Raw genomic sequence first — 57,671 nt, 5'->3', positions numbered from 1 at the left:
GAGCTTCAGCTTCTTTACTATTTCAACAAACCGAATACCGCCACGCCGTTGGTCGTGCCCACGTACACGTGCCCGTGCGCGATCATTGGCGTAATGAACTTGTTTCCCGCGCCGAATGTGTCTCGCGTCCCGGACTGGTTACTGTTGTAGAGTTCCTGGCTCAGATCGCCGGCGTTAAAGGCATGCAGGGCGCCAACGGCGCCGTTCTCGGCGGCCCAGACAATCCCATTCGACGCTCCATTCGCCGAAACGCTGGGCGTGGCGCCTGGGTAAGGGAAAGTGCCGGGACTGCGCGATGCGGGGCTCGTTGCCAGGAGTGCAGCGGTCACCGGAAACGCCTTGAGATTGTCGCCCACGGAGCCGAAATACACGACATGGTTGTAATAGGCGGGCATGCCGAAAACGCCTCCTGGCAGTTGCCCGTCGATCTCCTGCCAGATCTGGTTGGCGCTCGTGTTGAACTTGCCCATCGAATCGCGATTGACCACGTAGATCTTCGAATCCTTGCCCGCTCCCAAGGCGAGATGCCGGGTCGTGCCGCTTGCGTCTGCCTGGTCCGGCAGTACCAATGCACCGCCCGATCCGAGATCCGCGTCCCTCGCTGATTGCACGACGGTGTCGAAAGTCGCGAAATAGTCGGCCACACCGAGCCTCGGCGAAGTCGACAGCTTAAGGAAGGCGTTCCCATAGTCGCCTGCAATGGGGAAGCCCTGCGCATTCAGCGTTGCGTCGAAAGTGCCGTTCGCGTCGAGGAGGTACAGGAATGCGCCGTCGGATGCCATACCCGCACCGCTCATCCAGACCGAGCCCTCACTTCCGTTTGGAGTGAGGTTCAGCGCGCTTGTCTGCGAAAGCGTATCCGCGCTGTAGGCCATCACCCAACCGCCGTAAGTGCCCTGGTCGCAGTGCGACGTCCATGCAAGATAGACATTGCCGTTGACGAGGGTTAGCGCCTGGCGCTCCGCGTATTGCTGAGGATCGAAAGCGGTGACACCGTTGCTGCTGTTCGCGCCGGTTCCAGGGTAGGTGGCCGTGATCTCGGTGGGACCACCGAGGGCCTCCGATCCTGTCACGAGATCTATTGCGTGCAGGCGTTGATGAATGCCTCCGCTCGCATCTTTACTCATTGCGACCGCGTACAGGACGCCCGCTGTGCCGCGCGTACGGTCGATCACCGGTGTCGACGTGATGCCGATTTCCGGTGTGATCTGACCGCAGTGACGATCGTCGCTCGTCGTCTCGCCGGAGCCAAGCAGGGAGCGCTGCCACAGTTGTGTGTTGGTGTCGGCGTCGAATGCGTAGACGCTGGCGTGCTCGGTCACGACGTAGACGACGTTGTGCGCCGTGCCGCCAATGGGGAGATTGCTGACGTAGAGCGGTTGAGCGTCGACCTTGCCGTCTGCCGCGAGGAACGCAACCTTGCCAAATCCGGTCGGGTTAACGTTGGCGGGCGTCAGCGTCGTCTCCGCAAGGTACTGTCCGGTACGGGCGAGGTCGTTGTGATACGTCAGAACGTCGCTCGCAGAAGACGTTGCACCAGAGCCCGAACCACCCGATCCACCCGAGCCGGTCCCGCCGGTGCCCGTTCCGCCGGACCCACTTCCGCCGCTCGTACTGCTCGTGCTGGAGTCGCCGCCCGAGCCGCCGCTACAGGCAATACAGAAGATGGCAAGCAGGCCGGTCGACACTACCCGGCGCCACGACAGCGCACATTTGTGCAGATACATGTTGCGGTTCATAGACGTCTCCCAGGCGATCGGGAAGACTGCCAGTCCCAATGACCGTCGACTTTCTAGTGCGGATCTACCCTTCGTTGCTTCGCAAAGAGCGAAGCGTTGCGTCGGGCCACTTGTCAGCGTGCCAACTCGTGTTGGCCAGAATCGTTCGGGGTCGTCGTCGGGAATTGAATCGTGTCCGTGCTTCTGTCATCGTTGACCCCCGTTCGAGATTTCCAGCACCCATCACGTCCGCACACCGCCGTCACGAACCACGCGTTGTACCGCGGCAGTTGCTACAGCTCGACGTCTAACCGTACGGCCGGGCGCTGTCGCCTATCCGGGAGTTGCCCTGCTGCGCGGCAACGCCGCCGACCGTGTTGCTATGCATATCGCCGTCAACGCTCTGCGTGTGCTTTGGCTTATGCCTTGTCCTGCCCGTTGTCCCGCCCCTCGGTTGCTTCGTGGGCGCGATTGCCTCGCGGATTGGTATCTGGCGCAGGGTGCACCTCGCCTTCGCCTCTCTGTCCGTTCTCCGGCGCGCCACCAGTGACTGGTGCGCCGCGCTGATTACCGAACGAGCCGCCTCCTGAAGCTCCGGTAGCCTTCGAAGCGTTGCCCTGGTCGTCCATTGCGTCTGAATCGTTGTTCGCCATTTTCGCGCTCCATGCATCTGGGTCTGCACTGTAAGAGCAAGCAGCGCGCCTGGCTACGGCTGGTCCTCTGCCGCTTCGGGCAGTTAGGAGCGCTTCGAGCAGATGGATTGTCGCGAGGAACCATGCAATTTACAGGACTGCATCACCACGGCGCCCTTTTCTCGCTTTTTCCAAAACGCACAACGCATGATTCCGCCTCGGCGACAGCGAACACAGGCGCACAAAGCAATTGCCGTTCATGTAGATCGAGAATCTGGATAATAGGCGGACAATCCGCGCTTTCGATAACCCAAACACCCTGACTTGCGCACGAAGCTGCGACATCGAGAATACGTTCAGCATCGAGATAAACCTCGCGCTCCACCGCACCAAAACCTGCCTCCTGAAGGTACCAGGCGAGATAAAGCGCCTTGACGATTTTGGCAAGCAAATCCCCATTACCGTTTCCGGCTTTGAAAGCGGCCAACGCCAGATGCCAGCAGAGCGACTGTTCACGCACGTACGCGGCCGTGTGCGGTAATAACTGCGCTTTTCCCAAGGGCCTCCTGCGTGCCTTATTCCCCGATTGGCGTTTCTTCCGATTCTGCGACATGAGGGTTTATCTTCTTGATGCTATTTTTAGTTTGAACATCGTAATACATTGCCGCAATAAATCAATCCACTCACGCGTTTTTCAACCTGAGTTAATGCACTTGACGACGGGCATATCAAATTGCGTTGAGTCGGTTTTATGTCATCGAAAGGTTTTAAACAGCCTTTTGGCAACAACATCGGCGGAAATGCCGCAGCGCGGAGCCTATTAAACGCTAAGTGCACGCATACTCCCTGTTTCCAATCAGAAAGTCCAACCATCATCTGCAATTGCGCCGACAGCCAAATCGGCAGCGGAGGCGCTAACTTCACGATCCGCGCTAAATGTTATTATCGGAAACAGCAAACTACCGCTCAGATAGCAACCAAAGCAGCAGACCTCATGGACACCCAGATCACCAAGCCCGCTGAACCCTCAACGACCGATCTCGGCCGTCGCGTCCGCGCTGCCCGCCAGTCCCAGGATTTGACGCTCGAAACGGCGAGCCGCCTTTGCGGCGTTTCTCGCTCGACTTTATCCAAAGTGGAAAACGGCCTCATGTCCCCCACTTTCGACGTCCTGCAAAAGATCGTCCTCGGGTTGAAGATCGAAATCGGCGAGTTGTTCGGCTCGATGCCCAAAGTGAGCGCAAGCGGACGTCGCGCGCTAACGCGCAAAGGCGAAGGGCAACGTCACGCGTATCGCGGCTATCAGATGGAGTTGCTTGCGACCGACCTCGCGCACAAAGCAATGCTGCCGTTCCGAATCCGCATCTCGGCGCACACGCTGGACGCGTTCGACGACTGGGGCCGTCATGAAGGCGAAGAGTTTTTGTACGTGATCAGCGGCAGCGTGTGCCTTCACTCGGAGTTGTACGCCCCGACACATCTGAACGCCGGCGACAGCCTGTACTTCGACAGCCGCACCGGCCACGCCGCGGTTTCGACAAGTGAAGAGGACGCCGAAGTATTATGGATGGCGACCAGCGCCGACATTCCGCAAGCACCGGCCGTCAACGAATCGCCGAAAAAGCAGCGCGAAATCTGACCTCAGGCGCCGGCTTGCTCGCGCGCCCGCGCGAGCGCGCTGAGGTTACCCTCGCCGAATCCATGATGTCCCTGGCGTTGCACGATCTCGAAGAAAATCTCGCCCGCACCGCGACGCACAAAGGTCTGAAAAAACAGCAGCGGCACACCGTCCGTGCCGATCTCGCCATCCACCAGAACGTGCGTGCGCTTTAGCCGCTCGACGTCGAGACCGTGTCCTGGCAAGCGCGCGTCCAGCTGCTCGTAATAGCGCGGAGGCGGCTCGACGAATTCCACGCCGTTTGCAAGCAACTGCTCGACGCACGCGAAAATATCGTCTGTGGCAAGCGCCAGGTGTTGCACGCCCTCGCCCGGATGATCCGGCAAGTACTCGTGCATCAGGTCGGTCCGGCGCGTGCCCTCTTCGTACAGCGGGATGCGGATCGCACCGCACGGCGACACCATCACGCGCGATTCGGCCGACACATGCCAGTTCGCGTGCAGCTCATGAATCTCGCGGAAGTTGAGCAGGTCGCGGTAAAAGTCGAGCCATTCCTGCATGCGACCCTCGCCGACCGTTTGCGTCAGGTGATCCACGGCGACGAGACCCGTGCCTGCATGGCTGAGGTCGGCGTGCGCAGTGTCGATCTGGATCGGACGGAAGTCGATGTCGAAGATCGAGATATCGCCCAGGCCTCCGCGTTGCCCGCCGCGTCCGCGCCAGCGGTCGACAAAGTAGATATGCGAATCGCCAATGCCTTGAATCGCCGGGATCAGCAACTCGCCGGCGCCAATTCTCTCGCCTTCGAAAGCCCACGCGCCGAGTTCGATCGCGCGGTCGAAAGCGCGTTGCGCGTCGGCCACGCGAATGCCGATCGCGCAAATGCCCGCGCCGTACTCTTCGGCATAGCGCGCAGCAAACGAATCGGGCTCCGCGTTGATCAGGAAATTCATTTCGCCCTGCCGGAACAGGGTGACGTCCTTGCTGATGTGGCGTGCGATTGCCTTGAAGCCGAGCTTGGTGAAAGTCTCGCCCAGCGCCTGCGGATCGCGGGAGGCAAACTCCACGAATTCCAGCCCGGCCGTGCCGAGCGGATTGTGCTCAGGCGCCGACACGGCGCGAAGCGCGGCGTCTGGAGTGGGCAAGTCGCTAGGCATGGCAATCTCCTTGTACTGTCTTACGACGCTGTTTCCAGTGTTTCCGATATCTGTGCAACCCGTCTCGACTCGCAGCGCGGCGCTGCATCACGCGGTCGGCGACGGCTTTTGCAACGTGTTTGTACACCGGCTAGCGTGACGTTCGCAACTTCATTTTGTACTGACTGGTTCACAGAGCCGCAGCCGGTGCGCGCGCGCAGCTCATTGCGCAGCACCGTTCGCTGCGCTTTGCGCATCAAGTTGTCGGCGTTGTGCGGCGCGCACGCTTGTGTGCAGCGTTGCCCGCGGGCCTGCTCGCGCCCGCGGCCATTCGCAACTGAGCAACTTCTCGCACAGCGTCGATAAAAGCCCTTCCGACTGCTGACGGCTGCGTGTCCGAGCGCCGGATCAAGCCAACCGGCTCGCCGGTGCCCGCGAACGGCAACGGAAGACGCACAAGCATGCCGTGCGCCAGTTCGTACTCCACCGCGCTGAGCGGCACAAACCACACGGCGTCGTTCTCGAGCGTCAGCGCACGGCCGGTCGAGACCGACAGCACTTCCACGAACGCCGACAGCGGCGGCACACCCCACGCGCTCAACAAACTTTCCGCCGACTGCCGGATCAGCGTTCCGAACGGCGGCAACACGACTGTGAAATCTTGCAATGCGGCCGAGGGCAAACCGGGCGCTGCATCGAGCGGATGCCCCGCGCGCACGACTGCAATCAGCGGTTCGGTGAACAACTGCTCGAAGCTCAGCCCCACCATTCGTTCGGGATCGGCTAGTCGCCCGATGGCAAATTCGATCGTGCCCGCTTTCAGGCGCTCGAGCAATTCGGGATTTGCGCCGGTTGCAAGGCGCACGATCACGCGCGGCCAGAGAGACGCGAAACGCTTGAGCACGGGCGGTATCAGTGCCGCCGCGACGGTCGGCAGAATCCCGACTTCGAGCGTGGCCGCGGCCGCGCCTTCCGCGCGCGCGAGCAGATCGACGCCCTGCCGCAACGCACTGACGCACGCGCTTGCATGGGGCATGAAGAGTTGCCCCTCCCGCGTGGGCACCGCCCCGTGACGGCCACGCTCAAAGAGTTTTACGCCCAGAATGGTTTCGAGTTCCGCGACCGTCTTGGAGACGGCCGGCTGCGTAATCGAAAGGCTGTCAGCGGCCCGCTGGACGCTCCCGAACTGGGCTACGGCCAGAAAGCACTGTAGATGACGGAATTTGACGCGGCTGTCCGCGAGACTGCGTTGCATAACGGAAGGTTATACGAAAAGCGCCAAAACGTCATTTTTCATAACCGTCCAGTTTGGATAAAGTCCGTTGATAAGCCCTATCCCACAATCCCGAAGGAGACACTGATGGACGATTCCTTTCTCAGCGCGCGCGATTTCGCGTCGCATCCCGAATACATCTATCCCGGCTATGGTTCCTCGGTTAAACGCGGCCCGACACGTCCGCTGATTCCGCTGAAGGAAAAGCTGCGCGATCAGCGCGTGCCCGTCTACGGCACCGAAGACCTCGGCGCGCTCGACAGCGATCTCACGCGCAACGCGGTCCGTAACGGCGAACCGCTTGGCGAACGCATCATCGTGACGGGACGTGTGCTGGACGAGGGCGGACGCCCGGTGCGCAACACGCTCGTGGAAATCTGGCAGGCGAATGCGGCTGGCCGCTACGTGCATAAAATGGATCAGCACGACGCGCCGCTCGATCCGAACTTCCTGGGCGCAGGCCGCTGCATCACGGACAACGAAGGCCGCTATCGCTTTCTGACGATCAAGCCGGGCGCATATCCATGGGGCAATCATCCGAACGCGTGGCGTCCGAATCACATTCACTTCTCGCTGTTTGGCGAGCATTTCGGCTCGCGCCTCGTCACGCAGATGTATTTTCCCGGTGACCCGTTGCTGGCGTTCGATCCGATTTTCCAGGGCACGCCTGAGCAGGCCCGTGATCGACTGATTGCGAAATTTTCGCTCGATACCACGCAAGAGGCCTACGCGCTCGGCTACGACTTCGACATCGTGCTGCGCGGCCGTAACGAAACTCCGATGGAGCGCTAAGCCATGACCACTCTCAAGCAAACGCCCTCGCAGACGGTCGGACCGTATTTCGCGTACGGCCTGTGTCCGCAGCAATACGATTTCGACTTCAAGAGCTTGTTCACGCCAGTGGTGGCCGACCGCGAAGCGGCAGGCGAGCACATTACGATCGTGGGACAGGTGTTCGACGGTGACGGCAAAGTGATCGGCGACGCCATGCTGGAAGTGTCCCAGGTCGACGCCGATGGCCACTACCCCGAATCGCGCGAGGAAATTCTCAAGAAGGGCTTTCGCGGCTTTGCACGCGTGGGCACGGGCACGGACCCGCAAAAGCGCTTTGTCGTCGAGACGGTGAAACCGGGCCGCGTGAGCCCCGACGAGGCGCCCCATTTAAACGTCATCGTGACGATGCGCGGCATGCTGCTTCACACGTTCACGCGCATTTATTTCGAGGACGAAGCGCAAGCCAACGAGCGCGACCCCGTGCTGACGGCAGTTCCAGCCGACCGGCGTGAAACCCTGATCGCGCGCCGCGAGCCGAACACCGCCAACGTGTATCGCTTCGACATCTATATGCAAGGCGACAAGGAAACGGTTTTTTTCGACCTATAACGCGATTCCCCTACACTTTCGTAAAGCTTTCACCTAGACTGAAAGTGATCCGTCTAGCGACTGGATCGCGAAACTCCGAGTAGTTGAGCCCGCCTTGCGCGGGCTTTTTTGCGCCTGCAGCAAAGCGCGGGCATGAGTCATTAGTCAGTGCAATGAGCAACGCAGCCAGCGGCGAATCGTGATCACGTCCGCGATATGATCGCGCGGGCCTGGCGCACCCAGCACGACAATGTCGATCGGCCTGCCATGCACGATCATTCGCACGACGACGCAGTGCCCCGCTTCGTTAATGAACCCTGTTTTCTGCAACACAATCGACCGGTCGCCGCCCCGCACGAGCGCATTCGAGTTGTGATAACTCAGCCGCGTGCGCGGTCCGCCGGGAAACACTAACTGGTCCCGGTCGGTCGAATAAGCGCGGATCAGCGGATAGCGGCTAGCGGCAGCCACGAGGCGAGCAAGATCTCGCGCCGTCGATACGTTTTGCGGTGACAGCCCCGTGCCATTCACAAACCGCGTGTGCCGCATGCCGAGTGCGCGCGCCTTTGCATTCATCGCGGCGACAAAGCTCGGCCGGCCACCGGCGTAATCGCGGCTCAACGCGGCGGCAGCGCGATTTTCCGACGACATCAGCGCGATATGCAGCATGTCATCGCGCGGCAGCACCGAACCAACGCTAAGCCGTGATCCTGTGAACTTGTCGAAGTCCTGATCCTGAACAGTAACGTTGAGCGGTGCCGACAACGAGCGCCTTGCATCGAGCGACACGACGGCCGTCATTAGTTTGGATATCGAAGCAATCGGCATGACGCGATCGGCCTGCTTTTCTGCGAGCACCGTGTGCGTTCTTTCATCGACAACGAAGACTGAACGCGACCGTAGCAACGCGCGCGACCTGGGCGTATATCCGCAGCGAAACAAAAGACGAAGGCCCGCATGCTTCGTACGAGCCGAAAGCGTTGCATTAGCGATTACGCGTGCGGCCGACGCAGGCCGCCGGTTGCGATGCGCAGCCAGTTTGGCAGGGTGTCTGGAAGCGCGCGGCGCGCGTGCGGTGCGCGATGCCTGACGGCGCGACTTGGGCGTGAGCTTGCTCGCGTGCTGTGAACGCTCGTCGTCGGTGACATGCTTGCGCTTGCGTGTGACGCGCCGCCGCGTCTCGCCAGTCGTGACTTTTTTCACGTTACGCGCATAGCCAAGTGAAGAGTGCCGTGGAGACTCGTGAGTCGCGCCGAATGTCCAGCCGATGCTCAGCCACAAGAGGCCAAATATCGCGATATAACGGAGCCAGGCAGAAGAATCAAAAGCAAATGTAGGAGTTTGTGGGCGGTATGGCATGCAACTTCAGGTTCTGTGCGCGTGCGCCGGTTATTCGGAGAACGGAATTGGCGCACAGTCAGCAACGACTCGTAGATATCATGGAAGATCGCTTGCACGATCAAAGGTGCCTGTATGAAGCGGAATTCGTCGCGATAGCAGGAATTGCGTCCGCCTGCCTCATCTAAGGCAGCTTCAACATATCGAAGCCGATTCTAGCATTCGCATCATGTTGCTTGCAGCGAATGCGCATGTCTTTACACTGCTCGTACTGCTTGTTAGATGAGAGCCGCGCTCTCATGCTATGTTTGGACAACACGCGCTATTCATATGCACTCGACGGAGAGACTGCCATGCCAGCATCGACCGCTATTCTCACCATTCTCGCCGCGCTGTTATTAGGCGCAATGAGTCCGGGACCGAGCTTTGTCATCGTCGCGCGCAATGCGATCGGTCTGTCTCGCGGCGACGGTCTTGCGACGGCGCTCGGCATGGGCATCGGCGGAGTCTTCTTTAGCGGCATTGCGCTGCTCGGCTTATATACGTTGCTCGCTACCGTCGAATGGCTTTACATCGGGCTCAAAGTAGCCGGCGGGCTTTATCTGATCTATCTGGCCTCGAAAATCTGGCGCGGCGCCGCCAAACCGCTCGCGTTCGACGCCACGCAAACCGTTACCACGAATCCGCGCAAATCTTTCTGGATCGGCCTTAGTACCCAACTGAGCAATCCGAAGACGGCAGTCTACTACGGCAGTATCTTCGCGGCGCTGTTGCCGCAACATCCGCCGCTGTGGTGCTACTTTGCATTGCCGCCCGCGATCTTCGCCATCGAAGCAGGCTGGTACACAGTCGTCGCGCTGTGCTTTTCGAGCAGGCGTCCGCGCGAGATCTATCTGCAATGGAAGGCGTGGATCGATCGTGTCGCCGCAAGCGCAGTGGCCGCGCTTGGCTTGCGTCTGATTGTGACCGCGCACAAGGTCGGCATCTAAATCATCCTCGCGTCAGCCGCGTACCGATGGTCGCGGCGACAGGATGAAGACAAGGGCAAGCCGCTAGCGGGGCCGCATCGCGGCGCCTTCGCCGCGCTCAATGGAGCCGCCCAACAGAACAGTTACAAGTTAACTGTTGACGCTGCTGCGCCGGAGCGGTTACTGTGGCACCCGAAGTTCAAGAAGTTCGATTGCTGTTCATCAATGTCTCGCTCTCTCAGCGGTATTCGTTGTCCTCTCCCTCCTTGACGCTTCTAACGCTCCTTCACAGAGCACATTTTCAATTTTATTTCCTCAAGGATTCTTCATGGATACCGGTACCGTTAAGTGGTTCAACGACAGCAAAGGCTTTGGCTTCATCACCCCGGACAAGGGCGGTGACGACCTGTTCGCGCACTTCTCCGAAATCAGCGGCAACGGCTTCAAGACGCTCGCTGAAAATCAGAAGGTGAGCTTCGAAACGAAGCAAGGCCCGAAGGGTCTGCAAGCGGCCAACATCACGCCGCTGTAAGCTAGTTTGAAGGGCTCGGTGTCCGGCAACGGACATCGGGCTGCAGCGACATCCTCGCGGAGCTTTGTCTCCCACAGTTGGCGCGAATCGCTTTTGAGTTGCATGTATCAGGGCAGCTCGCTCAAGCGCCAATCGCCTCGTTGCTCCTCATTCTCCCCTCGGCTTGAACGCCCTCTTTAGCTTTCCGACTGCGTTCTGATTCGGCTCGCAATGGCTTTGAATCGACTCGTCCGCGCGACTCAATAGAAGTTCGCACGGCAGGCGCACTCGCACATTATTAAAATATAAAATGCAAAACCAACAAATTCACCTTTACAACGGCTATGCCATCAAACCATCGGCGCATCGCTTGCCCGACGGTACATTCTCGTCCAACCTTTTGCTCGAGCGCGCCGACAGCGCACGCGCTGAAGGGCTTTACCAGTTCTATTCGCTCGACTACTTCACCGACGAAGAACAGGCATTGCAGCACTCCGCACGTTGGGCGCACGAATGGGTCGATACACGCGGTTGACGCACATTTAGCGCGGCGAAACCGGCCGCGAATGCCTGCGTCTCGCAAACGGAGTTCAGACGAACTCTTTAGCCGTTAGCATGACGGCTACATCTAATATTCGTTTCAGCGCAAGCAACTCTTCCTTCAAGCGATCGATCAGATCGCTACCCCGCCTGCACTGGCACTCCTACGTCAAGAAACTGGCGGCTCCGGGAACATCGCATTAGCGATACGCGTCCCGGCGCCCAATAGCTTTGCGAAGCTTGCGCCGACTATTGCGCCCCCCCGGAATGACGAATGAATGCCTGAAGTCGAGGCATTCATCTCCGTCGGAAAACAAACTCAATTGGCGCGCGGCACGAGTCGCTTCTCTTCCGAACAGCGAGACTATCTGTCGTTCGTTTTATGCTTAATGCATTCAAAGCGCGCACAGACAGACCCACCGCAAATAAAGCATTCGAAGTTGAAAGACGCTTCTTCAAAAAATACTAAAGATTTTTCTTTTGCTGCCGTTTAAATCGGTGCGCGATTCTGCGCGGGCATATCGAGAGTTCAACAATCATTTTGCGGAAGCAACGGTCCGCACGCTAAATATCATAATGAAAATGAAAGAAAAACTACCTTTAGTCATTGCCGCGTTCGGTTCATTTACGCTCGCTGCGTGCGGCGGTGGCGGAGGCGACAGTTCGCCGCCTGCTCAAACCGCTGCGCCGGCCACGAGTGCCAGCGCACCGGCGCCCTCGTCGGCGCCCGTCGTGGCGGGCGAGTCGCTGCCCAGCCTGACGTCCCCGCAGGCCGGCTCGACTGCCGCCACGGGCAATGGCTTCGAGGGCATCTGGACGACTTCCTCGTCCTCGCGGACGACCGCCATGGTGGACCCGGCGAACAACATCTCCTACCTGAGCGGCATCTTCACGGTCGTCACATCGACCTTCTTCGGCATCGCGGCACCCGCGGAGCCGAACTGGACATTGACGAGCGGTTTCGAGAGCACAGGTGGCTTCCGCTATACGGCCTCGTCGGGAAGCGGAACGTACAGCGCGAAGCAAACCTTGAACGGCAGCTATGTCGCCAACGGCCAAACGGTGAACCTGGCATTGAACTACGATCCGGCGAACGCGCTTGCCGTCACGCAATCGAGCGTAACGGGAACGTGGGCGCAAAGTGGGACGACGCTGACCATCGACGCCGCCGGCGGCTTCACCGGGAACCTTTCCGGCTGCGCCGTCACCGGGACGCTGACATTGACGACGCCGGGTTCGAACAAGAACCTCTACACGATGACGGTGAGCGGCACCACGAGTACCTGCTTGCTGGCTTCCGGAACGACTTACTCCGGTAACGCCGCTATCACGTTCCTGCCCGTTACCGGCAGCACGACGCTGTATCAACGTTCGATCGTCTATCTGATCAAGGCAGCCGATAACTCGGTGATCGCCTACGGTCAGGTGACGAAGCAGTAAGCCGTTTATGGGCCGCAGCAGTCCGGCAAGTTCTCCGGCTGCTGATTGGCTCGTTTCAGAAGAACTGAGGTTCGCTTCGCGCGGACTTCAGTTCTCCGCGTCTCTTTCTAGTGCGTTGCCGAAAGACCGGAGCTCTATCTGAACTACCGTTTCGTCAATCGCTCGTGTGAGCGCACCCCAGCGAATGCGAGATCTCCCAGGCCAAAGCCGAACATTTGACTACGCCGGCAGCGGCACACCGGCAATATGACGGCTAAGGCGTTGCGCCTGCTTATAAACCGCGTGCATTAGCAGCGTCGTGTTGCGTGACGGAGGGGAGAACTTCGAATAGACAAAGGTCGCAACGAGTTCCAGCTCCTCGATCAACGGACGTATGACGAGGCCGTGATCGTCTGCGGCAAACTCGTCGACAATGGCTAATCCCAGACCGCCCTTCACCAGCGCCAGCGCCTGGTCTGCGCGCGTCACATCTACGACGGATTGCAGTTCTACATTGGCTTGCTGGCATGCGCGCGCGATCATCGTGCCGAACGGAATATCGCGCCTGAAAAGAATCATCGGCTCACCAACGAGATCGGCGAGCGCAATGGGCTCCGCTTCGGCCAGACGGTGACGAGGCGGCACGACGCAGACCATCCTGCCACGCATGAACGGCACGACGTCGAGGTGTTCATGTTCGATCGGCATCGATGTCACCGCCACATCCACGGCCTTACTCAGCACCTCGAGCGGCATGTCCGCCATAAGCGTGGTGTGCCAGTCCACGCTCAAGCCTGGCAATTGCCGTTTCAATTCGACGATCGCGGGTGCAACGATTGACGTCGCCAACGACGGGCTGCAGGACACCCGCAACAAACTAGCGGGCCCGAGCGACAGCGCCCGCGCGAATTCGTCGACTGAGAGTGCCGCCTGATAGACCTGCTCGACTTCCCTGAATAGCGCCTGCGCCTCCGCAGTGGGCATCAGCCGGCCTTTCGCCCGCTCGAAAAGCCGCAGGCCGAGGTTCGTCTCCGTGTGAGAGATGAGCTTACTGACAGCCGGCTGCGACACGTAGAGCATTTTCGCTGCGGCGTTGATCGACCCCGTCAGCATGACCGCACGAAATACCTCCATCTGCCTGAGCTTGAACCGCATGCGTTCTCCGTGCCGCGTAGCCGGCCTATTAACAAAAAGTTATAGGGTAGCTGAAACTCGGCATACGACAGGCCTGCGGTAAATCCCTAGTATCTGTTCAACGGGAGCCTGACTCCCGGCATTGCGCGACACGCATAACGCCCGCAGTCTGCAAGCCGCACGCAGCGGAAACGGGCGCCGCGACGAGCGCACCAAAGAGAACAGGATGGAGACACGATGAATCACGCAACCCAGTCCGCAGACGCGACGATCAACGTTGCCACCGCGACGCGGAGAACCCGAGCCCGCTTCCAGATACTTGCGCTGCTCGCGATCGGCACAATGATCAACTATCTGGACCGTAGCGTCGCCGGAATTGCCGCGCCGAGCATGAGTCACGAACTCGGCCTTAATCCGGCGCTAATGGGCGTGATCTTTTCGGCGTTCTCCTGGACATACACGGCATCACAGATTCCCGGCGGCGTGATGCTGGACCGCGTCGGCACACGGTGGACCTATTTCTTCGCGCTCACGCTCTGGTCTCTCTTCACGGGATTGCAGGGTTTGGCGACCGGCTTCATATCGCTGCTGATCATGCGTCTACTGATCGGCGTTGCTGAAGCCCCGTGCTTTCCGACTAACAGCCGGGTAGTCGCTATCTGGTTCCCGCAAAGCGAGCGCGCCCGCGCAACCGGCATTTACACATTCGCGGAATACGTCGGGCTGGCCTTCCTGAGTCCCTTGCTGTTCTGGCTCGAACAGCAATATGGATGGCGTGCGCTATTCGGCATCGTCGGAACGGTCGGGGTGCTGTTCGGCGGCATCTGGCTGATGCGTTTTCACGAGCCGCATCAATCGAAAAGCGCAAATCGGGCCGAGCTGGACTACATCGCGAACGGAGGCGGCGTCGTAGACGGCAGCCAGAAAGCTACTCATTTCCGCTGGGCCGACATTGGTGCACTCCTCAAACGGCGAAGCATGCTCGGCATTTGTGTGGGTCAGTTCGCTTGCAATTCGACCAACGTGTTTTTTCTCACATGGTTCCCGACTTACCTCGTAACAGAGCGCCATATGCCGTGGTTGAAGGTCGGGCTGATTGCCGTGCTTCCGTTCATCGCCGCATCAGTGGGCACACTTGCAGGCGGCTGGATCTCCGACTCCATGTTGCGGCGGGGTATTTCCCTCAACTGGTCGCGCAAGCTGCCTGTTATCGCCGGTCTGCTCGCCGCGTCGAGCATAGTCCTCGCGAACTACGTGGAATCGACGGCAACGGTTATTGCGATTCTTTGCGTCGCCTACTTTGCACAGGGCATGTCCGCACTCGCCTGGATGATCGTTTCCGACATTGCGCCAAAGGGATTGCTTGGTTTGAGCGGCGGCATTTTCAATCTCTTCGCGAATGCGGCGGGGATCGTGACGCCGCTCGTAATCGGACTGATTGTCAACGCAACAGGTTCGTTCGTTTATGCGTTGGGCTTCATCTCAGCCGTCACGCTAGCCGGGGCACTTTCGTACATCTTCGTGGTTGGCGATATCAAACGTATCGAGTTGTGAACAACATTTTTCAGCAAAGGAAAGAACCCCATATGACTCGCTCTCTCGACGGGAAAGTCGCCATCGTCACAGGCGCCGCGCGCGGCATCGGGCTCGGCATCGCGCAAAAACTGAAAGCGGACGGCGCACGCGTGGCGGTGTGGGACCTCGATGTGAGCGACTGCGGCGCGCAACGGCTGCAGTTTGAGCCTGATCACATTCAACAAGTGGACGTCGCCTCCATCAGTTCGGTCGAACAGGCTTTCGCGGTCACGCTCGGTACGCTTGGGCAGGTGGATATCCTCGTCAATAACGCAGGGATCAATGGGCCGGTAGCGCCGTGTTGGGAGTATCCAGTGGACGCCTGGCAGCGCGTGATAGCAGTGGACCTGAACAGCGTGTTCTATTGCTGCCGGGTCGCGATTCCGCACATGCGCGCGCGCGGCGGCGGCCGCATTGTCAATGTGGCATCGATTGCCGGCAAAGAAGGCGTTCAGTTCATCTCAGGCTACTCGGCGGCGAAAGCAGGTGTCATAGCGTTCACCAAGGCGGCCGCTAAAGAACTGGCAAAGGACAATGTGCTCATCAACTGTGTCGCGCCAGCAATGGTCGAAACGGAGCTTTTGAGCGAAATGTCCGACGCGCATATCGAGGCGAGCAAAGCGAAGATTCCAATGGGCCGTTTCCTGCAGATCGACGAGGTCGGTGCGATGGTAAGCTGGATCGCCAGCCCCGAATGCAGTTTTACGAGCGGCTTTACCTTCGATCTGACAGGTGGGAGGGCCACGTATTGAACGCCATCATTGCAGCACCGAAGCTTGCAGTCGCGCATCTCACCGCGCTTGAACTGGCGCCTACGGAATGGGTGGTCGAAGCCGCTCGCGCCGGGTTCGACGCAGTTGGGCTTCGGCTCAATCCGACTTCACCAGGTGCGATTGCCTATGCCTCGGCTGTGGGCAGCCCGGCGCATCTCGATTTGCGGCGTGTACTTGTCGACGAAGGCATGGCGGTGCATGACGTCGAGTTCATTCCAATGCTGCCCGATATCGACGTGGCCTCGTATGCGCCCATGTTCGATGCGGCGGCCGACCTGGGTGCCCGGTGCGTGACAGTTTCGGGCGACGACCCCAACGCGTCGCGGCTCGCCGCCAACCTGGCGGCTCTGTGCGAAATCGCGGCACAGTATGGCTTGCGTGTCGATCTGGAATTCATGCGCTGGCGCCACGTCGCCACCTTGCAGCAGGCGCGGTCGATCGTGGAGAGCGTGGGGAGCGCAAACCTCGCCGTTCTCGTCGACGCATTGCATCTCACGCGCTCGGGCGGCAATCCGGACGACGTCCGCGCCTTGCCCGCCGGCATGGTGCGCGCGGTGCAACTGTGCGACGCCTCGCCGAACGATCCGGTAGGAGACGACGCGACGATTCTCGAAGCGCGCACAGGCCGCTTGCCGCCAGGCGAAGGGGCGCTGCCGCTAAGCGAATTGCTGGACGCGCTGCCTGCCGATACCGCTTTTAGTGTGGAAATGCCGTTGCCGTCGCTGCCTGCGAGAGATCGCCTCAAACTCGCGTATCAAAGCACACGCACCATGCTCGATGCCGCGCGCCTTCGGCGCGAATCTCGCGGAGCGTCTCGTCAATGACTATCTTCGACGAAAAAAAGATCGACTGTCACAATCATATTTTCGATCCCGCTCGCTTTCCCTATCGCGCCGACACCGCGTATAGGCCATCGATGCAGGAAATCGGCACCGCTGCGCAGTTTGCCCATGTGATGGACGCATGCGGTGTGCAACACGCGTTGCTCGTAGGACCGACCAGTGGCTACGGCACCGACAATCGCTGCATGCTGGATGCGCTGGCGCGTTATGGCACCCGCTTCAAAGGCATCGCCGTGGTGAACCACAATGCGAGCCGCGAAGACATGATCGAGATGAAACGCGCGGGCGTGGTTGGCGCGGCCTTTAATCCGGCGATGCTGGGCGTCGATGCCATGCGTGATGCCCACGCGCTCTTCGATATCCTGGCCGACCTCGATATGTTTGCGCAGATCCAGGTAACGGGCGATCTGTTGGTCGCACTCGAGCCGCTAATCGAACGTACGGAGACGCGAATACTGATCGACCACTGCGGTCGGCCGGACATTGCGGCCGGCATGAAGCAGCGGGGCTTCCAGACGCTTCTCCGACTGGCCGATACGGATCGCATCGTCGTCAAAATTTCCGGGTTGCAAAAATTTTCGCAGCTCGAATATCCATATGAAGACGCGCAGGCCTTCGCGACGCAGCTTCTCAGCACGTTTGGGCCGGATCGTTGTGTGTGGGGTTCCGACTGGCCGTTTCTGCGCTCGCCGGTGCGGATTGATTACGCTCCTCTGCTCACGCTCGTCGAGCGCCTGATTCCAGATGCCGACGAGCGCCGACGAGTGTTGTGGGACACGCCTCGCCGGCTCTTTGGCTTTGAAGCTTCCGCTACGCGTTAGTCATGCATGCGTGTTCAACCGTGCTTATGTGCCGGATCGTCGCAAGTGCACGGGTAATTCGAATCGTTCCACGCATTCCCAAGAATGATGCTGCAGAAGTTCTTCCGACGGAAACCCACGTCCTTCAGCGCAAGCACGTCGTCGTTGACAGTGCCAAAGGTCGAGTCCGGCCGGTGCTTCATTCCATCGTTAAAGGCGTTGATGATCTGCTCCTTGAAGTTCTCTCCGCGAGGGTGAGCAGCAACCACCACCTTGCGCTGTTCCTCGGTGAATTCGTCAAATGCAAAGCCGAGCACGTCCATCTCGACGCCTGCCGTCACCAGTTGAACCACCGGCTTCTTGAATGGCGGAATACCCGGCGTGGTATGCAACGCAATCGCGTCCCACACGAGCTCGACATCTCCTTCGGGAATACCGTGCTGCTCGAGGAAGCTACGCGCTGCATTCGCGCTGTCCACCTCGAAGCGGTTCTGTGACGTCCTGAATTGTTCGGTAAGCCCCATATCGTGGAACATGGCGCCGATGTACAGAAGCTCCGGGTCATACTTCAATTGCTTACGCTCACCGGTGAGAGCGCCGAAAAGAAACACGCGAGTCGAGTGGTGGAAAAGCAGGTCCGACTCCGTGTCGCGAACGAGTTCGGTGGCCGCACGCGCCAATTTGCTATCGGGGATCTTGATTCCTGCGATCGTCGTCATGTTCGTTGCTCCAATATCTGCCTGATCGAACCGCGCGTCTTATGAGCGGCTCAGCAAGCTATGTTGAGAATCGGGACATGCCTGCCCCGGAGTTCGGATTGCCAGTCTTTCACTGCGTTGGTCCAGCCGGTGTGTCTATCGCCGAGTACTTCTTCAAAGGAAAACCACAAGCCAAGTATCGGACTGCGACGACCGACTTTCAATTCGATTGATGCCCGGAACACGGCCAACAGAACAGTGTTTTCTGCCAAGGCCGGTGTGTGCGGGCCTGGCCGGCTTACAAGCAGGACGCAGCATGTGGTCACGCCGCACAAGGCTGCTTTTCAATTCATCGCGCGCTGCATGCCGTGCATTTCGGTGTTGACGATTGATCGCTTGTGACCAGTTTGACCATGTGGCCCGCTGAACCAATTTGCGCGCCTGCGGCCTCTCGTACGCAGGGGCCGTCCGCCTCATCCGAGGCGAATGCACGACGACACGAGACGAACAGCTACGAGTCGAACCCCAGGAACCGCGCGAAGTTCTCAACGGGTTCGCGTCCGGTTTCCAGACGGCTGACTGGGGAGTCGCAGTCAGACAATCCCATACTCATTCCGCACACCACTTCATAGTTCGCAGGAAGCGCCAGGTGTTCCGCAATCACGTTCTGGAATCTCGCAAACGAAACCTGCGGACACGTGTCGAGACCTACCGCTTGTGCTGCCACCATGACGGTCTGTATAAAGATTCCGTAATCCAGCCAGCTGAACTTTGTCAGCGCTGAATCGATTGAAAAGATCAGGCCCACAGGCGCGCCAAAGAAATCGAAGTTTCTCGCAGTCACACGGGCACGCTGTTGCACATCATGCTTGGGCACACCGAGCATACCGTAATATGCGGCGCCAAACGCTTCCTGCCTTCTTCTCATCGCTTCCGGCAAGACCTCGGGCATGTGCGTGAGCGGAGGATGGCGATTCTCTTCGTGTGCCTGCTTCAGAACATTGCTCAAAGCGGACTTTGCCGGTCCCGCGAGAACATCGACCCGCCAGGGCTGGGTGTTCGAATTGCTCGGGGCGCAGCTTGCCACTTCGAGAATCTGGTCAATGACGTGTCGCGCAATTGGATCGGGTCTAAAGGCTCTGACGGCCCGGCGTGATCGAATCACCGAGTCAACCACACGCGCGTCAGGGTTGGTGTTACGGTCGGTTCTCATAGGTCAATGCCAATGGATAGTGTGCCGCCAACACCACTTGCAGATAACGAAGCGCGTGGCGGCTGCATAGATGGATGCGAATCCGCATCGTAAAAGGCATCGCAACTGAACACATCGCGATACCGTGAAAAGTTGAGGTACTGCATCGGATCAGAACGTGTGCCGCATACCCACGATTGCTCCTAGCTGTCCGACGCCCGGCGCAGGCGTCGTCCCGCCACCGCCCGCGCTGACCGAATAGCGCGCGTGCGCGCTGTTCCATAGATAAGCCACGTTGCCGTATACCGCTGTTCTCTTCGACAGGAAGTAAGTCGCCCGCATGCTCGCCATGGTTGCACGTGCATTGTGCTGCTCGACGAGCACGCGATACGCCTCTCCATCAAGCGCAAATGCGGGGGTCACGTAGTACTGCACCCCAATAAAGAAAAGATCTGAGTGCACGTCGCCGCCGGGCGCATCGCTTTCTACGCGACGACCTAACCATCCTGCGCCGAGCTTTACGCCCGCAACATTCGCATAACCATTTGCCTGAAGACGCGCGTCCTTATCGCCGCTAGAAGATGTCTTGAAAGGCACTACGCCGTCAAAGAAGTTGGCCGCCGCATTGGTGCCGCCACGCTGCTCGTCGTAGGCGGTGGCGACGCCAAAGTAGGCGCCGTCGTACTTGAGCATCGCGCTCCATTGGCGGCACTGGTTGACATCGCCGGGCACCTGACCTGCGCAAGTGCCTTGCCCTGGCGAATTGCCCGTGCCCGTACTGTCGCGTCCAAACGACCATGACGCGCCGATCGTCACGCCGCGGAACTTGCCCTTGTAGACGATGGTGTTATCACTTCTGGCGTTCGGTATATACGCGTCAAGTGCGCCGATGCCATAGATGTCGGGGCCGAGAATATCCGCATCGGAAATGGCCCAGTACGTCATCGTGTACTGGCGGCCGAAACTCAGAGCACCCCATGGCCCTTCCAGTCCCACCCACGCCTGTCGTCCGAACAGACGGCCGCCCTGCCCCGAGTCGCCGCCACGCATGTTGAAGCCGCTTTCAAGAACGAACGACGTCTTGAGTCCACTGCCGAGGTCTTCAGAACCACGCATCCCCCAGCGCGACGGCAATTCCCCGGTGATGCCCGGCATGCGCACGACATAACCTCCTGCTGCATTCGCGTGGGACACGTATTCGACGCCCGTATCCAACACGCCGTAGAGCGTCACGCTGCTTTGTGCAAATGCCGAAGCGCTGAACAGTCCCGCCGCCAATATCACCGCCCTGCCATATTTCATGAAGTCTCCTGGACCGCGTCTCGTTTGTTCGAATGACGAAGCTGCTCGTCACGAATGCATGGCGGCGAGATTAAGGTCGGTCGATGAACACGACAACGGGGAAACCCCTAAAGCGAGAGGCCGTCCGCAATGGAGAGGAAAAATGCGTCGGGCAAATCCTTCTCCGATTCAAGCAGGCAAGCTACGTTTTCTCTCAATGGTCCTAAGCACTCACAAAGTCTCAATTGAAAAAACGAACATCCGCCAACGACGCCCCAAGTGCAGTTCTGCGCTGAAATGTCTTCAATCCAATATTGAACAATGTGAATCGATGCGTTCCGCGCCTCACGCATGACGTTCAAGACACCCGGCCTCATATGAATCGCGTGCAATCCGGCGTTGCAGAAAGTTCGCTTCATTAGCCGTCTCCCCTATGGCATCGTGAATACGGCATGCACTTCAAGGAGAAACTGGAATGTCGCAAACTGCAACCATCAGCAATAAGGATCAACTCATCGCGCGCTGTCTGCCCTTTCTTGAGGAAGTGAGGGACATGACGACGAATACGGACGTCGAGCAATGGCTGAACTCGAAGTACGGAGTCGATAGCGATTTGTATAAGGACCTTGCGCGGCTGATCAGGATCGGCGTGCAAGAGGGTTGGGCGGCCGACGTCGAAATCTCGGGCCCCCGATATCGGCGCGCTCGACTTGTCGAGCCGTGCGCGAAGACCTTCTTTTTCAGCATCACCGCAGTGCTGATGGATAGCACCGGTAACACGCAAAACAATCCGGAGAACAGTTTCCGCGGCGACTATCATGCTCACCCGTATGGCGAGTTCAATATGGTCGTGCCAGTGGACGAAGGCGCCGCGCTCGCCGGGCCGAACGGCTGGTGTTATGGCGGCTGGACGGCGCCCGCGCCGGGCAGTCATCACTATCCCGAGGCGAAGGGCGGCGCCGTGATTGCGCTCTTTTTCCTGCCGGCAGGCCGCATCTCGTACAACTACGACGCGCCCGCGAAATAAAGTAAAGCGAGCCTCGCTTGAGGCTCGCCTGTTTGTGCGCGCTCACTGTCCGCCGTCAATGCACAAGCGATTCACGTTCCGATGATTCCACTGCGGTCGTACTCGAACTCGTTGCCTGCTTGATCAGTAACGCGACGCACGACACTGCGCCCGCTATGGCGACCACCGTAAAGATGCTTTCCAGACCAACTTGCTGTCAGGACAACTCCGCGACAAGAAACGAACCGGCAATTCCGCCGAAGCGCCCGACACCGAGCATCCACGCAACGCCTGTCCCGCGCCCCGCTGTGGGATAGAAGGCCGCGGCGAGCGCTGGCATCGACGCCTGCGCCGTATTCACTAACGCGCCCGCGACGAACACCGCGCACATCAGCAGCCCGAGATTGCCGACCGCCTGGCCGATCGCGTACACACTGACCGCGCCGAGCGCATAGGCAGCGGCTACGACGCGATTGGGATTGAAGCGGTCCATCAGCATCCCGCATAGCACTGTGCCTACGCCGCCAAGCGGAAACAGCGCGGAAACCAGCGCCGCTCGCTGCGGGCTCAGCCCTGCCTCCTTGAGCAGAACCGGCATCCAGTTGACAAGGCCATAGAAGATCACGAGGCCCATGAAATAGCACAGCCATAACATCAACGAACCCACGAGGAACGAACGCGACAGCGCTATACGAATGCCGCCGCTGCCCGCCGCGTGTTCCACGGTTTCGCGCATGATGAAGGACTCCGCGGCATTCGCACTCGCGCTGATCTGAACCAGTACTTTGCGAATCTTGATGGCCGGTTGCCGTTTCGCGACCAAATAGCGAATCGACTCGGGCAACTTGAGCATAAGAAGCATCCATAACAGCAAGGGCACCGCGCCGCCGAACAGCAGTACGCTGCGCCAGCCGAAATGCGGAATCATCCATGCCGCCAAAAACCCGCCGAGTGCAGCGCCCAATGGAAATCCGCAGAACATCAGATTGACGATTGTCGCCCGACGCTTGTCCGGACAGAATTCGCTCATCAGCGTGACGGCATTCGGCATCGCCGCGCCGAGTCCGACGCCCGTAATGAAGCGCAGTGTTGTCAGCTGCGTCAGGTCAAATGCGAAGGCGGAGCCGAAGCACGATACGCCGAATAGCAGCACCGCCGAGGTCAACACGACACGCCGCCCCAACCTGTCTGAGAGCGGACCCGAAAGCAACGCGCCGCACGCGAGACCGAACAGTGCCGCACTGAGCACCGGGGCGAGCGCTGCTTTGCCGATGTGCCATTCCTGCAGTAGCGAAGGTGCGATAAAACCGATCGCGGCCGTATCGAATCCGTCCATCAGCACAATCAGGAAGCACATTGCAAAGATGAGCCGCTGAAACGGCGAAAAGGGATGCTCGTTGATGAGCACTTGTACATCGACTGGTCTTGTCTCTTCCATTGCGTCCTCGCGGAGATTGAACTGCCGGCGCGGCCCGCTCGTTGTGACGCTTGCCGGTTTGATTGAAAAGCCATCCGCTCTCGCGGTTCGCTAGAGTGCCGATACCTGATGAGATGGCAGGTATCGACGGGGACCAAGCTTAGGATCGCCAAAACACCACAACAACCCGGCAAATCGCGCAGAGACGGCAATCAATATGAACGCGCATCGCCGATGCGTTCGCGCGATGTGTGCGCGTTATGCTAAAAAAGGCCGCGTTTTGCAGGGTTTCGGCGACGTTGACGCAGCACTGCTCGCCGGCTCACGAGCAGTGAATTGTTTGCATAGGTATCTTGAACGAACGGGTTCAGCCGTTACGAACCTGTCGCGCGACATCGGCAAGCTGTTGTCTCAGCCATTGCAGCGCTGGATCGGCGTCATTGCGCTCATGCCAAACAGCGCGCACCGTCACGTTGGGGCATTCATAGGGCGTTGCGCACATCTTCAGTTCGCCATAACGTTCGAGTTCCCGAGCAAGCGACGACGGAACCAGTGCGAGCATCTCGCTATGGCGAAGCAGTGCGGGAATCGCAAGCGAGTGCGCGACGGACATGCGCATGCGCGGCATGTCGGGCGTGTCGGCGAACGCGCGGTTGAGCGCATCGCGATCGAACATTTCGGACTGCCGCGCCAGGCCACGTTCGACAATAAAGCCGCTTACGGCACCCTCTTCCGAGCCGCCTTGCGAGATCGCCACGAGTGGATACGCGAGAAGATCTTGCTGCGTAACCGCCCGCTCGGCAATCGGATGGTCGCGGTTCACCAGCAGTACGTCTGTCTGCTCCCACAACGCCATCGAGCGAAAGCGCGGTGGTACGTCGGCAAAGATGCCGATCGCAATATCGATTCGACCTACGTCGATCTGTCCTGCCAGATCGAGCCGCGTAGACGGCCGCACGACCAGATCCGCGAGGGGCGCTTCCGCGCACAGGCGCTGACTCAGCCGCCCCAATACGAGGGACGTGATGTAGTCGTTGGCGGCCACGACAAACTTGCGTTGCGCGACCTGCGGATCGAAGTCGTCCACACCCAACGCAGCCACGATCTGCTGTAACGCGCCGCGCACCTGGCCTGCCATGCGTAACGCACGCACGGTCGGCTCCATTCCTCTCGCGGTGCGCACGAACAGATCGTCGCCGACTACCTCACGCATGCGCGCGAGCGCATGACTGATGGCTGACTGGCTCAGGTTCAGACGCTTGCCCGCCAGCGCGAGGTTGCGGTCCTCGAATACCGCGTCGAACACGCGCAGCAAATTGAGGTCGATGCGGTTAGCGGACATGGCTCTCACCCGCTCTCATGATGCCGCTCCATGCGCGACGCCGAGGTCGCGGTTCGCGAATGCCTTGAGGTCGAACCCAGGACCGTTCACGTCTTCTACGCTTAGCCGCGTACCGGTTGAGAGCAGTTTGCGTGCGAGCATATGGTCTTGCGGCCGGTTGATGCTGTCCACAGCAACGAGCCTGTCGTCGCGAAAGTAAAACAGCGAAAACTTGCCTTCGTCGACAGAGCCGCGCACCGCGAAATCGGTGAACCCCGTATTGACGCCGGCCATTTGCAGCTTCAGATCGTATTGATCCGACCAGAACCAGGGCACCGCGCGATAGGGCTCGGATCGCCCGAGGACCGAAGCGGCCGCTGTCCTCGCCATATCGTTTGCGTTCTGCACCGACTCGATGCGGCAGGCGGCGCTGCCCGTCGGCGCCCAGTACGGGACAAAAGCCGCACAATCGCCGGCGGCGACGATCGACGGGTCGCTGGTGCGCGCACACGCATCCACGACGATGCCGCCCGCCACATCCAATCCACAGCCCGCAGCGAGTTCTGTATTCGGCAGCACGCCAATGCCGACCACGACGAGATCGCACGACAACCGCGCACCGTCGTCCAGTTCGACGGCGACGCCATCCGCAACATCGTGAATAGCGACTACTTTCCGTCCCAGCGCAAGCGACACGCCGTGCCTTGTATGAGCGCGCTGCATGATGACGGAGATAGAAGGCGAAGCAACACGCGCAAGCACGCGCGCCTCGGTCTCCACGACCGTGACATCGAGGCCTTTCTGACGCAGCGATGCAGCCGCTTCGAGGCCAATGTATCCGCCGCCCACCACGACCGCACGCCGCGCGGTTTGCGTGCGCTCAACGAGGCGTCTTGCATCGCGCAGATCTCGCAAGTAGTGAACCGCATCGTGCGACGCGCCTTTGCAATCGAGCTTGCGCACACGCGCGCCTGTGGTCAGCGCAAGGTGGTCGTAGGCGAGCCGCGCACCGTCGTGCAACTCGATTTGTTTGCGTTCGCGGTCGATGCGTAGTGCGCGCGTCGAAGGCATCCATTGCATTCGCATTTCGCCGTAAAACGCCGGCGAGCGCAGCGGCAGACGTTCTTCCGCGAAGCTGCCCGTCAGAAAGCCTTTGGATAACGGCGGACGCTGATATGGCGCGTGAGGTTCGTCGCCGATCAGCACGATATCGCCGTCGTGACCCGACTCTCTCGCGGATGCCGCGAGTTGCAGCCCCGCGTACGACGCGCCGACAATCACAAGCCTAGGTTTCATGATCTCATCCCTGCTTTTCGGGAATCCGCACGACAAGTCCGCTCATCGTCGATGCAACGACGAGCTGGCAACTGAGCCGGCTTTCCGGACGACGTTCGGCCGCTACGCCTTCGAGCAGTTCCTCCTCTGCATCGTCGGGCGCCGAAAGCTCGGCCGTCGAAGAAGGGTCGATATAGACGTGGCATGTCGCGCACGACAGGCACCCGCCACACTCGGCCTCGATGCCGCGCACGTTGTTGTGGATCGCGGCCTCCATTACGCTGGTACCGGCGGGCACTTCTATTTCAGTGCGTTTACCGTCGCGCAGAATATAAGTGACGATAGGCATCACATGTCTCCTTGATGATTGAGCGCGCTCAGAAGGTTTCGAAGTACTCGCGGTGTTCCCAGTCGGTTACTTCGAGATTGAAGCGGTTGATCTCCGCTTCCTTGAGCTTGCAGAAGTAGTCGATAAAGGCGCTGCCGAAACCTTCGCGCAGGCATTCGTCCGCACGCAGTGCGTCGAGCGCGTCGCCGAGTGAACGGGGCAGCGATTGCGCTTCAGTCTCATACGGTGTATCCGCTGAAGGCGGCAACTCCAGCTTGCGCTGCAATCCGTCGAGCCCCGATAGCACCTGCGAGCCGAAATACAGATACGGGTTCGCCGTAGGTTCGCCGACGCGGTTCTCCACGCGTGTCGCCGGATCGTTCGGACCGCCCAGCACGCGCAGCATGACGCCGCGGTTGTCACATCCCCAATTCGCGCGATCGGGCGCATTCGAATAGGGCCGATACCGCCTGTAACCGTTGATTGTCGGCGTCGATAAAGCAGTAGCCGCTTGCGCATGAGCGAGCAGACCCGCAAGGTACGCTTGCCCCACAGACGAAAGCGGGGCAGTCGCATCGGACGGCATGAACGCGTTGCTGCCATTGTCGATATGCACGAGCGACTGGTGCAGATGCCATCCGCTCGACACCACGTTCGGAATACGCGGCCTGCACATGAAAGTCGCGTGATAGCCGTTGCGCTGGCATATCTGTTTGACGGCGCTGCGAAAGAGGATCATGTCGTCGGCGCTTTTGATCCCCTTCGTCGGCGCAAAGGTGAATTCAAACTGACTCGGTCCGTACTCGACTTCGAGTGACCGCACGGGAAGCTCAAGCCCGTCGATCCCATTGCGCAGCATTTCCATGACGTGATCTACGGCGTCGTATCGCAACTCCGTCAGGTACTGATAGCCGTGCGACAGCAGTTCGACATCGGGCGGCAAGCCGGGCTGGCCAGAATGCTCGGGCTTCATATTCGGGTTCGTGAGCTTGAACACATGAAACTCGACTTCGAGGCCGCTGACCAGTTCGAACCCCTGATTCGCGAGCCGCTCCAGCGCGCGGCGGAATAGATGCCGCGTGCCGAAGGGCACGGGCCTGCCGTTAGGGAAGTAGAGATCGCAGAGCACCCAGCCTGTATGCGGTGCCCAAGGCAAAATTCGAAACGTCTGCGGATCGGCGATCATCAGCGTGTCGCACGCTCCTTGCATCTCGGGCATGCCGAATCCGCCGCCTGCGGTAAACACCGGAAACACGGTGCGATGCGACGTATCCTTGGCAAGCAGTGTGCTCGTCAGCGTCACGCCGGATTCGAAGGCCTTGATTGCATCGGCGACGACAAGCGTCTTGCCGCGCAGCAGTCCATGCTGGTCGGGAAACGAGAATCGCACGACCTGTACCGCACTTTCCTTCAGGCGCTCCAGAAGCTGCGCGAAGGCCGCGTTCTGCGCGTCGGTCCAAAGACCATGGGTATTAACGAAAGACATGTCTCTTCCGCGCGGCCTGAAAGCCGCGCGCTCCGTTCCGGTTGGGATAGCGGCTCAGACCTTGGGCGCGGGCCAAGGCGCGGCAGCGCGGCGGCTCGCATCCGCTTCCTTCCAGTACTCGTCCCAACGCTCAGCGGGAGCAATGCCGTCGATCGACGCGGGCCCGGTCAGGTGTGCCGCCGCCTCTGCATCGATCACCATCAACGTCTTTTCGCCGGCTTGCGTCTTTTCTATTGCGTCGACGAGCAGCCGCCGGTACGCAATGATTCCCTTGTCAGTCGTGCCCAGATGCTCTCGCGTGCGATCCTGAATGGGCCCTTGCGACTCCACCGCCCACTGATCGTGCACGTTGATGTCGAAGCCCATACCGGTATACGTTTCCGTCAATTGCTCGTGCACGTTGAAGCCGTATTGGTTGCGCTTGTTCCTGCGCGATATGTAGTCGGGCAATTCGTACAGTTCGAGCCGCTGTTCACGCATCTGCTGCTTGTTCGTCGGCGCGCCGAAGCTCGTGAAGATTGCGTACCAGTAGCAGTTCTCGTCGTCGACGGGAACGTGCCACTGCGTAATGGTCATCTCAGCGCTCATCGGAATCACGAAGGCCTGAGGGAACACGACGTTCGTCACACGCACATGCGTGTGCTCGTCGTCGATCGGACGTTTAGCGATTAGCCGAAGACCGTAGTCGGCCGGGCTGACGAGAATTTCAGGTGACTCATATTCGCGCAGCACCTTGGTAATGGGCATATTCGAGTCCGCCGACGCGCCGCGAAATTGCTTGCCATAGCTTGCGCTCACATCTTCGTCTTCAAAGAAGCGATGAAGAAACGACGCGTGCGCGGGGTCGATGCCTACCTCGAGTGCCTGCAACCAGTTGCATTCGAATAGTCCCTTGAACGCGAATGTGTACTCGTTCGGCGCCGCGAAACAGTCGAAGTGGGGGAACGCCGGAGGCTCACCTTTGCCGATGTAGGCGAACAGAATGCCGCTGCGTTCGATCACCGGATACGCGCTCTGACGAACCCGCTTGCACAGCGAACTGCCAACCGGTTCTCCCGGCGTGGACAGACACTGGCCGTCGACGTCGAAAAGCCAGCCGTGAAAAGCGCAGCGCAAGCCCCCTGCTTCGAGTCGGCCGGCGGCGAGATCCGCGCCGCGGTGCGGGCAATCGCGGTCGAGCATTCCGTAACGGCCCTGTTCGTCCCTGAATACGACGAAGTCCTGACCCATCAGTCGCACCGCGCGTACCGGCCGGACGTCGGCGAGCTCCTCCACCAGCGCGACCGGTTGCCAGTAATTGCGTAACAGTTCGCCTGCCGGCGTGCCTTTGCCGACGCGCGTGATCGCGTCGTTTTGCGCGGAACTCATCATGACACTGTCTCCTTGGATGAATACAAACGATCTTGCGTTGCATGCAGCATCTCGTTTGGTTTATGCAAAGAGTAGGCTGATGAATTCATATGTGCAAGTTCTGCATACATCAGTGATCGCCAGTGACTGCTTTTTACATAGCACCCTGATGCCGGCACCTCAGTTAATTTATTGATTTTGTGGTGATTTTCTATGCGTATAGTTATTTTCCCTGGTGCGAGCCTTTCCAGCCCAAGTCGAGGTTTTTGCGCTGTCTGCATACAGCGAAGAACAACCCGTCTCAGTCGCCTCCGCCGCTGATCCCACGCTCAGCTACAATGCAAAAGTAAGCCGGGCACTGCGCAAGACGGCACGACGCCTTCGGGGGCGAAAGGAGAAACAGAAATGGAGACGCAACAGGAGCGGGTGCTGGTGCATCTGCGCGACCTCATACTCAAGGGTGAATTCGCCCCTGGTGAGCGCCTGGGCGAGGTGGCCCTTGCCGAACGGCTGCAGGCGTCGCGCACGCCGGTCCGGCTCGCGCTCACCACGCTGGAACAGGAAGGACTCGTCGAGCCGTCGCCCGCAGGCGGTTACGTGATGCGGCGTATCACCGCGGCGGAAATCGCCGACGCGATCGCCGTGCGTGGACATCTGGAAGGCATGGCCGCCCGCCTCGTCGCGGAGCATGGCGTACCCCGCCAACTGTCGAATGCATTCGCCGAATGCCTGCGCGCGGGCGACAGGTTGCTGGCCAAGTCGGAACTCGACCTCGACGACTATGCCGGCTATACCGACATGAATAACCGGTTTCACAAACTGGTGGTCGATGGCTCCGGCAATGCAGCGCTTATTCGCGCCATCGACATGAACAACCGGCTGCCGTTCGCCGCCGCAAGCGCGATGCTGCCGATGCAATCGGCCATCGAGGAAGGCCGCCAATGGCTGTTCATGGCCCATGAGCAGCATCACAGCCTGGTTCAGGCAATGGAGCGCGGTGAGGGCACGCGGGCGCTTGCGCTGGCCACGGAGCACGTGCAGATCGCGCAGAGGAATCTCGCGTACGCGCTGGAGCGGCCCGAAGTCTGCTTGAAGCTCGCACCCGCACTGCAACTCGTGGCGGAAGCGGGACTTTAAGTGCGCGGTCCCAACGCGTGACGGATGCAGGCGATGCAGCGAGCGTGTCCCGCTGGGGAAACGCTCGTCTGCACTAATGCGCGTGTATTGCTCCGCTTAAGCCAAGAATGAAAGTACGATGCTCAAGCGTCGAGAGCGCGCTCATTGGCAAGCCATGCGCGCCATCCGCCAAACTCGGAGATGTCGGTGCCCGCCTGAACGCCGTACGGTTCGCACAGGAAACCGGTCACCCACGAGCCATCTGCCAGTTCGATCTTGCCGAGAGCCAGCGGCGACGGAACTGTCGCGATGAATGAGCCAAACTCCGAGGCAGGCATCTTCCAGACTTCGACTTCGACTTTCACGCCGCCATCGGCGACTCTCCATAGCCCAGGACGCCGCGTGCCATCCGGCGACGCTGGTAACGCCGCGAGCCGATAGCGCGGCGCCGTCTGCGTAGACTGCTGCAAAAGCGCACCGCGAGAAAGCATGTCCTTATTCAGCGGTAAGCCTTGCATGTGCGCGCCGCATACCGCGACGAGCATTCGATCGTTCGTCGCCTTGCGTTCCTCCGACAGCGCTATCGTGTTTCCACCAACGCATTCGACGCCGCTCGTCCGTTGCAACAGGTCCGCAACGCCCAACAGGTATTGATCGGTAAACGCGCGTCCGAAAACGGTCACGCCCCACGGAAGCCCATTTTTCATGAATGCCGTCGGGGTGGCCACAGCCGCGTAGTCCAACAGGTTCATGAAGTTCGTGTAGTAACCGAGCAGTGAGTTCGGCCCGATCGGATCCTGCTCCAGTTCGGCAAGCGTCACAGGGCGCGGATAGGTCGGCGTGAGGACGCAGTCGAGTGTGTCGATCAATGCATCGCATTGAGCCTTCAATGCCTGAAGCCGATATTGCGCCTGGAACAATTCGACAGCGGTTGCGCCCGGCGCCTTGGCGAGCACGTCGCGAATGACGGGAAGCACCGCGTCCGGCGTCGTTGACATCAATTCGCCTGCCACGCTGTAACGCTCCGCGACCCACGGCCCCTGATAGAGAAGATTTGCAGCTTCAACGAACGGCGCAAAGTCGATCTCGACAGCCTCGCCTCCTGCTGCCTCAAGCATCGCGCGAGCTTTGGCGAATAGCGCCGGACTCTCTGTACATCCCGCGAATTCCAGTTGCGAAGGAACGCCAAATCGGAAAGCGGCCGGTGCGCCGAAAGCTCGCGCGGAATTCCACTGCGGGTTTTTGCGACTGTATGCGTCGCGAGGATCGGTGAGCGCTGTCAGCGAGAGCAGTTCGCTCGCTTCTTCTGCTGTTGCAGTAAAGAACGTGACGCAATCGAGAGTGCGGCAAGCGGGCACTACACCCGCGGTGGACAGAACACCTTTGGTCGGTTTGAGTCCGACGAGATTGTTCAGTCCCGCAGGCACGCGGCCGGACCCGGCCGTGTCGGTACCCAGCGCGAAACTGGCCACACCGAGCGCAACAGCCAACGACGAACCAGCGCTCGAACCGCCAGAGGGATAGTCTGGATGCACGCTGTTGCGGCACTTTCCATAAGGCGAGCGAGTGCCGTTAAGACCCGTAGCGAACTGATCGAGATTGGTCTTCCCGAGCGGGATGGCGCCGAGTGCAATCAGTTGCGCGACCAGCGTAGCCGACTCAGTAGGCGTGTACGCAAAAGCTGGGCACGCAGCCGTGGTCTCAATACCGGCGAGGTCGATGTTGTCCTTGATGGCGAATGGAATGCCGTAAAGCGGCAGGCTTTCGATGTTCTGCTGATCGAGCCAATCGAGGTATGGCGCGACTTCTTCTTCGGTCAGAAGATGGATGAACAGGTTGAACTCTGCATTGAGCTCCGCGGCTTTTCGAAGAAGCTCATTGACGAGCGTACGAGGCGCAAGCGTTCCGGCACGGTAAGCATTCCGCAATGCCGGAATGCGCAGGTCAAATGACGACATGTGTGTGTCCTCGTATTCAGTGACGTTCAATGACTGCGATCCGCTGCCCGGCGCGCACAGGCGAGCCCGGACCCACGTAAATCTCGCCGACGGTTCCAGCGCAGGGTGCACACACCGATATTTCCATTTTCATCGACTCGATAATGAGCAGTATGTCGTCTGCGGCAACCACGTCGCCGGGCTTTACCTTCACCTGCCAGAGGCTCCCGGCGATCTCGCTGTCCACTGACACCTCGCCGTCTTCCAGAGGCGCCAGTTGAGCGTCTTCGGCCACGGGCGCCTCGATTGCCTCTTCCGATGTACCCGCTTCTCGCCAGCGTTCACGCTCCGCCTCGAATGCTGCCTGTTGCCGGGACCGGAACTCTTCGATGCTGGCCGATTCGCTCGCAAGGAACGCCTGATAGTCCGGCAGAGAAAGCTCCGACTCCTCGATCCGCAACGGGTAGCGCCCGAGCGGAAAGTCAGCGCGAATGCGCAGCAGTTCTTCGGACGACACTTCGTAGAAGCGGATCTGGTCAAAGAAGCGCAGCAAGTAGGGCTGCCCGGCGAAGTCCGCGACCTTCCGGTAGCGATTCCACATTTGCAGCGTGCGGCCCACGAATTGATAGCCGCCCGGCCCTTCCATTCCGTAGACGCATAGATACGCGCCGCCAATGCCCACCGAGTTCTCCGCGGTCCAGGTGCGCGCCGGGTTGTACTTGGTCGTCACGAGACGGTGGCGCGGGTCGAGCGGCGTCGCGACCGGTGCGCCCAGGTACACATCGCCGAGCCCCATCACGAGATAGTTCGCGTCGAAGACGATGCGCCTGACTGCGTCGATAGACTCGAGATCGTTGATACGGCGAATGAATTCGAGGTTGCTCGGGCACCACGGCGCGTCTTTGCGCACCGTGGTCATGTACTTTTCGATCGCGAGTTGGCACGCGGGGTCGTCCCACGAAAGAGGAATGTGGACGACGCGCGACGGTACGCGAAGGTCCTTCATCAACAGGACTTGCTCCCAGGCCTCCCCTACGATGCCAAGCAGTTGCGCAAGAGATAAATCCTCGGGCCGATAATGAATCTGAAGCGAACGTATTCCCGGTGTGAGATCGATCACGCCCGGCAGCGCTTTCGCTTCGAGTGCCTGCATTAGTGCATGCCCGCGAAAACGCGACACGAGGTCGAGTTCCGGCGGCCCAATCTCCAGAAGAAGATGTGTGTCGCCGGATAAGCGTGCCACGAGCCTTTCATCGGCAGCGCCCGAGTCGAGAACAATGGGAGACGTCAGCGAAGAACGTCTTTCGACTGGTGCGCATTGCGTAATCGCAAGGCTCTCCAGCTCGCGGATGCGCTCGCGTGCCGCTTCTCGTGCATGCCCGATTTCCACGGGAACGAAACGAACCTTGTCGCCTGCCTTGAGTTGGCCGATGTGCCAAAGGTCCGCTTCGATAATCGTCACCGGACAGACAAAGCCACCCAGACTCGGACCGTCCGGCCCGAGAATCACAGGCATGTCGCCGGTGAAATCGACGGCACCGACTGCATAGGGATTGTCGTGAATGTTGGACGGATGCAGCCCGGCTTCTCCGCCGTCTTCACGCGCCCACTCCGGCTTCGGTCCGATGAGGCGCACACCGGTGCGACTCGAATTAAAGTGTATTTCCCACTCCGTATCGAGGAACTGCTCGATGTAACGGGCACTGAAGTACTCCGGCGCGCCGTGCGGGCCGTATATCACGCGTATCGTGCGAACGCTTTCCAGCGTCGGCACATTGGAGAGCGCCGCGCCAGCTTGCGTATCCTGCAGTGGATAAAGATGCAGCACGTCGCCCGCGCGAACGGCGCGACCACCATGCCCACCGAACTGGCCCAGCGTGAAAGTGCTGCGACTTCCCAGATACAGCGCAACGTCGAGGCCGCCGCGCACACACAGATATGCGCGTGCACCGGCGCCCCGAATCGTACCAAGTGCCAGCACGGAACCCGCCCGCACATAGACGCTGGTATTCAGCGGTTGCGTTACGTCGTCCAGCAGCACTGGAATCTCTGCACCAGTAATGGCGATAACGGCGTCGGTGTTGAATCGCAGCGTCGGCCCGCTCATTGTGATTTCGAGAGCAGCCGCTTCCGGCGCGTTGCCGAGCAGGCGATTGCCGAGCCGCATCGCGCGGTCGTCCATGGGACCCGACGGCGGTATGCCCACTGCCCAGAAACCCTGTCGGCCGGGGAAATCCTGCACCGTGGTCTGGGTTCCGCCACTCACCACTTCAATCGTGCTCGCTCGGTACTTCAGGCCTTCCAGGCAGCGGGTCCACGGTTCTCCAGACGCAAAAGGCTCGTCGTCGAGAATCTGGCGCAAGTAGTCGCGGTTTGTTTCGACGCCAAAGATACGGGTGTTCTGCAACGCATCGTTCAGCGCGTGTCGCGCCTCTTCGCGCGTCGGCGACCACGCGATGATCTTTGCGAGCATCGGATCGAAGTACGGCGGCACTTCGCAACCGGATTCAATCCACGTATCGATACGCAGCGCACTTCCGTCGGCCTGCGGAAAAGCGACATGGGTGAGCAGGCCTGGACTCGGTATGAAATCGCGGCCCGGGTCTTCAGCATAGAGTCGCGCCTGAATCGCATGGCCTCGCGGTGTGAGACTTGCGGCGAGTTCATTCAGAGGCGCGAGCGTTCCTGCTGCCAGTTCGATCATCCAGCGAACAAGGTCGACGCCCCAAACCTGCTCGGTCACACCATGCTCGACCTGCAGACGCGTGTTCACTTCCAGAAAGTAAAACTGCTGAGCGGTGCTGTCGTACACGAATTCCACCGTACCGGCAGAGCGATAATCGACCGCCTTTGCAAGCTTGACGGCAGCATCACACAATGCCTGTGCGATCCCTTCCGGCAAGCAGGGCGCTGGTGTTTCCTCGAGTACCTTCTGATTGCGCCGCTGCACCGAGCAGTCACGGACACCGAGCGCAATCGCGTCTCCCTTCCCGTCGCCGAAAACCTGTACTTCGAGATGCCTGGCTCTTTCGATGTACTTCTCGAGGAACACGCCTGAATCGCTGAAGTTGTTCTCGCCAAGGCGTTTAACCGCATCGAAATGTGCACTGAGTTCATCCGCATGCCAACACACTCGCATGCCGATACCGCCACCGCCGGCCGTGCTTTTCAACATCACCGGATAGCCAATGCTTTCAGCTGCGTTGAGTGCCGCCGGCAAGTCTTCCAGCAAACCGGTGCCGTTCAGCATCGGCACACCCTGCTCGCCCGCAATCTCCCGAGCCGTATGCTTGAGACCGAATGCTCGCAACTGTGCGGGCGTTGGGCCGATGAAGGCGATACCCGCTGCTTCACATGCTTCGCCGAAAGCTGCGTTCTCGGACAGGAACCCATATCCTGGATGAATAGCCTGCACCCCTTCGCAGCGAGCAATCTCGAGGATCTTCGTCGAGTCGAGGTAGGTCATCGCTGCAGGGCCGTCACCCAATTCGTGCGCAATCGGCGCTTCGCTCACGTGACGGCTCGCCCTGTCGGCCTCCGAGAAAACGGAGACTCCGGTCACATTGAGTTCGCGCAACGTTCTGAGGATGCGGCAAGCGATTGCACCGCGATTGGCGATGAGGATCTTCTCAAACATGGGAGGAACCCGGATTCAAAGGCGGGCCGTCCCGCCGTGGGAATTTGCAGCCGCGGTCGTCCACGGCCGAAGTCGCATCAGCGATTTGCCAGATTCAGTTGTTCGCGAGTGCAAGTCATGCAGCGTCCGGAGCGAACCAGCAAGAGGAAGTAGATAAAACTGCGAACGCGCTTCAGTCCCATATCAGCAACTCCGCGGGCGTAGGGTTGTAGGCATTGCACGGGTTATTCAACTGCGGGCAGTTCGAAATCAGCACAATGACGTCCATCTCCGCACGCATCTCGACATACTTGCCCGGCGCGGAAATGCCGTCTTCAAACGTGAGACTGCCTTCGGCAGTGACGGGCACGTTCATGAAAAAGTTGACGTTCGCACCGACGTCCTGTTTGGAAAGGCGTCCGTCATGCGCACAGGCACGCAGGAAGTTGTCGCGGCAGCTGTGCATGTAACGCTTTTCCAGCGCATAACGAACGGTGTTGCTCTCCTGCGCACAGGCACCGCCGAGCGTATCGTGGCGGCCGCAGGTATCGGCAACGATGGTCAACATCGCGTTGCCGCGATTCGAGTACAGAACCGAACCGGCCGTCAGATACAGGCTTTTCTGACGCCGCAGCGTGCGCTGCGGGTCGAACCGCTCGCGAGGGTCGGCAAGACTATAGAAAAGCGTGTCGACCGCCTGATTGCCTTCGAGATCGACGATGCGCAATGTGCTCCCTGCCTTCACCTCGTGAAGCCACGGTTCGCCCGCCGCGACGGTCTGACGGAAAGCCGCAGTTTCCGGACGTTTGTTACTGACAACAAGTGTGCTAGTCATGAGTCGCCCTCCGCTCAGAGAAAGAATCGTTCGGTATTGATAAAGCCACGCACGTTCTCATCGCATGCGGTGCGACATACTTCGGCCACGCCCGGGTCCGCCTCGCTCAATTCGAGCTTCACAGGCTTCGGCGAATATTCGGGGTTTGGGTCGAGCGGATGCTGGATCGCAGTGAGCACGACGAGCGTGTTCATCGGCGCATACAGGTCGACGTAATTGCCGGCCTTCGAGTTGCCCTTCACGAAGCTGAGTGTTCCGTCTTCGCTAACGTCCACACGACTGAAGAGGTTCAGCGTCATCAGCAAGTCGGAGATGGTGAGCCCCCACTTGCTCATCTCGACGAGCAGGTTGTCCGTGCCGTTGCGATAGAAAGCGTTGCGCAATTCCTGGTAGCGCCCGCTGCCGTATCGCTCGAAGACTTCGTCGGCATTCGACACCCCGCCGATGCTGTCATGCCAGCCGCACGTGTCTGCCACGATCGCGGCGAGTACGCGGCCCATGTCCGAATACAGGCAGTGGCCGGCGGTCAGCTTCGCGGTGTGCTGGCATTTCAGCGAATCGGGCAGGTTGAGACGCTCGCTCTTCTCCGTTGCATTGACCATCATGACGCTGACGTTTGCGCCACCATGCAGGTCGGTCACGCGAAGCGACTGTCCGCGTTTGACGATGAGCGACGCATGACCGCCGCCGGGCACGGTTTCTTCAAGTAACAGATTCATATCCGGTTCCCTTCAGTCCGAGATTGCTTCGAGACTCGACGCGCCTTGCACCGCCGCCCGGGCCAGGTGAACAGCGGACACGGATTCGCGGCTACGGTCGAGCGGAATGTTGTAGGTAATGCGTGCCCCGTAAGCTCCGGGCGCTTGAGGGTCCACCCGAACCTTGTCGAAGACGAGTACGCGGCTGCCCAAGGTGAAACCTTCTTTCAGGTCATGCGTGACCATAAAGATGGTGAGCTTCGATTCGCGCCACAGGTCAGACAGCAACTCGTGCATGTCACGGCGAATGCCGGGATCGAGCGCGCCGAACGGCTCGTCGAGTAGCAGCACGCGGGGCTTCATCATCAGCGCCTGAGCGATTGCAAGGCGTTGCTGCATACCGCCGGAGAGCTGCTGCGGATACTTGTCAGCGGCGGCGCCAAGGCCCACGCGTTCGAGCATCGCGACAGCTTCGTCGCGGGCGCGACGTCGTTGAGCGCCGAAGAGCCGCCCCGTGAACTTCGCTTGTGAAAGCTCCAGTCCGAGCGTCACATTGCGCAGCACAGTGAGATGATCGAACACCGAGTAGCGTTGAAATACCACACCACGGTGTGCATCCGGCTCGCCCGGCAAGGGTTGTCCATCGAGCAGAATCTGGCCGCGTGTCGCTTGCTCCTGTCCCAACAGAAGTCGAAGGAACGTTGATTTGCCGCATCCCGAGGCGCCGACCATCGAACAGAACTCGCCCTCTTTGACGGTCAGATTCAGGCGCTCAAGTACAACCTGATCGCCATACTCTTTCCAGACGTTGCGAACTTCGATCATCGCGCGCCTCCGCCATACCAGGGGAAGCACCACTGCGTGATACGGCGAAGCAGTTCGTCGGTAAGCCAGGCAAGCAGCGTAATCCACGCGACGTACGGCAGAATCAGGTCCATCGATAGATATCGCCGCACAAGGAAAATGCGGTAACCCAAACCATCGGTCGACGCAATCGCCTCGGCCGCGATGAGAAAGAGCCATGCCGCTCCGAGCGAAAGACGCATCGCTGCAAGCAGCCGCGGCAGCAGTTGCGGCAGTACGAGCCGCAAGATCAACGTCCAGCTCGTGGCGCCAAGCGTCTGAGCCTTGACCCACAACTCCGCTGGGATCTCTCTCGCGCGAGCATGCAAGTCCCGGATGATCATTGGCGTGATGCCGACGACGATGAGAACCACCTTCGACAATTCGTCGAGTCCAAACACAATGAAGAGAATCGGCAGCACCGCGAGCGGCGGCACCATCGATATCACCGTGACGAAAGGCGAGAGCGTTGCACTCACCACCGGAAACGAGCCGGTTGCCACGGCTACCACGAGAGCAATCAACGCACTCACGAGAAGGCCGATTCCGAGTCGTCTCAGGCTCGACAGCGTGTCGGCCCACAACAGGTACTCACCCGTGCGCTTGTCTTCAGTGAATGCGACTGCTTTCACCGCATCGCTCATTTGCGCCACGCCCGGCAGCAGCTTGTCATCGGGATTGAGCTTGAGCCGCTCGGCGGACCCCATGAAGTACACAACCAATAGCACGACGAACGGCAGCAGAAGTAGCATCAGGCCGCCGATCCGGCTCGGATGTCGATTGATCAATCTCATGGTGACCGCCTCTTTAAGCCGGGAATATCCGTGTCAGAGCTTGCCTGCGGCAGCCATCTCGACGTAGGTCGGGTCAAAGCGAAGCTTGACGTTGTTCTTATTGCCGACCACGACGTTTTTATCGAACGCCATGCCCACGGCGTCCGCACTGCGGGCGTCCTGCCCCAGCAGACCATGGTCGAAGGAGAACTTTGCGACGCGCGTCATGATCTTCGGCATGTCAGGGCTGGTGACGAAATCCAGTGCGGCCTTCGGCGTATAGAAAAGTGCCGTTGTGGAAAGCTGACCTCTGAAGTTTGCGAGGTCGGTACCGGAGGCTTTTGCCATTGCAGTCAAAGCCGAGGTGCTTTCTGCCGAGTTGGTGTGCATCAACGCGACCATTTCGAACCAGGCCCCGGTCAGTGCTTTTCCGAGTGCGGGATTCGCCTGCAGCGTCTTCGTGTTGACGACCATCATGTCCATGATCTCGCCAGGAATCTTGCTGGAATCGAAGACTTCGGTCACGTTGGGCTGTGCTTTCAGGTCGGCGAGCATCGGGTTCCACGTCACCGCGTTGTGGACGGCAGGCGTCGCGAAAGCGCCTGAAATATCGGCGTCGGACGTGTTCACTACCTTGAGGTCGCGCTCGCTCATATGCGCGCTTTCCAATGCGCGGGCGAGCAGGTAATGCGACACGGAGAACTGCACGAGATTGATCTGCTGTCCCTTCAGATCGGCAATCTGTTTGCCTTTGCCCTTCATGAGCACGCCGTCGTTGCCGTTGGAGTAGTCACTGACGATCAACGCTGTCGAATCGACACCGCCCGAAGCGGGAATAGTGAGCGCGTCCATATTGGTCATTGCACAGCCGTCGAACTTGCCGGCGGTGTACTGATTGATCGACTCGACGTAGTCGTTCAACTGCACGACATCGATGTTGATGCCGTATTTCTTGGCCCACTTGGAGACAATGCCTTGAGTCTTCGCCTGACCCCACGGCATCCAGCCCGCGTAGATGGTCCAGCAAACCTTGAAGTCGTTGCGGCCCGCGGCGAACGCGGCACTGGAGGCGAATGTGGCGAGGGAGATGGCGGCAATGCCAAGACAGCGAGCGAGCTTGCGCATGAGGTTGACCTCGGAGGGGACGGTTAGCGACGGCAGGGAGCAGCGCAAACATCGCGTTCTCTCCCGGGCTTTTATCCCGCCGTGTAACCTCGCCTGAGGTCGACAGCTCTCGGACCAGCGCCTGCGTGAAGCAGGCCGGAACCCTAGCCGTCCATTTCCAAATTGTTTAACGAACCGGATGATGCGCCGGCTCCTTGCGCACTCTCCTAAGCGGGAAGCGTGCCAACGAAGAAGTTGCTGTTTTTCTGCGCGTCGGGCGTTGTTTGTGCCCTCGTCCGGTGACGACCTGCACTGCGATGCGCCAACGCGCACTCTTTTCGGGCGTGGCGGCCCGGTTCCGGTCCGGTTAGCCGGAACTGGATGGTAGGCCGTGGCGGATTCGAACCGCCGACCAACGGATTAAAAGTCCGCTGCTCTACCAGCTGAGCTAACGGCCCGGTCCCCTCGCGCCTGTTCGCCGCCAGGCGCTTATGACGCTCTGCGATGCAATCCCTATCGGGCTAGCCAATTTCGATGTTGCGGCTCGCGGCCCGCGTCGGCTCCTGCTTCGGTACGGTTAGAGTCAGCACGCCTTTGTCGAACCTGGCCAGCGTGCGCTCAGGATCGGCGTTCTCCGGCATGGGGATGGTGCGCACGAACCTTCCGTATGCACGTTCGAGCCGATAGCAGCCGTCTTCCTCGCTGTGCACGTCCTGCTTCTTCTCGCCGCGCAATACGAGTGCGCCGTCCTCGGCGCTCACTGTCAGGTCGTCGCGCTCCATGCCGGGCAGTTCGACCGTCACGCGCAATATCTTGCCTTCGTCGACCACGTCGATACGCGGCTGGAAGCGCGACGAACTGAAGTCGCCAAACCATCGCTCGAGCGCGCCGCGGCCTGCGAACGGGTCGTGGAAGAACTCCTCGACGGCACGCCAGGAATCGCGAGGAAAGAGCCGCGAAATGTCAGGCCACGCCGCCCGCCATTGGTCGCTCGACGGCGGCGCCGAAGTATTCGCCGAAGCATTCTCCGCCTCGGGCTTGCGGCCCGTGCCGCGCAGAAACTTGAACGGGTTCCATTTTTTATCGCTCATGATGTTGCTCCCTCGCCCTGTGGGGCGAACCGGACCACGCGCTCCAGCTCGCCAATCAGGGAAATCTATCCACTGACAAACAAATCGAAACACGCAGCGCGTGCAACGCGACTGCTGAGCGAAAATAAAATAGGCCGATGGCCACGGTTTTTCAAGTACGCGTTTCGCAAACGATACCGCGCGCCGGCTACCTCGCCAGCCGAAAAATCTTGTTACAAAGTCCCTCGCAAATACCCTCTTGAAGTCGCTCTGAAAATCCTTATTTCGCTTTCCGCGAGCATGCTGGCGACGGCTGCGGTCTCCGCGCCGGAACTCGATTACTGAAAGCTTGGCTGGCATTGCCGTGTTTATATCCGGCACGGCTCCGGCGCTGCCGGTTCGCGACTGACGGAGCCGCTTTTTGCAAGAGCCGCAGCCACCTTGAGTGAGGTTCGAATACCTATGGAACTGACGCTCACCATCGACTCGCGTCCGCTGACGCTGGAACTCGACGACGTCGTCGCCGGGCTCCTCGCGGTACGCCTGAACCTGCCCTCCGACACCGACACGCGCGCCGCGGTGTGCCGCTATCTGAGCGACGCAGGCGGCCCGTGGCTGCTCGACGAGAACCATATGCGCAAACGCATCCTGCGGCGCCTGATACTCGACATAGCCGACCCTGCGCTCGTGATTCGCTATCTGATGATCGAGCAGCCCCATTGACGGACGCTAGCTGGAGTACTTCAAGCTCCAGGTGAACGTACGGTTGCCGCCCGCATTCAGCGTGAAAGGCTGCGTGGTACACGCAAACTTCGAATGTAACTGCCCGATTGGCGTTGTCGACAATGGGTTTGTCACGCCGCCCGCCGTGTCGAAGTTCGACAGAGCGCAACCGTCGAAGCCGGTCGTGCCGTAAGCAGTCGCGCTGCTATTGGCGTAGTTGACCGAGAAGCCGTCGCTGTTGGCTGTCGTCTTCTGGAAATCGGCGAACGAAGTGAAATCAGTTTCGACGGCCAGATTGCCGGTCAGCGTTGCCGAGCTTAGCGTATCGGTTCGCGTCAGCGTACCGTGACCGAACGTGAGAACGGTATGAGCCTGCAAGTCGAGGTCGGTGGAAAACGCTGCGTTCTTTGTGGCTTGCCTGAACTTTGCGGTATCGAACGATACGATCACCTGGCCATTGCTTTGCGTGACGCTTAGATTTTTATAGTACGTGACCGGTATGTACGTCTTGCCGTTGTACGACACTTGCGGAATGAGCAGCGCATAGCCGAGGTCCGTCGTGCCGTAAATGAGCTTGTCGGAGAAAGGAACAGGGTAATACGGCGTGTACGAGTTGTAGTCTGGCGCCTGGCTCAGGTTCAGATTGATGACCCGATTGCCGTCCCGTACCGTGACAAGCGCCGCGCTGTACGGGTGCGCGGTATCGGTGGGCTGGTTGTACCAGGTGAGCGTATAACGCGGCCTCGCATCGAGCCAGGCCTGGAAGTCGGAATCCGGCATAGGCGCCTTGCCGCCGAAGCCAAGCTTGCTCCACCACGCATCCACATACATGTACTGATGAAGCAGGCTGAAGTTCTCACCCATTACGCGTGGCTTGCCGCGGTATGTGTCGGTGCCACGGCCTTTCACCCACATATTCACCGAAGGAGTCGGCAACGTCGGGTCATACCAGAACGTCTCGTAGCGATGAGCCGCCTTATAGATGAACGTATAGGCAATCTGCATTTCCTGCGGCGTCAACACGCCCGCATTGGCCGCGGCCGTGAGCACTTCCATGAATGCCGAGTCGCCATAAGGACCGATGGAGCGCCCGTAGTTGAAGCCCTCGCCGTCGGCATTCAGTTGCGGGAGAATGAGATCCACCGATTTTCTCAAATAGCCCTTCAATTCCGGCGTGAGATTGGCCTCATTACCCATTTCCAGTGTGCGCTCCACCACTTCGCCGATCAGCAACGTGCTGTATCTGTCGAAACGCGCCTTGTCGTAATAGGTCGTGTGCGTGTTCGAGGCTTCGTCGGAAAAGCCGCCGGACGAATCGTTGCGAATGTGGTTGGCGAGCGTGTACAACAAGGCATCGCGTGCGCTCATCGTCGCAACGGCCGGGTCGGTGGCAGACGAGAAAGTCGGATTGCTCCATCCGAGCTTTTGCCGCAGTCCTGCAATACCGTACGAGACGGCGTAATAGTTCTGCGCGGTGTTGAGCGATGCAACGTCGATCGGCACGCCGGCAGCCGGGCATGTGTTGGTCTTGCCGCTGGAGTCTGCGCCGAACATGTCGCAAAACGTGAGGCGGTTTTGCAGCGTAGCCAGCATGGCGTCGCTGAATACTTCATTCAACATGCCGCGCGCCTTGAAATTATTCAGGGCAACCAGGTAATAGTATTCGCCCCACGACGTGTTCGCATACAGGTAATCCGCGCCGCTTGTCTGGCTCATCATCGCGGTGGTGACCTTCTGGTACGTCGCCAGGTAGTCAGCGTACTTCGGGTCGCCCTTGGCCTTCATATCGATCAGGATGTATGAAAGGCCGAGCGCCAGCTTGCCGGGCAGAAACTTGTCGCCGGTGTTGGTGTCGAGCACGTGTACCGGACTGCCGTCCCCGAGATCCATCACGACCTGCGTAAAGTCCGGCGCCTTTCTGATCAGGTCGAACAGCGCACGCATCTGGCCCATCATCGTAATGGGTACATCGGTCCCGGCCGGGACGCTGGTATCGCTCGCGCCGTAGACGATTGAATGAAGAGAAGGCGTGGGCGTCGCGGCAGGCGGCTGGATCGTATCGCTGCCGCCTCCGCACGCCGTCATGAGAAGGGTCAGCGCACTCGCGGCACAGACGCCGCGCGGATCTAGTGGGGAACGCATGTTTGTCTCCTGACTGGAATTGGATGGAGCGCAACCGGCCTCCGAACAACTTAAGAAAACGATTAACTTTTCGTCAGAACTGAATGCTCGCACCACTGCGCCATTGGGCACAATCCTAGGTAAACTCAGTACTGGAAAATCGTGCGCAAAGCTTCTATGCTTAGAAAAACGTTTTCCTAATTAGGTCCAAATCGTCGACTCGGCGCTGTTGCACTGCGTCGCACGTGACGGGCTTGGGGCGCTCGTCGCCCGGTATATAAAGCGCAGCGCGACGAGCGAGGCTGCGCGACGGAGACATCCATGCAAACTGCTGTACTCGGTCTAGCCCGTACTGCCAGCCGCTATCGCTGGACGGTGTGCGCACTGCTGTTCTTCGCGACGGTCATCAACTACATGGATCGGCAGATTCTCGGTCTGCTTGCGCCGCTGCTGCAGCACGACATCGGCTGGAGCCAGGTGCAGTACGGCCGCATCGTGATCGCGTTCTCCGCGTTTTATGCAGTGGGATTGCTGTGCTTCGGCAGGATCGTCGACTGGCTCGGCACGCGAATTTCCTACGCGCTTGCCATGCTCATATGGAGCATCGCCGCGATGCTGCACGCCGCGGTAGGCTCGGTAACCGGCTTCGCAATGGTGCGCGCGCTGCTGGGCATAGGCGAAGGCGGCAACTTTCCGGCCGCGATCAAGACCACCGCCGAGTGGTTCCCGCGGCGCGAGCGTGCGCTGGCAACCGGCATCTTCAACTCAGGCGCGAACATCGGCGCAGTGTTCGCGCCCGCGATCATCCCGCCGCTTGCACTGGCGTTCGGCTGGCGCTCGGCGTTCGTGATCATCGGCGCGCTGGGCATTGTGTGGCTCGCCGTATGGTTCGCTTTTTACCGCTCGGCTGAACCGCGTTCACACGACGACGATCTTGAAGAAGCCCGCGACGAAGTCGAAGCGCTCGACGCCGCCAACGCCAACGCCCGCGCGCCCGGTTGGGGCGTGCTGATTCGCAAGCGGCAAACCTGGGCGTTCCTGATCGGCAAATTCCTGACCGATCCGGTGTGGTGGTTTTATCTGTTCTGGCTGCCGAAGTGGCTCAACGAATCGCGCGGCATGGACATGCAGCACATCGGCCTGCCGCTCGTTTGCATCTATGCGATGACGACCGTCGGCAGCATCGGCGGCGGCTGGCTTTCGTCAGCGTTGCTGCGTGCAGGATGGAGCGTGAACGCCGCGCGCAAAACAGCGATGTTCATCTGCGCGTGTTGCGTGCTGCCGATCGCGTTCGTCTCACAGGTGGACAACCTGTGGGGCGCGGTTGCTATCGTCGGCCTCGCAGCGGCAGCGCATCAGGGCTGGTCCGCAAATCTCTTCACCACGGCGTCGGACCTCTTTCCGAAGCGCGCGCTTGGCGCGGTTGTCGGCATCGGCGGGATGGCTGGTTCGATTGGCGGTGTGCTGTTCTCGGAAGTGATCGGACAGGTGCTGCAACGCACCGGTCACTACTGGGTGCTGTTCGCAATCGGCGCGCTCGCCTATCTCATCGCGTTTGCCGTGATGCACATGCTGACGCCGCGCATGGCACCGGCGAAGTTCGAAGCGTGAAGCTTGAGAAGCGCGAGTGAAACCGCGAGTCATGTCAGCCGCAGGCCGCCGTCGATTCACGGACGATGAGCCTCGGCTCGAACATCGAATGTCCTGTGTCGGGGTGGCCCGCAAGTGCGTCGATCAGTTTTTGCATCGCGAGCTCGCCCATCTTCTCGCTTTGAATATCGACCGTGGTCAGCGCCGGCGCCGCGAATTCGCCGTACGGAACGTTGTCGACGCCGGTTACGGACAACTCCTGCGGCACCTTGATACCCAGCGACGCGGCCTCTTTCATGAAGCCAAGCGCGATCAGGTCGTTATAGCAGATCACCGCATGCGGCCTGCGCGGGCCGAGCATGACGCGCGAACATGCATGTTCGCCGGCATGAGAGGTCGGCGCATGCGCGTCGTAGACATCGAGCGTCAGGCCCGCTTCTTCGAGACACTCGCGCGCGCCGCGAATCCGCTCGTCGTTGATGCGTGCCTGTCCAAAGCCGAGGTAAGCAATTTGACGATGTCCGAGATTTAACAGATGTCGCGCGAGCATGTAGGTGGCAAGCCGGTTGTCGATGCCCACACTCGGAATCGGCAACGTATCGCTGTGCCGCAGCAGCACGAGTGGCTTGCCGAGATCGAGCAACCATTGCGACTCGCTGTCGGACATGCGCGAACTGAGGATCAGCCCGTCCACGCGCTGCGCAAGCGCTTCGATCAACGGCCGTTCGCGCGCCTGGTTTTCGTCGGTATCGACGAGCAGCAGCGTGTAATCGTGGCGGAGCGCAATGCGGTTCGCGCCCTTCACGACGTTGGTGAAGTGCGGATTACTGATGTCGAGAATCGTCAGCCCGATTGCGCGCGTGCGGCCGGTGATCATGGATCGCGCGAGCGGATTCGAACGGTAGCCGAGCTCTTCGATCGCGGCCTTCAGTCGAGCCTCGACCGGCGCGGAAAAGCGTTGCGCGCCGTTCATGTACTTCGACACGGTTGCGACCGAAACACCGGCAGCGGCAGCGACATCGCGAATGGTCGGAGAAAGTTTTTTCATCCCGAAGGTAACGTTTTCTCTTTGTTAACCGATTGTCGCAGAAAAGACCTGATATGCGGGCCTTTCCGACATGCTGGGACGTTCGCTAACGCCCGGCTTCGCGTCGCTTCGCCCGCTGTCAAAAACGTTTACCTAACTAGCTACGCTACTTGCAGGAGTTTCACCAATGAGCCAAACGATGACCCAACCCGACGCCGCACCACGCAAGCCCTTCCGGCGCCTGCTTCTGACGGGCGCCGCGGGCAACCTCGGCCGCCAGTTGCGCGGCGTGCTCGCCCAATGGGCCGATGTGGTTCGTGTGACCGACATTGCGAGCCTGGGCGAGCCAGCGCCGCATGAGGAAGCGAGCGTGGTGGATCTGGCGGACCGGGAGGCCGTCATGCAACTGGTGGAAGGCGTGGACGCAATCGTGCATCTGGGCGGCATTTCGATCGACGCCCCTTTCGACGACCTTCTCGGCGCGAACATTGCCGGCACGTACAACCTCTATGAGGCGGCACGCAAGCACGGCGTAAAGCGCATTGCGTTCGCCAGTTCGAACCACGTGATCGGCTTTCATCCGGTAACCGAAGTACTCGACGCCGACGCGCCGCAGCGACCCGACACCCTGTACGGCGTGACCAAATGCTTCGGCGAGGCGCTTTCGCGCTACTACTACGATCGCTTCGGCATAGAGACGGTATGCATGCGCATCGGTTCGTCGTTTGACGAGCCGAAGAACTCGCGGATGCTCGTCACGTACCTGAGCTATCGCGACTTCATCGAACTCGTGCGCTGCTCGCTGTTCACGAACCGCGTGGGGCATGTGGTGGTGTACGGCGCGTCGGACAATCCGGTCAAGTGGTGGGACAACACCAAAGTCAGTTTCCTTGGCTTCAATCCGCGCGACAGTTCCGCGCCGTTTGCAGCGCGCTTTCCCGCAACGGCGCCTGACGCCTCGCGCGACGACCCGGCGCAGCGCTTTCAAGGTGGACCGTTCGTGTTGGGCGAGCCGCTGGAGCGTGAAAACTCGCGATAGCGCATCAACGCAGCGCGGCGCGGCGCATGGCCACAACGCCGCGTGCGGACATTCAACGCACGGCGCTAATACGCAGAGCGCGCCATGTCGTTCGCAGGGTGGCTCGCACGCTCCGTCCGCGCGAGTTCGATCCGGCATTTGCCGGCTCGTTTCGCGCGATACAGCATGGCGTCCGCGCCGGCCAGCGCGTCGCTCAGACTCTCCGCCTGTGCACATTCGTTGATGCCGGCGCTGAACGCATACGTCAGCTTGCCTTTTGCAGCCGGCTGCGGGCAACTCACCGCGGCGAGCATGCTGCCGACCAGGCGAGCCGCTTCCGCCATCGACGTCTGCGGGAAAAGTATCGCGAACTCCTCGCCGCCCAGGCGACCGAACACGTCACCGGCACGCATGTGCCGATGCACTTCAGCGCCAAAATCGGCGAGAACGCGGTCGCCTGTGGCATGACCGTGCCGATCGTTAATGGTTTTGAAATCGTCGATGTCGATAATCGCGACGCACAATTCAGTGCGCGCCGCGCGCGCCGCCTGCGAGAGCGTTGTGCCGCGAATCATGAATGCGCGACGCACCAGGGCGCCGGTCAACTCGTCGAAAGTGGCCAGCTTCTCGACCTGTTGCATCAGGCGGTCGTTGGCCACCATCACGAGGCCGATCGACAGGAGCGGCAACGAAAGAATGCTGATGCCCAGAAAGGCGAAATCGGGAGCGACGTGCGTCGGCCAGCTTATCGCGGGATTGGCGAAGAAAGCGTTCAGAACGCCGCGCGCGAAGTACACGATTCCGCCGACGAGCGCCGCGCAAAGCACGAGCCAGTGGCCGTATTGCGGACGCTCACGCACACGCGAACTCCAGAGCGTCCACCCTACGGCGATGCGCGCATACGCAAGCGCGAACGACATGACCGCGGCTCTCGCGCTGACGTTCGGCGACTCCCACGTCCAGTACATGACGGCACCCACGCACACGCCTAACGCGAGATGCTCGCCTGTCAGGCACGGCGGCTTGCCGACGAACGCGCGGCAACCTTGCAGCATGAGCAGCGCGCCGCCAAGCACGAGCATGCACGATGCAAGCATGACGGCCGCCGAAGGGCGGGCATGCACGAGAAACAGCACGCCGGATGCGACGGCGAACAGGCAGTGAGCGGCAAGCCAGCGGCGTAGTCCGGCGACCTTACATCGCGCAAGGTAACCCAGCACGGCCGCGCTTGAAAGGCATGAGACGAACACGGTGGCGAGCAGCGCAACGGAACTGGACATGGTCTTTTGGCATTATTGTTGGCCGCACATGCGGCATGCAGCCGTTCATTTTTCTCTAACGTCCGTTGGCACAGCCCCCGCACGGACAGATTCGTTCCGATGCCGCTCTGCCATCACGCGGCGCATCGGCAATAGTATGCGCAAGCCTCGCTATCGGTCCTTTCTTCGTCGAAACGCCCACCACGCCGTCAGTCCCGTGAAGCAGGCCACGAGCACCACCATCACCCAGAAGCCGTGGTGATTCTCGGCAAACGGAATGCCGCCCACGTTCATACCGAAGAACCCCGCGACGATGTTGATCGGCATGGCGAGAACCGTGACCAAGGTGAGTGTGAACAGGGTGCGGTTGTTCTGTTCTTCCAGTCGCGAAATGATCTCTTCCTGCAGCAGTCTCACGCGTTCGATCAGACCTGCCATGTCGGAGAGCACGACTGAAAACTCCTCCGTCGACTCGCGCAAATCCTGCACGTCTTCAGCGTGAAGCCAGCGAGGCGGTCTTGCGAGCAGACGAAAAATCGCGCCCGGCTCCGGCGCTAGCATCCGCTGCAAACGGGTCAGCATGCGTCGCATCGCGCCGAGATCCAGCCGGTTTTGCGTGGGCCGCTGGGAGAGAAAGCGGTCTTCAATACGATCGATATCCGCGCTCGTGCGGCGGACGATCTGCACGAGCAGATCGGCCTGGTCGCGCATCAGATGGACGAGCAGTTCCACCGGCGAGCGAAAAACTTCTCCTTCTTTCACCGACGCGCGCAGCCGGTCCACGGAACGCAGCGGCTTCAGACGCGCCGTCACGATGATTCGCTGGTGCGCGTAAATCCATAACGTAGCGATCTCCGACGGAATGAACTCGAGGTTGAACATGACGTCGTTGACCACCGCGCGCAGCGCGCCGTCTGCCTGCTCGATACGCGTCGAATGCGAACCCTCCCGCAACGCGTCAAAAAACGTCTCGGGCAAATCGAGCTGCGCTCGCATCCAGCGTTCACTCGCGCTGTGCGCGAGGTTGAAATGCAGCCATATGAATTCGTCGGTATGCGACGCAGCATCCGCGCTTTGCTGCGCATGTAGCCATTCGAGCGCGTCATCGGCGGAAATGGGCCGGCCGGGTTGCGTCGGCGAAAAGACAAAGCCGCACACGATGCCGGAAGAGTCCGAGCCGTAAGTTTGCAGCAGAAGTTCAGATTTCATAAGTCGTCCATTGCCTGCTTCCGCTTCAGGTTTCTAACAACCCGCAATTTACCAGCAGAACATGAAGCCGCGATGGCCGCCATCAGCATGTCACGCCGGCGTCATATTGCCTCGGAACTAGCGCGAGCCGTCGCGATTTCTGATTGAGCAATTGCTTCATAGTGAATATCAATGATGCGCAAACCTTTGCGCGTGAATTGCGCAGAGTAGTCGCCCTATTGCCAACGCACTGCTGGCCGTTATTGCGTTTAGCACCGACGCCAACTGATTGGGATCGCGTGCTGCTGCCCCTCGCGTTAAAGGGAATCGAAAGGCTTTACTTAGTTTTCGGCCAGAAAAGTGTCGACTGGAGTCCAGGAATCATGAATTTTCGTAACCTCTCGGAGAAGGCAAAGCTGGCAGCCGCGTTCGGTTCACTTGCTGTCGTCGTGTTGATCGTCTCGGCCATTTCGCTGAAAGCGCTGAACAATGCGAACGAGCGCTTCACCGGCTATATGAGCGGCGTCAATGCACGCGCGCAGATGGCCGAGTCGGTGCGAAGCGCCGTCGACGACCGTGCGATGGCAGTGCGCAACCTCGTGCTGGTCTCTTCATCTGCCGACCTCGAAGTTGAAAAGGCCGCCGTGCTCGATGCCGAGAAACGAGTGGAGAGCAACCTCGAGAAATTCAATGCAATGGTGGCGAGCGCACCGGACATGACCGACAAGGCCCGTGCTCTGGCTGGCGAAATATCGCGAATCGAACAGCTTTATCGGCCGGTTGCACTGGAGATCGACAGGCTCGCCGTCGACGGACAACGCGACGCCGCAATCGCCGAGATCGCGGTCAAGTGCAGACCATTGCTCGCCGCGTTGATCAAGGCTTCGAATGCATACGCCGACGCCACCCATGAACACGCGATGCAGTTGGCGCAGGAATCGGCGGAGCAATTCGTACATCAGCGCAACCTGCTGATCGTCTTCTGCTTCGGCGCGATTGCGCTCGCTGTCGGAGCCGGGGTCATCATCACGCGCGGCTTGCTGCGTGCGCTTGGCGCCGAGCCCGTCGCGCTCGCGGAAGTCACGCGGCGTGTCGCAGAAGGCGACTTGCGCTCGGTTCCCGGAGCCAGCACTGCACCGGCGGGCAGCGTACTTGCATCGATGGGCGAGATGCAGTCGAGCCTCGTTCGTCTGATCGGCAATGTTCGCAATGCGGCCGACAGCATCGCAACGGGCTCGAGTCAGATTGCGTCGGGCAACGTGGATCTGTCGTCGCGCACGGAGCAGCAGGCGTCGTCTCTTCAGGAGACCGCATCGAGCATGGAAGAGTTGACCGCCACCGTCAAACAGAACGCCGAGAATGCGCAGCAGGCGAGCACCTTGTCCGCCAATGCATCCGAAGTCGCGTTGAAGGGCAATGGCGTCGTCGGGCAAATGGTGGGGACGATGGGCGAGATCAGCGCCAACTCCACGCGTATCGCAGAGATCACCGGCATCATCGAAGGCATCGCGTTCCAGACCAATATCCTGGCGCTCAATGCCGCGGTCGAAGCGGCGCGTGCGGGCGAACAGGGGCGAGGCTTCGCAGTGGTGGCAAGCGAGGTGCGCAACCTCGCGCAGCGCTCGTCGAGCGCGGCAAAAGAGATCAAGGACCTGATCAGCACGTCTGTGCAGAAGATTCAGGACGGCTCGTCGCTCGCCGACAAGGCGGGCATGACAATGGCGGAAGTCACGCAGGCCGTCGCACGCGTGACCGACATCATGGGCGAAATCGCGGCGGCGTCGGCGGAACAAAGTCGCGGCATAGAGCAGGTCAATCAGGCAATCACGCAAATGGACGAGGTCACGCAGCAGAATGCCGCGCTAGTGGAGGAAGCGGCGGCCGCGTCGAAATCGCTCGAAGATCAGGGCCGGCAGTTGAATCAGTCGGTGTCATTCTTCCGGCTTGAAGGCGCCGCGTTGTCGGCAACGCATGCGTCCTACGCTGCGCCTCGTGCGCGAAGCGCCTCTGGGAACCACAGCGCGATCTCGAACAGGCGCACTGCGTCGGCCACCTTGCGCCCCGCCATGGCTGCTACGGCTAGCAGTGGAGCTGGGGCTGGGGCTGCAACGCGAACGGACGGCTGGGATACTTTCTAAATCTGATCCCGCGTTGAGCACTTGTGGAGGCGAACGGTAGCAGTCAGCCTGCCGTTCGCTTTGTCAGAGGGCCGCACATTCGCCCTTTCGTTGGCTGGCGGCAAACGGGTTTACCGCGTCGCCGCCGTAACCAGTTGCAGCGGCGTTTCTATGGTCCGCGACAACTCGCGCTGCTTTCTCTGCTCGGTCACGGCTTTCAACGCGACGTCCATGCCGAACACGGCCTGCCGGTCTGCGAACTGATTGACCGTGGCTAGCACGTGGCCGTCGGCGATCAACGGTTTGATCGCTTCAATCGCGTTGTAGCCGGTGATATAAACACCGCCGGTTCGGCCCGCGTCGCGAACAGCGTCCGCCGCGCCCATTGCCATGTTGTCGTTCGCGCAGAGCAAGCCGCGAATCTGCGGATGCTGGCCGAGCATTTTCGACGCGACGTCACGGCCCTTGCCATACTCCCAATCCGCCGCCTGGGTCGCGACCACTTGCATGCCCGCCGTGCTCATGACGTCCCTGTAACCGGCCGTGCGTTCCTGTGCGTTGCGGTCCGCGGCGATGCCCTCGATGATTCCCACCTGGTCGCCGGCCTGCAGCCGCCCGGCGAGATAGTTCGCCACCAGCGTCGCACCCTTGCGATTGTCCGGTCCGACGAACGGCACGGAAATCTTCGCCGCGTCCTGCGATGCGTCGTCGAGCGGATTGTCGATGCTCACCACGATGATGCCCGCCTTGATTGCGCGCGCCACCACGGCCGTCAGTGGTTTCGAGCCGGACGGCGCAATCACGATCGCGTTCATCTTTGCCTTGATCAGATCGTCGACGATACGGATCTGTCCGGCCGTGTCGGCTTCGGTCGCGGTACCGCGAACCGTTAACGCGAATTGCGATGCGTAATGCTGCTGATAGTTTTTTGCCGCGTTAGCCATCGCGACCGTGAACGGATCGTTAATCGACTTCAGCACGAGTGCGATTTTCGGCATGCCGCCTTCCACCGTTGCCGCGCCGGCCGCCCGTGTGAGACCGGCCGCAGCCAGAGCACCGGCGATCAGCACGCGGCGGCGCATTTCCTGCGTCATGGTTTCTCTCCTTGCTGGCAGCGCTCGACAACAGCATCGACGCCAACGGATGGATGCGGGTTGACCTGTCCGCAAGCGGCTTGCAAGTTCAGCATTACCGAGCCTTCAACGCGCGTAGATCCGATGCGATCTGCTCGAATAGCGGCCGGCTTTGAACGTCTTCACTCAGGCAACTGTCTCTCAACACGGCGAGTTCATCGCGCACATGACCGTGGTCGCTACGATCGCTCGCTTCCAAACGCTCGATCAATTCATCGAGCAGACAACCAAACGCTCGCACTTCGAGACGTTCAAGCGCAACGCTGCGTTCGGGGTTGTCAGTCGAATAGAAAGATGCGGCGCCGAAGTCTCCTAACAATACACGTGCCCGACCGTCGTGCAGAATGTTGTGCGCGTACAGGTCGCCGTGCATCACGCCCCGCCGGTGCAAATGACACGCGGCAGATGCAATGCCGTGCGCCATATCCACGACATCGGCGGCTTCGAAGCGTGCGCCCGCCGCGTAGATGTCCCGCGTGCACGACTCGAAGCTCGGCGGCCCCGCCAGGTTGCGAAATTGCGGCTCGATCAGTTCCATCACGAGGCCGTGCGCGTTTGCCGGATGATCTTTTACTTTCCCCGCGACGGCAATCAGGTTCGCGTGACCGCCGGCCCGGATGCAGGCCGCCATTTCGCAGTCGGGCAAACCGTCGCTCGTGACTGCGCCTTTGAACAGCTTGACCGCGACGGGCCGCGATGTGCCATCCCGCTCACGTAGTCCGGCGCGGTAGATCACACCCGAGGCGCCCTCGCCCAGTTGCTCCTGCAGGCGCAGATCGTCCCAGTCGATTTCGGCGATGGGCGTATCCGTCAACGCCGCCGCTTCCAGTGCGTCGCCGAACGGATTGCCCGCATAAGCGAGCCACGCGAGCCGCGGCATGCGAAACAGCCACGCCGGCAATTCGTCGAGCCGATTCGCTGCAAGCCGCAACAACTCCAGCCGCGAACACACGGCCAGTTCTTCCGGAAGAAAACGCAGACGATTGCCCGCCAGCATCAACTTCTGCAAATGCGCGCAGTCACCGATCTGCGGTGGCAACGCGTCGATCTGGTTGTCGGTAAGAATCAGCCAACGCAGATGCGGCGGCAGCGCATTACCGGCAACCGTAGCAATGCGATTCGCCTTGAAGCCAACCATGCTCAATTGCCGGCACTGCCCGAGTACCTCCGGCAACTCGGTGAACGGATTGTTGGACGCGAACAGAATGCGCAACTTATGGAGCCGCGCGAAATCGTCTGGCAACGCTGACAGCGCATTGCCCGAGAGATCGAGAATTTCGAGCGTGTCGGCGAGTTCGAAAACCTCGCGCGGAAACTCAGTGAGCCCGCACGCGAGTTTCAGTTGGCGTGCGCCCGAGAGTTGTCCCGCTCGCAGTTGTTCCAGTGTTGTTGTCACAGTCGTAAGAAGATCCGGTGGCCCGCGCCCGTCGTGCACGAAGGGTCAATTCTACTGAGTCATATCGTGACGTGCTGTTGCGCAGCGTGAAGCCACGCTGCCGCTTCCCGATAACTGACCATCTCGCGCGCGAATCCTTCATACTTGACGACGAATCAGACAGCAAGATCCGACGTGTCTTCAGCAGGCGGGAAGACCACACTAGGGTCATTGCGACACCACTCGCGTGCCGCGCTGTCTCACTTCAATTCGCAGGAGCAGATAAGTGACTTACGCCTACAAGTTGATGGATTCTCCCGTCGGCAAATTGAAGCTCGTTGCCAACGGCGAGCATCTAGCCGCCATTCTGTGGGAATTCGACAAGCCAAACCGCGTGCGTCTGGCAGAGTCGATGCAAGCCGACGATCGGCCGATTCTGCTCGAAGCCGAGCGTCAGTTGAATGAGTACTTCGCCGGCAGGAGGCAGGCGTTCGATCTGGCGCTCCAGTTTCAAGGGACGGAGTTTCAGAAGAAAGTGTGGGCCGCGTTGCTGACCATCCCTTTCGGCCAGACGCGCACTTACGCACAAATCGCTGCGCAGATCGGCAATCTCAACGCGGTGCGGGCGGTCGGCGCGGCAAACGGCAGAAACCCGATTTCTATCGTGGCGCCATGCCACCGGGTGATCGGCGCGTCAGGCGAGCTAACCGGTTTCGCCGGCGGCCTCGCGAACAAGATGCTGCTGCTGTCGCTGGAAGCGGGACAAACGTCGCTCGAAGCCGCCGCCGACAGGCAGGCGCAAGCACCCGCAGACGCAGCCAACGTCGGCGCGAAACGCGCGCGCCCAGCGCCTCTCCGCGGCACGCAAAGCTCGTTGTTCGGCAATTGACGGCGTTCGCGTAGTCGCCGGGCCTAAAGCCAGGCGCACTCAGAAGTTCGCAAAGAATGCTCGTGCGGCAATCATGCATGAGCCCGCAACGAGCCCTCCGTGATAGGAACGCAATACCGCGGCGGCGCCCCTGTCTGTCGCGCCGCCGGCGATGGCCTGCCGTGCAATCGATGCCTTCGCATTTGCAAAGCCCTGCTTGACGCTTGCGAACGGATCGTCGGGTCCGGTGGCGGACGAGTCCACATCCAGCACGGATGTCAGCCCCGCAGGCACATTGGCGCCGTGCCAATAAGCCTGCTCGATACGGGCGTTGAAAAAGAACACCATCGGGTCTGAGCCGCCGCCGCACAGCAGGACCGGCGCCTTCGGAACCCAGTTGCGCAGATCGTTGCGCTTGAACGCCTGCCGCAGCGGATGCAGCGGCTTGTCCGCCGGCGCGAGGCTTGCGCTTGCATCGGGGAAAGCGCCGTCGGGATTGGCGGCCGCGTCTTCCAGAAGCGCGCGGCGGTAGGCGTTACGCACGAGGTTGGCGTCGCCGAAACCTGCGGCAAATAGCGGTGTCAATGCGGGCGGCGTGAGCAACGGCGCTGCGGGCGGTGTCATCGACGCGAACCGCGCAGCCGGCGGCGTACTGCTGAAAAGGTGCGTTGACGGCAATTTCCGTTGCGAGAAAAGCGTGTCGAGAGGTTGTGCGCTGGGGAGCACGTGCTCGATATCGGGCGCGTAGGCGGCTTCGAAAAATTCCGCCGGCTTGCGATACACGTTCTTATACGCGTGTTGATAGCCCGTCACGACCAACGTCGTGAAGAGTGTCGAGCCGAGACTGACCTCGCCTGCAATGATGGCGTCGGCGGTAGCGGCAAGCGCGTATGGGCCCGAGCCCGGAGCGGATGCGGTCACCTTCACGCCTGCTGCTTGCAGCGCGCGATGCGTCGCCAACGCAACGAAACCGCCTTGCGAGTAGCCCGTAATGAAGAGCTTGCCGTTCTCCCGCGTGGCGGCAGGCGAGCCATCGCCGTTCAACATGGCCCGCGCCGCGTGCAGCGCGTCGATCATATCGGCGGACTGCTGGTCGGCGTTCAGATAAGGATGGTACGGAAGATCGGACCCGGCATAGCCCGCATAGTTGCTGGCCGCCACGATGTAGCCGTGAGCCGCATACATCGCGGCCACGCTGAGGCCTTCGCCGGCCCCTTCGTTGTGCGCGTCGGTCCGCGCAATATCGGCGAGATTGTATTTGCTGTCGGTGGTGGTGCCGTGCGCATACAACATGAGCGGACGTGGCCCACCGCACGCCGCGGATTCGCCTTGCGGGGTCATCAATGCCCCGCTTGCAGTGGTCGGTTCACCCGCGCCGCCAATAGTCCGATAGCGGAAATACACGACTTCGACGCCGCAAGCTGGCGCACCCGCCATTCGCATGAGGTGCTGCCCCGAGGGGCTCGACGTAAGCAGATCGGAGAATTCCGCAGCGCTGAGCCGCAACGTGACCCGATGATCCAGAAGCTGGCCGCGCGCGCCGCATGCCGGATCGCACGATGAGTCGGCTTGCGCCGATGTGCCGATAGTCAACGCAAGACACGATAGCAAGGCAATGGCTGCGGTGCGGGTCGCTTGTGGCATGCGGGTCTCCGAACGAAACCGCTAGCATAGCGCCACTGTGGGAGCCCGCATTCAAACTGCCACGGCTAACCGGTGCGAGTGTTTCGGTACCGGTCGCTCCACACCGCCCTCGCGCGAATGGTCTTGCACCTGGAAAGTTCGAATTGACGCTTCCAGCAATCTCGCCTGCTCGGTCAATGTCTGCGCTACCGCCGCGGCCTCTTCGACGAGTGCGGCGTTCTGTTGCGTGACGCTGTCCATCTGCGTGACGGCGTCGCCGACCTGATCGATGCCCGCGCTCTGCTCGGCGGCAGCCGCGGCAATGTCGCGCATGACGCCCGATAACTTCGCAATGGCGTCGCTCGCCGCCTGAATCGTCGTACCGGTTTTGTCGACGAGTTCAACGCCGGCCTCGACGCGACCCACGGCGCGGCTGATCAACGTGCGGATTTCCTTCGCCGCAGAAGCGCTGCGCTGAGCGAGCGTGCGCACTTCGCCGGCCACCACGGCGAAGCCGCGCCCTTCGTCTCCCGCGCGAGCCGCCTCGACGGCCGCGTTCAGCGCAAGAATGTTGGTCTGAAACGCAATGCCTTCGATCACCGCAATGATCTCAACCATCTTGTGCGATTCTGTCGATATCTCCT

The 57,671-nt window shown here is 60.3% G+C and carries 50 protein-coding genes, 1 tRNA gene, 1 pseudogene and 1 riboswitch (1 of these 53 running past the window's edge); of the genes and pseudogenes, 19 read left to right on the top strand and 33 right to left on the bottom strand.

Annotation, left to right across the window (positions count from 1 at the left end; all coding sequences use genetic code 11):
- Positions 1-17: 17 nt before the first annotated feature.
- The 3 genes from H281_RS0119930 to H281_RS0119920 form a co-directional block, all read right to left on the bottom strand.
- Positions 18-1,739: a PQQ-binding-like beta-propeller repeat protein gene (locus H281_RS0119930; RefSeq protein ID WP_020068923.1), complete on the bottom strand. Its 1,722-nt coding sequence runs from the start codon at positions 1,737-1,739 to the stop codon at positions 18-20.
- A gap of 398 nt (positions 1,740-2,137) precedes the next feature.
- Positions 2,138-2,371, bottom strand: coding sequence for a hypothetical protein (locus H281_RS0119925; RefSeq protein WP_020068922.1), 234 nt, complete (start codon positions 2,369-2,371; stop codon positions 2,138-2,140).
- 142 nt (positions 2,372-2,513) lie between these two features.
- A complete protein-coding gene (locus H281_RS0119920; protein ID WP_020068921.1) occupies positions 2,514-2,909 on the bottom strand; it encodes a hypothetical protein in 396 nt (131 codons plus the stop codon).
- A gap of 435 nt (positions 2,910-3,344) precedes the next feature.
- Between H281_RS0119920 and H281_RS0119915 the strand changes: the two genes are divergently transcribed.
- Complete coding sequence (locus H281_RS0119915) at positions 3,345-3,989, top strand: helix-turn-helix domain-containing protein (protein WP_020068920.1); 645 nt, start codon at positions 3,345-3,347, stop codon at positions 3,987-3,989.
- 2 nt (positions 3,990-3,991) lie between these two features.
- Here H281_RS0119915 and H281_RS0119910 read toward each other — a convergent pair whose 3' ends face one another.
- Complete coding sequence (locus tag H281_RS0119910) at positions 3,992-5,125, bottom strand: 4-hydroxyphenylpyruvate dioxygenase family protein (RefSeq protein ID WP_020068919.1); 1,134 nt, start codon at positions 5,123-5,125, stop codon at positions 3,992-3,994.
- A 235-nt stretch (positions 5,126-5,360) separates the two neighbouring features.
- Positions 5,361-6,359: a pca operon transcription factor PcaQ gene (pcaQ, locus tag H281_RS0119905; RefSeq protein ID WP_020068918.1), complete on the bottom strand. Its 999-nt coding sequence runs from the start codon at positions 6,357-6,359 to the stop codon at positions 5,361-5,363.
- 105 nt (positions 6,360-6,464) lie between these two features.
- Here pcaQ and pcaH point away from each other — a divergent pair, with 105 nt between their 5' ends.
- Positions 6,465-7,169: a protocatechuate 3,4-dioxygenase subunit beta gene (gene pcaH, locus H281_RS0119900; protein WP_020068917.1), complete on the top strand. Its 705-nt coding sequence runs from the start codon at positions 6,465-6,467 to the stop codon at positions 7,167-7,169.
- Positions 7,170-7,172: 3 nt separating this feature from the next.
- Positions 7,173-7,760, top strand: coding sequence for a protocatechuate 3,4-dioxygenase subunit alpha (gene pcaG, locus H281_RS0119895; protein WP_020068916.1), 588 nt, complete (start codon positions 7,173-7,175; stop codon positions 7,758-7,760).
- 144 nt (positions 7,761-7,904) lie between these two features.
- Here pcaG and H281_RS0119890 read toward each other — a convergent pair whose 3' ends face one another.
- Positions 7,905-9,098, bottom strand: coding sequence for a serine hydrolase (locus H281_RS0119890; RefSeq protein ID WP_027804775.1), 1,194 nt, complete (start codon positions 9,096-9,098; stop codon positions 7,905-7,907).
- Between the two features lie 332 nt (positions 9,099-9,430).
- Between H281_RS0119890 and H281_RS0119885 the strand changes: the two genes are divergently transcribed.
- From H281_RS0119885 to H281_RS0119870, 5 genes are all read left to right on the top strand, one after another.
- Positions 9,431-10,066, top strand: coding sequence for a LysE family translocator (locus H281_RS0119885; RefSeq protein WP_027804774.1), 636 nt, complete (start codon positions 9,431-9,433; stop codon positions 10,064-10,066).
- 307 nt (positions 10,067-10,373) lie between these two features.
- Positions 10,374-10,577: a cold-shock protein gene (locus H281_RS0119880; RefSeq protein ID WP_006047703.1), complete on the top strand. Its 204-nt coding sequence runs from the start codon at positions 10,374-10,376 to the stop codon at positions 10,575-10,577.
- Between the two features lie 289 nt (positions 10,578-10,866).
- Entirely contained in the window at positions 10,867-11,091 is a 225-nt protein-coding gene (locus tag H281_RS0119875) for a hypothetical protein (protein ID WP_020068912.1), read from the top strand.
- Positions 11,092-11,374: 283 nt separating this feature from the next.
- The gene (locus tag H281_RS36910) at positions 11,375-11,590 is read left to right on the top strand and encodes a hypothetical protein (protein WP_164701910.1); all 216 of its coding nucleotides are present in this window, start codon (positions 11,375-11,377) and stop codon (positions 11,588-11,590) included.
- Between the two features lie 82 nt (positions 11,591-11,672).
- Complete coding sequence (locus tag H281_RS0119870) at positions 11,673-12,536, top strand: hypothetical protein (protein ID WP_027804773.1); 864 nt, start codon at positions 11,673-11,675, stop codon at positions 12,534-12,536.
- Positions 12,537-12,755: 219 nt separating this feature from the next.
- On the opposite strand, the gene H281_RS0119865 is transcribed toward H281_RS0119870, so the two are convergent.
- Positions 12,756-13,670: a LysR family transcriptional regulator gene (locus H281_RS0119865; RefSeq protein ID WP_020068910.1), complete on the bottom strand. Its 915-nt coding sequence runs from the start codon at positions 13,668-13,670 to the stop codon at positions 12,756-12,758.
- A 216-nt stretch (positions 13,671-13,886) separates the two neighbouring features.
- Here H281_RS0119865 and H281_RS0119860 point away from each other — a divergent pair, with 216 nt between their 5' ends.
- The 4 genes from H281_RS0119860 to H281_RS0119845 are packed head-to-tail and all read left to right on the top strand — an operon-like array spanning position 13,887 to position 17,660.
- A complete protein-coding gene (locus tag H281_RS0119860) occupies positions 13,887-15,203 on the top strand; it encodes an MFS transporter (protein ID WP_020068909.1) in 1,317 nt (438 codons plus the stop codon).
- Positions 15,204-15,235: 32 nt separating this feature from the next.
- Complete coding sequence (locus H281_RS0119855; protein WP_020068908.1) at positions 15,236-15,976, top strand: SDR family NAD(P)-dependent oxidoreductase; 741 nt, start codon at positions 15,236-15,238, stop codon at positions 15,974-15,976.
- Complete coding sequence (locus H281_RS0119850) at positions 15,973-16,821, top strand: sugar phosphate isomerase/epimerase family protein (protein ID WP_020068907.1); 849 nt, start codon at positions 15,973-15,975, stop codon at positions 16,819-16,821. The genes H281_RS0119855 and H281_RS0119850 overlap by 4 nt, the downstream gene beginning before the upstream one ends.
- The gene (locus tag H281_RS0119845) at positions 16,818-17,660 is read left to right on the top strand and encodes an amidohydrolase family protein (RefSeq protein ID WP_020068906.1); all 843 of its coding nucleotides are present in this window, start codon (positions 16,818-16,820) and stop codon (positions 17,658-17,660) included. The genes H281_RS0119850 and H281_RS0119845 overlap by 4 nt, the downstream gene beginning before the upstream one ends.
- A 14-nt stretch (positions 17,661-17,674) precedes the next feature.
- Here H281_RS0119845 and H281_RS0119840 read toward each other — a convergent pair whose 3' ends face one another.
- The 3 genes from H281_RS0119840 to H281_RS0119830 all read right to left on the bottom strand — a co-directional run bounded on the left by H281_RS0119840 (position 17,675) and on the right by H281_RS0119830 (position 20,831).
- Entirely contained in the window at positions 17,675-18,358 is a 684-nt protein-coding gene (locus tag H281_RS0119840) for an HD domain-containing protein (protein ID WP_020068905.1), read from the bottom strand.
- Between the two features lie 490 nt (positions 18,359-18,848).
- Positions 18,849-19,550 carry a nitroreductase gene (locus H281_RS0119835; RefSeq protein ID WP_020068904.1) on the bottom strand — a complete coding sequence of 234 codons (702 nt, stop codon included), beginning with the start codon at positions 19,548-19,550 and terminating at the stop codon, positions 18,849-18,851.
- Positions 19,551-19,700: 150 nt separating this feature from the next.
- Positions 19,701-20,831, bottom strand: a complete 1,131-nt coding sequence (locus H281_RS0119830) for a porin (protein WP_020068903.1) — start codon at positions 20,829-20,831, stop codon at positions 19,701-19,703.
- Positions 20,832-21,285: 454 nt separating this feature from the next.
- On the opposite strand from H281_RS0119830, the gene H281_RS0119825 reads away from it, so the two are divergent.
- Positions 21,286-21,837 (top strand): 4-hydroxylaminobenzoate lyase, encoded by a 552-nt coding sequence (locus H281_RS0119825; protein WP_020068902.1) that lies wholly within the window; start codon positions 21,286-21,288, stop codon positions 21,835-21,837.
- 55 nt (positions 21,838-21,892) lie between these two features.
- Here H281_RS0119825 and H281_RS35440 read toward each other — a convergent pair.
- From H281_RS35440 to H281_RS0119795, 6 genes and pseudogenes are all read right to left on the bottom strand, one after another.
- Positions 21,893-23,254 (bottom strand): annotated as a pseudogene (locus tag H281_RS35440) (MFS transporter).
- 346 nt (positions 23,255-23,600) lie between these two features.
- Positions 23,601-24,575, bottom strand: a complete 975-nt coding sequence (locus H281_RS0119815) for a LysR substrate-binding domain-containing protein (protein WP_020068900.1) — start codon at positions 24,573-24,575, stop codon at positions 23,601-23,603.
- Between the two features lie 15 nt (positions 24,576-24,590).
- On the bottom strand, positions 24,591-25,850 hold the full coding sequence (locus H281_RS0119810) for an NAD(P)/FAD-dependent oxidoreductase (RefSeq protein WP_206362268.1): 1,260 nt from the start codon (positions 25,848-25,850) through the stop codon (positions 24,591-24,593).
- Between the two features lie 4 nt (positions 25,851-25,854).
- Entirely contained in the window at positions 25,855-26,178 is a 324-nt protein-coding gene (locus H281_RS0119805; RefSeq protein WP_020068898.1) for a 2Fe-2S iron-sulfur cluster-binding protein, read from the bottom strand.
- A 28-nt stretch (positions 26,179-26,206) separates the two neighbouring features.
- The gene (locus H281_RS0119800; protein WP_020068897.1) at positions 26,207-27,643 is read right to left on the bottom strand and encodes a glutamine synthetase family protein; all 1,437 of its coding nucleotides are present in this window, start codon (positions 27,641-27,643) and stop codon (positions 26,207-26,209) included.
- Between the two features lie 54 nt (positions 27,644-27,697).
- Positions 27,698-29,014: an aromatic ring-hydroxylating dioxygenase subunit alpha gene (locus tag H281_RS0119795; protein ID WP_020068896.1), complete on the bottom strand. Its 1,317-nt coding sequence runs from the start codon at positions 29,012-29,014 to the stop codon at positions 27,698-27,700.
- Positions 29,015-29,398: 384 nt separating this feature from the next.
- Here H281_RS0119795 and H281_RS0119790 point away from each other — a divergent pair, with 384 nt between their 5' ends.
- On the top strand, positions 29,399-30,130 hold the full coding sequence (locus H281_RS0119790) for a GntR family transcriptional regulator (protein WP_020068895.1): 732 nt from the start codon (positions 29,399-29,401) through the stop codon (positions 30,128-30,130).
- Between the two features lie 122 nt (positions 30,131-30,252).
- Here the strand turns inward: H281_RS0119790 and atzF are convergent, their stop codons facing one another.
- The 9 genes from atzF to H281_RS0119745 form a co-directional block, all read right to left on the bottom strand.
- Positions 30,253-32,067: an allophanate hydrolase gene (gene atzF / locus H281_RS0119785; protein WP_020068894.1), complete on the bottom strand. Its 1,815-nt coding sequence runs from the start codon at positions 32,065-32,067 to the stop codon at positions 30,253-30,255.
- 16 nt (positions 32,068-32,083) lie between these two features.
- Positions 32,084-35,683, bottom strand: a complete 3,600-nt coding sequence (gene uca / locus H281_RS0119780; protein ID WP_020068893.1) for an urea carboxylase — start codon at positions 35,681-35,683, stop codon at positions 32,084-32,086.
- A 172-nt stretch (positions 35,684-35,855) separates the two neighbouring features.
- Positions 35,856-36,497, bottom strand: a complete 642-nt coding sequence (locus tag H281_RS0119775) for an urea amidolyase associated protein UAAP2 (protein WP_020068892.1) — start codon at positions 36,495-36,497, stop codon at positions 35,856-35,858.
- Positions 36,498-36,511: 14 nt separating this feature from the next.
- Positions 36,512-37,216 carry an urea amidolyase associated protein UAAP1 gene (locus H281_RS0119770; protein ID WP_020068891.1) on the bottom strand — a complete coding sequence of 235 codons (705 nt, stop codon included), beginning with the start codon at positions 37,214-37,216 and terminating at the stop codon, positions 36,512-36,514.
- A gap of 12 nt (positions 37,217-37,228) precedes the next feature.
- Entirely contained in the window at positions 37,229-38,020 is a 792-nt protein-coding gene (locus H281_RS0119765) for an ABC transporter ATP-binding protein (protein ID WP_020068890.1), read from the bottom strand.
- Positions 38,017-38,832, bottom strand: coding sequence for an ABC transporter permease (locus H281_RS0119760; protein WP_020068889.1), 816 nt, complete (start codon positions 38,830-38,832; stop codon positions 38,017-38,019). Before H281_RS0119760 ends, H281_RS0119765 begins: the two co-directional genes overlap by 4 nt.
- A 33-nt stretch (positions 38,833-38,865) precedes the next feature.
- Complete coding sequence (locus tag H281_RS0119755; protein ID WP_020068888.1) at positions 38,866-39,936, bottom strand: putative urea ABC transporter substrate-binding protein; 1,071 nt, start codon at positions 39,934-39,936, stop codon at positions 38,866-38,868.
- A 58-nt stretch (positions 39,937-39,994) separates the two neighbouring features.
- A riboswitch (guanidine-I (ykkC/yxkD leader) is annotated at positions 39,995-40,094 on the bottom strand.
- Positions 40,095-40,297: 203 nt separating this feature from the next.
- Positions 40,298-40,373: transfer RNA gene (locus H281_RS0119750), tRNA-Lys, on the bottom strand.
- A gap of 63 nt (positions 40,374-40,436) precedes the next feature.
- Positions 40,437-41,006, bottom strand: a complete 570-nt coding sequence (locus tag H281_RS0119745) for an Hsp20/alpha crystallin family protein (protein ID WP_020068887.1) — start codon at positions 41,004-41,006, stop codon at positions 40,437-40,439.
- Positions 41,007-41,447: 441 nt separating this feature from the next.
- Between H281_RS0119745 and H281_RS0119740 the strand changes: the two genes are divergently transcribed.
- Positions 41,448-41,708: a hypothetical protein gene (locus H281_RS0119740; RefSeq protein WP_020068886.1), complete on the top strand. Its 261-nt coding sequence runs from the start codon at positions 41,448-41,450 to the stop codon at positions 41,706-41,708.
- 6 nt (positions 41,709-41,714) lie between these two features.
- Here H281_RS0119740 and H281_RS0119735 read toward each other — a convergent pair whose 3' ends face one another.
- Positions 41,715-43,850: a hypothetical protein gene (locus H281_RS0119735; protein ID WP_020068885.1), complete on the bottom strand. Its 2,136-nt coding sequence runs from the start codon at positions 43,848-43,850 to the stop codon at positions 41,715-41,717.
- A 300-nt stretch (positions 43,851-44,150) separates the two neighbouring features.
- On the opposite strand from H281_RS0119735, the gene H281_RS0119730 reads away from it, so the two are divergent.
- The gene (locus tag H281_RS0119730) at positions 44,151-45,440 is read left to right on the top strand and encodes an MFS transporter (protein WP_020068884.1); all 1,290 of its coding nucleotides are present in this window, start codon (positions 44,151-44,153) and stop codon (positions 45,438-45,440) included.
- A gap of 34 nt (positions 45,441-45,474) precedes the next feature.
- On the opposite strand, the gene H281_RS0119725 is transcribed toward H281_RS0119730, so the two are convergent.
- Positions 45,475-46,467: a LacI family DNA-binding transcriptional regulator gene (locus tag H281_RS0119725; protein WP_020068883.1), complete on the bottom strand. Its 993-nt coding sequence runs from the start codon at positions 46,465-46,467 to the stop codon at positions 45,475-45,477.
- Between the two features lie 166 nt (positions 46,468-46,633).
- Between H281_RS0119725 and H281_RS0119720 the strand changes: the two genes are divergently transcribed.
- On the top strand, positions 46,634-47,485 hold the full coding sequence (locus tag H281_RS0119720; protein WP_020068882.1) for an NAD-dependent epimerase/dehydratase family protein: 852 nt from the start codon (positions 46,634-46,636) through the stop codon (positions 47,483-47,485).
- Between the two features lie 65 nt (positions 47,486-47,550).
- Here the strand turns inward: H281_RS0119720 and H281_RS0119715 are convergent, their stop codons facing one another.
- Together H281_RS0119715 and H281_RS0119710 are read right to left on the bottom strand one after the other, a co-directional pair.
- On the bottom strand, positions 47,551-48,744 hold the full coding sequence (locus H281_RS0119715) for a GGDEF domain-containing protein (protein ID WP_020068881.1): 1,194 nt from the start codon (positions 48,742-48,744) through the stop codon (positions 47,551-47,553).
- 150 nt (positions 48,745-48,894) lie between these two features.
- Complete coding sequence (locus H281_RS0119710) at positions 48,895-49,932, bottom strand: transporter (protein ID WP_020068880.1); 1,038 nt, start codon at positions 49,930-49,932, stop codon at positions 48,895-48,897.
- A gap of 362 nt (positions 49,933-50,294) precedes the next feature.
- Between H281_RS0119710 and H281_RS0119705 the strand changes: the two genes are divergently transcribed.
- A complete protein-coding gene (locus H281_RS0119705) occupies positions 50,295-52,049 on the top strand; it encodes a methyl-accepting chemotaxis protein (protein WP_020068879.1) in 1,755 nt (584 codons plus the stop codon).
- A 110-nt stretch (positions 52,050-52,159) separates the two neighbouring features.
- Here H281_RS0119705 and H281_RS0119700 read toward each other — a convergent pair whose 3' ends face one another.
- Both H281_RS0119700 and H281_RS0119695 read right to left on the bottom strand, forming a co-directional pair.
- Positions 52,160-53,122 carry a substrate-binding domain-containing protein gene (locus H281_RS0119700; protein WP_020068878.1) on the bottom strand — a complete coding sequence of 321 codons (963 nt, stop codon included), beginning with the start codon at positions 53,120-53,122 and terminating at the stop codon, positions 52,160-52,162.
- 94 nt (positions 53,123-53,216) lie between these two features.
- Positions 53,217-54,557: a leucine-rich repeat-containing protein kinase family protein gene (locus H281_RS0119695; protein ID WP_020068877.1), complete on the bottom strand. Its 1,341-nt coding sequence runs from the start codon at positions 54,555-54,557 to the stop codon at positions 53,217-53,219.
- Between the two features lie 265 nt (positions 54,558-54,822).
- Between H281_RS0119695 and H281_RS0119690 the strand changes: the two genes are divergently transcribed.
- Positions 54,823-55,425, top strand: a complete 603-nt coding sequence (locus H281_RS0119690; RefSeq protein WP_020068876.1) for a methylated-DNA--[protein]-cysteine S-methyltransferase — start codon at positions 54,823-54,825, stop codon at positions 55,423-55,425.
- A 39-nt stretch (positions 55,426-55,464) separates the two neighbouring features.
- Here H281_RS0119690 and H281_RS0119685 read toward each other — a convergent pair whose 3' ends face one another.
- The gene (locus H281_RS0119685; protein WP_020068875.1) at positions 55,465-57,048 is read right to left on the bottom strand and encodes an alpha/beta hydrolase family protein; all 1,584 of its coding nucleotides are present in this window, start codon (positions 57,046-57,048) and stop codon (positions 55,465-55,467) included.
- 51 nt (positions 57,049-57,099) lie between these two features.
- Positions 57,100-57,671, bottom strand: partial view of a methyl-accepting chemotaxis protein gene (locus tag H281_RS0119680; protein WP_020068874.1) — the 3' portion only. 1,051 nt of this gene lie beyond the right edge of the window; the window shows 572 of its 1,623 coding nt (coding positions 1,052-1,623); the start codon falls outside the window, past its right edge — the gene reads right to left on this strand; it ends in the stop codon at positions 57,100-57,102.

This window comes from Paraburkholderia caledonica (genome assembly GCF_000383275.1).
Lineage (GTDB): Bacteria > Pseudomonadota > Gammaproteobacteria > Burkholderiales > Burkholderiaceae > Paraburkholderia > Paraburkholderia caledonica.
Note: the sequence above shows the minus strand (reverse complement) of the source record. Positions and strands in the feature narration are given on the sequence as shown.

Bases quoted from the DNA above. Each gene is read 5' to 3' on its own strand.
- H281_RS0119740 (WP_020068886.1), top strand. From the start codon at position 41,448: ATGGAACTGACGCTCACCATCGACTCGCGTCCGCTGACGCTGGAACTC.
- H281_RS0119845 (WP_020068906.1), top strand. From the start codon at position 16,818: ATGACTATCTTCGACGAAAAAAAGATCGACTGTCACAATCATATTTTC.
- H281_RS0119800 (WP_020068897.1), bottom strand. From the start codon at position 27,643: ATGTCTTTCGTTAATACCCATGGTCTTTGGACCGACGCGCAGAACGCG.
- H281_RS0119805 (WP_020068898.1), bottom strand. From the start codon at position 26,178: ATGCCTATCGTCACTTATATTCTGCGCGACGGTAAACGCACTGAAATA.
- H281_RS0119760 (WP_020068889.1), bottom strand. From the start codon at position 38,832: ATGAGATTGATCAATCGACATCCGAGCCGGATCGGCGGCCTGATGCTA.
- H281_RS0119775 (WP_020068892.1), bottom strand. From the start codon at position 36,497: ATGACTAGCACACTTGTTGTCAGTAACAAACGTCCGGAAACTGCGGCT.
- H281_RS0119890 (WP_027804775.1), bottom strand. From the start codon at position 9,098: ATGCCATACCGCCCACAAACTCCTACATTTGCTTTTGATTCTTCTGCC.
- H281_RS0119705 (WP_020068879.1), top strand. From the start codon at position 50,295: ATGAATTTTCGTAACCTCTCGGAGAAGGCAAAGCTGGCAGCCGCGTTC.
- H281_RS0119710 (WP_020068880.1), bottom strand. From the start codon at position 49,932: ATGAAATCTGAACTTCTGCTGCAAACTTACGGCTCGGACTCTTCCGGC.
- H281_RS0119810 (WP_206362268.1), bottom strand. From the start codon at position 25,850: ATGAAACCTAGGCTTGTGATTGTCGGCGCGTCGTACGCGGGGCTGCAA.
- H281_RS0119790 (WP_020068895.1), top strand. From the start codon at position 29,399: ATGGAGACGCAACAGGAGCGGGTGCTGGTGCATCTGCGCGACCTCATA.
- H281_RS0119730 (WP_020068884.1), top strand. From the start codon at position 44,151: ATGCAAACTGCTGTACTCGGTCTAGCCCGTACTGCCAGCCGCTATCGC.
- H281_RS0119930 (WP_020068923.1), bottom strand. From the start codon at position 1,739: ATGAACCGCAACATGTATCTGCACAAATGTGCGCTGTCGTGGCGCCGG.
- H281_RS0119815 (WP_020068900.1), bottom strand. From the start codon at position 24,575: ATGTCCGCTAACCGCATCGACCTCAATTTGCTGCGCGTGTTCGACGCG.
- H281_RS0119685 (WP_020068875.1), bottom strand. From the start codon at position 57,048: ATGCCACAAGCGACCCGCACCGCAGCCATTGCCTTGCTATCGTGTCTT.
- H281_RS0119795 (WP_020068896.1), bottom strand. From the start codon at position 29,014: ATGATGAGTTCCGCGCAAAACGACGCGATCACGCGCGTCGGCAAAGGC.
- H281_RS0119880 (WP_006047703.1), top strand. From the start codon at position 10,374: ATGGATACCGGTACCGTTAAGTGGTTCAACGACAGCAAAGGCTTTGGC.
- H281_RS0119865 (WP_020068910.1), bottom strand. From the start codon at position 13,670: ATGCGGTTCAAGCTCAGGCAGATGGAGGTATTTCGTGCGGTCATGCTG.
- H281_RS0119910 (WP_020068919.1), bottom strand. From the start codon at position 5,125: ATGCCTAGCGACTTGCCCACTCCAGACGCCGCGCTTCGCGCCGTGTCG.
- H281_RS36910 (WP_164701910.1), top strand. From the start codon at position 11,375: ATGCCTGAAGTCGAGGCATTCATCTCCGTCGGAAAACAAACTCAATTG.
- pcaQ (WP_020068918.1), bottom strand. From the start codon at position 6,359: ATGCAACGCAGTCTCGCGGACAGCCGCGTCAAATTCCGTCATCTACAG.
- H281_RS0119825 (WP_020068902.1), top strand. From the start codon at position 21,286: ATGTCGCAAACTGCAACCATCAGCAATAAGGATCAACTCATCGCGCGC.
- H281_RS0119770 (WP_020068891.1), bottom strand. From the start codon at position 37,216: ATGAATCTGTTACTTGAAGAAACCGTGCCCGGCGGCGGTCATGCGTCG.
- H281_RS0119720 (WP_020068882.1), top strand. From the start codon at position 46,634: ATGAGCCAAACGATGACCCAACCCGACGCCGCACCACGCAAGCCCTTC.
- H281_RS0119840 (WP_020068905.1), bottom strand. From the start codon at position 18,358: ATGACGACGATCGCAGGAATCAAGATCCCCGATAGCAAATTGGCGCGT.
- pcaG (WP_020068916.1), top strand. From the start codon at position 7,173: ATGACCACTCTCAAGCAAACGCCCTCGCAGACGGTCGGACCGTATTTC.
- H281_RS0119830 (WP_020068903.1), bottom strand. From the start codon at position 20,831: ATGAAATATGGCAGGGCGGTGATATTGGCGGCGGGACTGTTCAGCGCT.
- H281_RS0119925 (WP_020068922.1), bottom strand. From the start codon at position 2,371: ATGGCGAACAACGATTCAGACGCAATGGACGACCAGGGCAACGCTTCG.
- H281_RS0119715 (WP_020068881.1), bottom strand. From the start codon at position 48,744: ATGTCCAGTTCCGTTGCGCTGCTCGCCACCGTGTTCGTCTCATGCCTT.
- H281_RS0119700 (WP_020068878.1), bottom strand. From the start codon at position 53,122: ATGACGCAGGAAATGCGCCGCCGCGTGCTGATCGCCGGTGCTCTGGCT.
- H281_RS0119875 (WP_020068912.1), top strand. From the start codon at position 10,867: ATGCAAAACCAACAAATTCACCTTTACAACGGCTATGCCATCAAACCA.
- atzF (WP_020068894.1), bottom strand. From the start codon at position 32,067: ATGTCGTCATTTGACCTGCGCATTCCGGCATTGCGGAATGCTTACCGT.
- H281_RS0119745 (WP_020068887.1), bottom strand. From the start codon at position 41,006: ATGAGCGATAAAAAATGGAACCCGTTCAAGTTTCTGCGCGGCACGGGC.
- H281_RS0119755 (WP_020068888.1), bottom strand. From the start codon at position 39,936: ATGCGCAAGCTCGCTCGCTGTCTTGGCATTGCCGCCATCTCCCTCGCC.
- H281_RS0119725 (WP_020068883.1), bottom strand. From the start codon at position 46,467: ATGAAAAAACTTTCTCCGACCATTCGCGATGTCGCTGCCGCTGCCGGT.
- uca (WP_020068893.1), bottom strand. From the start codon at position 35,683: ATGTTTGAGAAGATCCTCATCGCCAATCGCGGTGCAATCGCTTGCCGC.
- H281_RS0119765 (WP_020068890.1), bottom strand. From the start codon at position 38,020: ATGATCGAAGTTCGCAACGTCTGGAAAGAGTATGGCGATCAGGTTGTA.
- H281_RS0119870 (WP_027804773.1), top strand. From the start codon at position 11,673: ATGAAAATGAAAGAAAAACTACCTTTAGTCATTGCCGCGTTCGGTTCA.
- H281_RS0119860 (WP_020068909.1), top strand. From the start codon at position 13,887: ATGAATCACGCAACCCAGTCCGCAGACGCGACGATCAACGTTGCCACC.
- H281_RS0119735 (WP_020068885.1), bottom strand. From the start codon at position 43,850: ATGCGTTCCCCACTAGATCCGCGCGGCGTCTGTGCCGCGAGTGCGCTG.
- H281_RS0119915 (WP_020068920.1), top strand. From the start codon at position 3,345: ATGGACACCCAGATCACCAAGCCCGCTGAACCCTCAACGACCGATCTC.
- H281_RS0119855 (WP_020068908.1), top strand. From the start codon at position 15,236: ATGACTCGCTCTCTCGACGGGAAAGTCGCCATCGTCACAGGCGCCGCG.
- H281_RS0119835 (WP_020068904.1), bottom strand. From the start codon at position 19,550: ATGAGAACCGACCGTAACACCAACCCTGACGCGCGTGTGGTTGACTCG.
- H281_RS0119885 (WP_027804774.1), top strand. From the start codon at position 9,431: ATGCCAGCATCGACCGCTATTCTCACCATTCTCGCCGCGCTGTTATTA.
- pcaH (WP_020068917.1), top strand. From the start codon at position 6,465: ATGGACGATTCCTTTCTCAGCGCGCGCGATTTCGCGTCGCATCCCGAA.